The organism is Pseudoalteromonas sp. GABNS16E (assembly GCF_028598715.1).
Classification (GTDB): domain Bacteria; phylum Pseudomonadota; class Gammaproteobacteria; order Enterobacterales; family Alteromonadaceae; genus Pseudoalteromonas; species Pseudoalteromonas atlantica.
In genome coordinates, this window is record NZ_JAQREZ010000010.1 from 57,672 (window position 1) to 108,006 (window position 50,335).

The 50,335-nt window shown below is 40.2% G+C and carries 44 protein-coding genes, 1 tRNA gene and 3 pseudogenes (1 of these 48 running past the window's edge); 14 read left to right on the forward strand and 34 right to left on the reverse strand.

Features of this window, described 5'->3' with window-relative positions; genetic code table 11:
• Both PSI06_RS06360 and trhO read right to left on the reverse strand, forming a co-directional pair.
• Positions 1-363, reverse strand: the start of a protein-coding gene (locus tag PSI06_RS06360; RefSeq protein WP_273603247.1) for an efflux RND transporter periplasmic adaptor subunit. The gene continues 654 nt to the left of window position 1, outside the view; only the first 363 of its 1,017 coding nucleotides appear in the window; it begins with the start codon at positions 361-363; the stop codon falls past the left edge of the window.
• 253 nt (positions 364-616) lie between these two features.
• Entirely contained in the window at positions 617-1,624 is a 1,008-nt protein-coding gene (gene trhO, locus PSI06_RS06365; protein WP_273603248.1) for an oxygen-dependent tRNA uridine(34) hydroxylase TrhO, read from the reverse strand.
• 198 nt (positions 1,625-1,822) lie between these two features.
• Here trhO and PSI06_RS06370 point away from each other — a divergent pair, with 198 nt between their 5' ends.
• Together PSI06_RS06370 and PSI06_RS06375 are read left to right on the forward strand one after the other, a co-directional pair.
• The gene (locus PSI06_RS06370) at positions 1,823-3,148 is read left to right on the forward strand and encodes a DEAD/DEAH box helicase (protein WP_029774003.1); all 1,326 of its coding nucleotides are present in this window, start codon (positions 1,823-1,825) and stop codon (positions 3,146-3,148) included.
• Between the two features lie 2 nt (positions 3,149-3,150).
• Positions 3,151-3,981: a CvfB family protein gene (locus tag PSI06_RS06375; RefSeq protein WP_054982457.1), complete on the forward strand. Its 831-nt coding sequence runs from the start codon at positions 3,151-3,153 to the stop codon at positions 3,979-3,981.
• A gap of 250 nt (positions 3,982-4,231) precedes the next feature.
• On the opposite strand, the gene PSI06_RS06380 is transcribed toward PSI06_RS06375, so the two are convergent.
• The 10 genes from PSI06_RS06380 to gyrA form a co-directional block, all read right to left on the reverse strand.
• Positions 4,232-4,606 carry a hypothetical protein gene (locus PSI06_RS06380; RefSeq protein WP_004587876.1) on the reverse strand — a complete coding sequence of 125 codons (375 nt, stop codon included), beginning with the start codon at positions 4,604-4,606 and terminating at the stop codon, positions 4,232-4,234.
• Between the two features lie 91 nt (positions 4,607-4,697).
• Positions 4,698-5,402, reverse strand: coding sequence for an orotidine-5'-phosphate decarboxylase (gene pyrF / locus PSI06_RS06385; RefSeq protein WP_273603249.1), 705 nt, complete (start codon positions 5,400-5,402; stop codon positions 4,698-4,700).
• Positions 5,403-5,448: 46 nt separating this feature from the next.
• Positions 5,449-6,585 (reverse strand): lipopolysaccharide assembly protein LapB, encoded by a 1,137-nt coding sequence (lapB, locus tag PSI06_RS06390; RefSeq protein ID WP_054982456.1) that lies wholly within the window; start codon positions 6,583-6,585, stop codon positions 5,449-5,451.
• A 2-nt stretch (positions 6,586-6,587) separates the two neighbouring features.
• A complete protein-coding gene (locus PSI06_RS06395) occupies positions 6,588-6,869 on the reverse strand; it encodes a lipopolysaccharide assembly protein LapA domain-containing protein (RefSeq protein ID WP_004587873.1) in 282 nt (93 codons plus the stop codon).
• Positions 6,870-6,890: 21 nt separating this feature from the next.
• The gene (gene ihfB / locus PSI06_RS06400; RefSeq protein ID WP_004587872.1) at positions 6,891-7,178 is read right to left on the reverse strand and encodes an integration host factor subunit beta; all 288 of its coding nucleotides are present in this window, start codon (positions 7,176-7,178) and stop codon (positions 6,891-6,893) included.
• A gap of 65 nt (positions 7,179-7,243) precedes the next feature.
• A complete protein-coding gene (gene rpsA / locus PSI06_RS06405) occupies positions 7,244-8,911 on the reverse strand; it encodes a 30S ribosomal protein S1 (protein ID WP_004587871.1) in 1,668 nt (555 codons plus the stop codon).
• Between the two features lie 95 nt (positions 8,912-9,006).
• Entirely contained in the window at positions 9,007-9,717 is a 711-nt protein-coding gene (gene cmk, locus PSI06_RS06410) for a (d)CMP kinase (RefSeq protein WP_273603250.1), read from the reverse strand.
• A 107-nt stretch (positions 9,718-9,824) separates the two neighbouring features.
• The gene (gene aroA, locus PSI06_RS06415) at positions 9,825-11,102 is read right to left on the reverse strand and encodes a 3-phosphoshikimate 1-carboxyvinyltransferase (protein ID WP_004587869.1); all 1,278 of its coding nucleotides are present in this window, start codon (positions 11,100-11,102) and stop codon (positions 9,825-9,827) included.
• On the reverse strand, positions 11,102-12,184 hold the full coding sequence (gene serC, locus PSI06_RS06420; protein WP_273603251.1) for a 3-phosphoserine/phosphohydroxythreonine transaminase: 1,083 nt from the start codon (positions 12,182-12,184) through the stop codon (positions 11,102-11,104). The genes aroA and serC overlap by 1 nt, the downstream gene beginning before the upstream one ends.
• Positions 12,185-12,294: 110 nt before the next feature.
• On the reverse strand, positions 12,295-14,994 hold the full coding sequence (gyrA, locus tag PSI06_RS06425; protein ID WP_024034094.1) for a DNA topoisomerase (ATP-hydrolyzing) subunit A: 2,700 nt from the start codon (positions 14,992-14,994) through the stop codon (positions 12,295-12,297).
• A 178-nt stretch (positions 14,995-15,172) separates the two neighbouring features.
• On the opposite strand from gyrA, the gene ubiG reads away from it, so the two are divergent.
• The 5 genes from ubiG to yfaE all read left to right on the forward strand — a co-directional run bounded on the left by ubiG (position 15,173) and on the right by yfaE (position 20,734).
• Entirely contained in the window at positions 15,173-15,883 is a 711-nt protein-coding gene (gene ubiG / locus PSI06_RS06430; protein ID WP_004587866.1) for a bifunctional 2-polyprenyl-6-hydroxyphenol methylase/3-demethylubiquinol 3-O-methyltransferase UbiG, read from the forward strand.
• Entirely contained in the window at positions 15,883-16,563 is a 681-nt protein-coding gene (locus PSI06_RS06435; RefSeq protein WP_248530917.1) for an HAD family hydrolase, read from the forward strand. The genes ubiG and PSI06_RS06435 overlap by 1 nt, the downstream gene beginning before the upstream one ends.
• A 412-nt stretch (positions 16,564-16,975) precedes the next feature.
• Complete coding sequence (gene nrdA / locus PSI06_RS06440; protein WP_024034091.1) at positions 16,976-19,258, forward strand: class 1a ribonucleoside-diphosphate reductase subunit alpha; 2,283 nt, start codon at positions 16,976-16,978, stop codon at positions 19,256-19,258.
• 73 nt (positions 19,259-19,331) lie between these two features.
• Positions 19,332-20,462: a class Ia ribonucleoside-diphosphate reductase subunit beta gene (nrdB, locus tag PSI06_RS06445; protein WP_273603252.1), complete on the forward strand. Its 1,131-nt coding sequence runs from the start codon at positions 19,332-19,334 to the stop codon at positions 20,460-20,462.
• Complete coding sequence (yfaE, locus tag PSI06_RS06450) at positions 20,462-20,734, forward strand: class I ribonucleotide reductase maintenance protein YfaE (RefSeq protein ID WP_004587862.1); 273 nt, start codon at positions 20,462-20,464, stop codon at positions 20,732-20,734. Before nrdB ends, yfaE begins: the two co-directional genes overlap by 1 nt.
• A gap of 2 nt (positions 20,735-20,736) precedes the next feature.
• Here the strand turns inward: yfaE and PSI06_RS06455 are convergent.
• From PSI06_RS06455 to PSI06_RS06465, 3 genes and pseudogenes are all read right to left on the reverse strand, one after another.
• Positions 20,737-21,339, reverse strand: a pseudogene (locus PSI06_RS06455) (DUF1287 domain-containing protein).
• A gap of 22 nt (positions 21,340-21,361) precedes the next feature.
• The gene (locus tag PSI06_RS06460; RefSeq protein ID WP_273603253.1) at positions 21,362-21,841 is read right to left on the reverse strand and encodes a hypothetical protein; all 480 of its coding nucleotides are present in this window, start codon (positions 21,839-21,841) and stop codon (positions 21,362-21,364) included.
• 39 nt (positions 21,842-21,880) lie between these two features.
• Entirely contained in the window at positions 21,881-22,309 is a 429-nt protein-coding gene (locus PSI06_RS06465) for a tetratricopeptide repeat protein (RefSeq protein ID WP_273603254.1), read from the reverse strand.
• A 212-nt stretch (positions 22,310-22,521) separates the two neighbouring features.
• On the opposite strand from PSI06_RS06465, the gene PSI06_RS06470 reads away from it, so the two are divergent.
• Both PSI06_RS06470 and PSI06_RS06475 read left to right on the forward strand, forming a co-directional pair.
• Positions 22,522-22,911, forward strand: coding sequence for a YkgJ family cysteine cluster protein (locus PSI06_RS06470; RefSeq protein WP_273603255.1), 390 nt, complete (start codon positions 22,522-22,524; stop codon positions 22,909-22,911).
• A gap of 124 nt (positions 22,912-23,035) precedes the next feature.
• Entirely contained in the window at positions 23,036-25,417 is a 2,382-nt protein-coding gene (locus PSI06_RS06475; RefSeq protein WP_273603256.1) for a TonB-dependent receptor, read from the forward strand.
• 268 nt (positions 25,418-25,685) lie between these two features.
• Here PSI06_RS06475 and PSI06_RS06480 read toward each other — a convergent pair whose 3' ends face one another.
• The 7 genes from PSI06_RS06480 to PSI06_RS06510 form a co-directional block, all read right to left on the reverse strand.
• Entirely contained in the window at positions 25,686-26,306 is a 621-nt protein-coding gene (locus tag PSI06_RS06480; protein ID WP_004587856.1) for an FKBP-type peptidyl-prolyl cis-trans isomerase, read from the reverse strand.
• A 69-nt stretch (positions 26,307-26,375) separates the two neighbouring features.
• Positions 26,376-26,762, reverse strand: a complete 387-nt coding sequence (locus PSI06_RS06485) for a hypothetical protein (RefSeq protein ID WP_029772511.1) — start codon at positions 26,760-26,762, stop codon at positions 26,376-26,378.
• Positions 26,763-26,816: 54 nt separating this feature from the next.
• Positions 26,817-26,907: transfer RNA gene (locus PSI06_RS06490), tRNA-Ser, on the reverse strand.
• 128 nt (positions 26,908-27,035) lie between these two features.
• Entirely contained in the window at positions 27,036-27,413 is a 378-nt protein-coding gene (locus PSI06_RS06495) for a hypothetical protein (RefSeq protein WP_024034084.1), read from the reverse strand.
• Positions 27,414-27,617: 204 nt separating this feature from the next.
• Complete coding sequence (locus tag PSI06_RS06500; RefSeq protein ID WP_273603257.1) at positions 27,618-28,166, reverse strand: NAD(P)H nitroreductase; 549 nt, start codon at positions 28,164-28,166, stop codon at positions 27,618-27,620.
• 242 nt (positions 28,167-28,408) lie between these two features.
• Positions 28,409-29,092 carry an HvfX family Cu-binding RiPP maturation protein gene (locus tag PSI06_RS06505; RefSeq protein WP_273603259.1) on the reverse strand — a complete coding sequence of 228 codons (684 nt, stop codon included), beginning with the start codon at positions 29,090-29,092 and terminating at the stop codon, positions 28,409-28,411.
• A gap of 90 nt (positions 29,093-29,182) precedes the next feature.
• Positions 29,183-31,144: an oxidoreductase gene (locus PSI06_RS06510; RefSeq protein ID WP_273603260.1), complete on the reverse strand. Its 1,962-nt coding sequence runs from the start codon at positions 31,142-31,144 to the stop codon at positions 29,183-29,185.
• Between the two features lie 219 nt (positions 31,145-31,363).
• Between PSI06_RS06510 and sppA the strand changes: the two genes are divergently transcribed.
• Together sppA and ansA are read left to right on the forward strand one after the other, a co-directional pair.
• Positions 31,364-33,229, forward strand: a complete 1,866-nt coding sequence (gene sppA, locus PSI06_RS06515; protein WP_273603261.1) for a signal peptide peptidase SppA — start codon at positions 31,364-31,366, stop codon at positions 33,227-33,229.
• Between the two features lie 81 nt (positions 33,230-33,310).
• Complete coding sequence (ansA, locus tag PSI06_RS06520; RefSeq protein ID WP_024034079.1) at positions 33,311-34,321, forward strand: asparaginase; 1,011 nt, start codon at positions 33,311-33,313, stop codon at positions 34,319-34,321.
• A 65-nt stretch (positions 34,322-34,386) separates the two neighbouring features.
• On the opposite strand, the gene gndA is transcribed toward ansA, so the two are convergent.
• On the reverse strand, positions 34,387-35,760 hold the full coding sequence (gndA, locus tag PSI06_RS06525; RefSeq protein ID WP_273603262.1) for an NADP-dependent phosphogluconate dehydrogenase: 1,374 nt from the start codon (positions 35,758-35,760) through the stop codon (positions 34,387-34,389).
• 384 nt (positions 35,761-36,144) lie between these two features.
• Here gndA and pyk point away from each other — a divergent pair, with 384 nt between their 5' ends.
• A complete protein-coding gene (pyk, locus tag PSI06_RS06530) occupies positions 36,145-37,581 on the forward strand; it encodes a pyruvate kinase (protein WP_273603263.1) in 1,437 nt (478 codons plus the stop codon).
• A 62-nt stretch (positions 37,582-37,643) separates the two neighbouring features.
• Here the strand turns inward: pyk and PSI06_RS06535 are convergent, their stop codons facing one another.
• The 10 genes from PSI06_RS06535 to thrS all read right to left on the reverse strand — a co-directional run bounded on the left by PSI06_RS06535 (position 37,644) and on the right by thrS (position 48,204).
• Positions 37,644-38,468 carry a LytR/AlgR family response regulator transcription factor gene (locus PSI06_RS06535; protein WP_004587846.1) on the reverse strand — a complete coding sequence of 275 codons (825 nt, stop codon included), beginning with the start codon at positions 38,466-38,468 and terminating at the stop codon, positions 37,644-37,646.
• Positions 38,465-39,538, reverse strand: a complete 1,074-nt coding sequence (locus tag PSI06_RS06540) for a sensor histidine kinase (protein WP_024034075.1) — start codon at positions 39,536-39,538, stop codon at positions 38,465-38,467. The genes PSI06_RS06535 and PSI06_RS06540 overlap by 4 nt, the downstream gene beginning before the upstream one ends.
• Before the next feature lie 229 nt (positions 39,539-39,767).
• Complete coding sequence (locus PSI06_RS06545) at positions 39,768-41,324, reverse strand: SulP family inorganic anion transporter (RefSeq protein ID WP_273603264.1); 1,557 nt, start codon at positions 41,322-41,324, stop codon at positions 39,768-39,770.
• 129 nt (positions 41,325-41,453) lie between these two features.
• A complete protein-coding gene (locus tag PSI06_RS06550) occupies positions 41,454-41,912 on the reverse strand; it encodes an Lrp/AsnC family transcriptional regulator (protein ID WP_002960703.1) in 459 nt (152 codons plus the stop codon).
• Positions 41,913-42,002: 90 nt separating this feature from the next.
• Complete coding sequence (locus PSI06_RS06555) at positions 42,003-42,644, reverse strand: MBL fold metallo-hydrolase (RefSeq protein WP_273603265.1); 642 nt, start codon at positions 42,642-42,644, stop codon at positions 42,003-42,005.
• 1 nt (position 42,645) lies between these two features.
• Positions 42,646-44,463, reverse strand: coding sequence for a M14 family metallopeptidase (locus PSI06_RS06560; protein WP_273603266.1), 1,818 nt, complete (start codon positions 44,461-44,463; stop codon positions 42,646-42,648).
• A 420-nt stretch (positions 44,464-44,883) separates the two neighbouring features.
• Positions 44,884-45,246: a 50S ribosomal protein L20 gene (rplT, locus tag PSI06_RS06565; protein WP_004587841.1), complete on the reverse strand. Its 363-nt coding sequence runs from the start codon at positions 45,244-45,246 to the stop codon at positions 44,884-44,886.
• A gap of 15 nt (positions 45,247-45,261) precedes the next feature.
• Positions 45,262-45,462, reverse strand: a complete 201-nt coding sequence (gene rpmI, locus PSI06_RS06570) for a 50S ribosomal protein L35 (protein ID WP_004587840.1) — start codon at positions 45,460-45,462, stop codon at positions 45,262-45,264.
• Positions 45,463-45,673: 211 nt separating this feature from the next.
• Positions 45,674-46,234, reverse strand: a complete 561-nt coding sequence (infC, locus tag PSI06_RS06575) for a translation initiation factor IF-3 (protein WP_024034072.1) — start codon at positions 46,232-46,234, stop codon at positions 45,674-45,676.
• A gap of 59 nt (positions 46,235-46,293) precedes the next feature.
• Positions 46,294-48,204, reverse strand: a complete 1,911-nt coding sequence (gene thrS / locus PSI06_RS06580; RefSeq protein ID WP_273603267.1) for a threonine--tRNA ligase — start codon at positions 48,202-48,204, stop codon at positions 46,294-46,296.
• A 383-nt stretch (positions 48,205-48,587) separates the two neighbouring features.
• Here thrS and PSI06_RS06585 point away from each other — a divergent pair, with 383 nt between their 5' ends.
• Complete coding sequence (locus tag PSI06_RS06585) at positions 48,588-49,034, forward strand: DUF3010 family protein (protein ID WP_273603268.1); 447 nt, start codon at positions 48,588-48,590, stop codon at positions 49,032-49,034.
• A 169-nt stretch (positions 49,035-49,203) separates the two neighbouring features.
• Positions 49,204-50,211 (forward strand): annotated as a pseudogene (locus tag PSI06_RS06590) (AMP-binding protein); the annotation flags it as partial.
• 20 nt (positions 50,212-50,231) lie between these two features.
• Here PSI06_RS06590 and PSI06_RS21655 read toward each other — a convergent pair.
• Positions 50,232-50,335 (reverse strand): annotated as a pseudogene (locus PSI06_RS21655) (IS982 family transposase); the annotation flags it as partial.

Consider the following 50,335-nt stretch of genomic DNA (forward strand, 5'->3'; position numbering starts at 1 on the left):
ATCGCTTTTAGGCACTGCGCCTTTGGCCTGACTTTGTTCTAATCGTTTTAGTATTCGCTGGGTGTCGGCAAGTTTAATTTTAGCTTCATCAAGCGCTGCTTTTTGCCTACGAGAATCAAGTTCGAGTAAAGTATCGCCTTTTTTTACTTTATCACCTGGCTTAAAAAAAACGCCTGTTACTCTATCGCCTACTGCAGGGTACATTACAACCGAATGTATTGCCTCTGTATTTCCTACCGCTTGCACTTGTTGTTTTGCACTTTCTAGGGCAATTTTTTGTACAACAACGTTCGCGCTCATTACAGGAAGGCTGAAAAACAGCAGAGAACTAAGCACACCGATTAAAAAGTTTTGCGATTTCAAAGTAACACCTTAATTAATTATTATTTCCATTACCTTACGAAGTCTAACAGCTGATTGATCAATAGGTAGGATAGAACGATAAATTAGCAAAACTACAAGATGAAATTAAATTGGTAATACCAATTAATCTTTGAAAAAGGCGCCTAAAGACTAAGCATTTATACAAATACAGGCAGGATTAAACTAAAAAGTGGCTATATAAATAAAAAAGCCCAGTATAAACTGGGCTATGTAGATAATAGGTAGTTAAAGATTATTTACCGCGCTGGGCTTCTTTTTGTGCTTTTTTAGCTTCTTTACGTTGTTGTAAAACCGCTTGCGCTTCATTACCAATGTGCCCTTCACCACGTGCTTGTGCTAATTCTATTTGCTTTTGACGCTCAGCAAAACGAGCACGTTGCTCATCGGTTACATTGTCGATACAGTGATGACACGAAACACCTTCCATGTATTCTGGCTTTTGCTTTTCTTCTTCTGTAATCGGCATACGACACGCATGACATTGATCGTAAGAGCCTTTTTGTAAATCATGATTTACTGCTACACGATTATCAAAAACAAAACACTCGCCTTCCCACATTGTGTCTTCTTTTGGCACTTCTTCTAGGTATTTTAAAATACCGCCTTCAAGGTGGTAAACTTCATCAAACCCTTGCTCTTTCATGTAAGCCGTTGATTTTTCGCAGCGAATACCACCGGTACAAAACATGGCAACTTTTTTGTGTTTTTCTGGGTCTAAATTCTCTTTAGCCCACTGAGGGAACTCTCGGAAAGTTTTGGTATTAGGATCGACTGCATTTTGAAAAGTGCCAATTTCAATTTCGTAATCGTTACGTGTATCAATCAAAATCACTTCAGGGTCTGATATTAATGCATTCCACTCTTTAGGCTTAACATAGCTTCCCACTACTTTTAGTGGGTCAACCCCTTCAACGCCCATAGTAACGATTTCGTTTTTTAGCTTTACTTTAGTGCGGTAAAACGGGCATTCATCATCGAATGATTCTTTAGTCACTATGTCTTTTAGGTTTTCTTGTGTGTCTAACCACGCAAGTAAGTTATCTATTCCTTCGCGCTTAGCTGATACAGTACCGTTAATACCTTCAGCCGCAAGCAATAAAGTACCGCGTACTTCGTTTGCTTCCATCACTTCTAAAAGGGGTTTACGTAGCGCTTCAAAATTTGGCAAACCTACAAATTTGTACATTGCACACACTACAAAGTGCTCGTTTGTTACATCATCTTTATGAACAGCAGTCATTTTACTTCCTATTTTGCTTTGATAGCCTTAAGTGGCGTTTACCGAATCGTAAATCCGGCGCATATGGGGCGCGTATTTTACGCTTTTTATAATTAATTGCAAAAAATAGCGCGTTAGAATGGTTTTTACTGTCGGCATAACCCTTGTGTAAGCTATAATGCGGCCATTAATTTAAGTTGCACATTGGAGAACACGACTTTGCACTTTACTGATCTTGGGATTGATACTCGCCTTGAAACACAATTAGCACATCAAGGGATCACCCAGCCCACAGATATTCAAGCACATGCAGTGCCTACCGCACTTGCAGGGCATGACATTTTTGCTCAGTCTAAAACTGGGTCGGGCAAAACATTAGCGTTTTTATTACCTGCTGTTCAGCGAGTTATGAAACAAAAAGCGCTCAGTAAACGCGATCCACGTGTCCTCATCGTTGCACCAACCCGTGAGCTTGCAACGCAAGTATTTACGCAATTGCGTTTATTAATTGCGGGCACAAACATTAAAGCTGTAAAAATACTCGGTGGCGAGAACTTTAACGATCAAATTAAAGCCCTTCGTAACGACCCGCACTTTGTTGTGGCAACCCCAGGGCGTTTGGCCGATCACATCACAAAACGCTCATTACAATTAAGTGGGTTAGAGCTATTAATTTTTGATGAAGCCGACCGTATTTTAGACTTAGGTTTTACTGAACAGCTGAAAATGATTAACGAGCAAGCTAATCACCGCTTGCGCCAAACATTGTTGTTTTCAGCGACACTAGATCACGCTCAAGTAGATGCCCTATCGCGTAATTTATTAAAAAAGCCAAAACAAATTACACTGAGCGCCGCTAACGAGCAACACAGTGATATTAAACAAACACTCTATTTAGCCGATCACCTTGATCATAAAGAAGCGTTACTTGAGCATTTTTTAAAACAAGATGATGTTGGCCAATGTATTATATTTACAGCAACTCGTGCCGATACCAGCCGTTTAAGTGAAGCATTAAATGCAAAAGGTTTTAAATCGGTGGCTTTAGCTGGCGATTTAACACAGAGCAAACGCCTAGAGATCATGGACTCGTTTAGCCGCGAAAACTTTAAAATTTTGATCACCACTGATGTCGCTTCGCGAGGATTGGACTTATTAAGTGTAACGCACGTAATCAATTTTGATTTACCAAAACACGCTGAAGAGTATGTACACCGTATAGGTCGTACAGGTCGCGCCGGATTTAAAGGTAATGCATTATCGCTAGTAGGCCCTAAAGACTGGGCAAGCTACTTAGCAATTAAGTCGTTTTTGAACGACGAGCTGGTTTTTGCAAGCGTTGATGGCCTTAAAGCTAAATTTAAAGGTATAAAAGAGAAAAAGCCTGCAACAGCCGCTGTAAAAACTAAAAAAGTTGCACAGGTGAAAAAGCCGCAAGTTAAACGCAAGGCAAAACCTAAAAAACCAGCTGCACCTATAAAAGCCCCGATGAACATTGATGGCAATTCACCAATGCGCCGTAAAAAAAAGCCTGAGCAGGAATAATTATGAGTTACCTAGGAACAACACAAACCTTATTTGTAAAAGAAGTGAGCAATGAAGGTGCTTACCTTGATGGCCACGATTTAGGGGAAGTGTTTTTACCAAAACACGAAATTAAAGATGAACTTGAAGCTGGCGATAGCATAAGCGTTTTTATCTTTTTAGACAACGCCAATTTACCTACAGCAACAGTAAAAAAACCCCATGCCCAAGTAGGTGAATACGCACTGCTTCGTGTTAAAGAAATAAATAGCATTGGCGCTTTTTTAGATTGGGGACTAGAGAAAGATGTTTTAGCTCCATTTAACGAGCAAAAACCACGTATGCAAGAAGGTCATTCTTATTTAGTTCGCTTATATTTAGATAATGCGAGCCAACGTATTTGTGCATCAAGCAACTTTAATCGCTTTTTATCAAAAGATGAGCCTGAGTACACACATCTTCAAGAAGTTGATTTAATTGTTGCTGGTAAAACAGATATTGGCTACAAAGTGCTTATTGAAGAGTCTCACTTTGGGGTTGTGTTTTACAACATGGTATTTAAAAACTTATTTGTAGGGCAAAAGCTTAAAGGGTTTGTTCAAAAAGTACGAGAAGACGGAAAAATCGACGTTATACTTGAAAAGCCAGGCATGGGTAAAGTAAGTGAACTTGGCGATAAAATAATGGAAAAGCTTAAAAACGAAGGCGGCATACTAGCCATTGGTGATAAATCTGATCCTGAGCTTATCAAAAAAGTATTTTCAACCAGTAAAGCTAACTACAAAAAAGCCATTGGTGGTTTATTTAAGCAAGGCTTGATAGACATAGAAGCCAAATCTATCCGCTTAAAATAGTTGTACACTTTTTATAAGCGCTAACATTATGTTGGCGCTTATAGTTAAAACGTTTCTAAATAGTTTAATTAAATGATTGTTCAAAGATGATAAAACGTTTTGATGAATAAAAAAACGTTATTTAGCTATTATCGCTAATGGTACTTATATTGCCCTATTCTCTGCCCTCACCTTCGCGTAAATGAAATTTTTAAACAAAGCTAACACTAGGTTTACCCTTCAAAAATAATTAGGGAATTACTAATAGGCATTAGCCCATAATACGCTTATACGGCAACGTACATTCTGTATATTGCTTTGAATAATCAAGTATCTCAGCTTTGGTTTCTAAGCTTAGTGGCGCCAACCTAAATACTTTATTTTCACATTCACTTTGTTTGTCGTCGTGATTTGAAATACAATCTGACGTAGTTACGTTTTGGCGCGTTAAGCGCTCTTCATTTTTATAGCATAAGTGGTGTGCGTAGCCATGCATGGTTTGCTTAAATTCAAATAAATCGACAGGGTAATTTGCGACTAAGTCAGTAATCGTCGCTACTCCATCATAAGCTTTACTAGAAAAAACATATTTATTTACTGAAAAACCTGCAACAACAATTAAAATAGATCCAAAAATTAACTTCAAAATAAACCCCTTACTGCATTCTTAGTACTAATGTAGCATAAAAATGTATTCATAAAAGGGGTTTAGCACTAAATAATTGCTTTTTGTTAACTTAAACTAGTGATTTATTAACATCAGTTAAAGTTTGTACCGGTTCTGACGATTGTGTGATCGGTCTACCAATCACTAAGTAATCGCTACCCGCTTCAATAGCTTGCTTAGGTGTCATAATGCGTTTTTGGTCACCCACATCACTACCAGCAGGGCGAATGCCTGGAGTAACTAGCTTAAACTCGCTACCTAATTGTGCTTTTAGCGCTTTCGCTTCTTGGGCAGAACATACTACGCCATCAAGCCCTGCTTCTTTTGTTAATTTAGCTAAATGAATAACTTGTTCTTGCGCTGATTTTTCAACACCCAAACGCTTTAGTTCAGCTTCGTCCATGCTGGTTAGCACTGTCACTGCTATTAATAAAGGTGCTTTATCACCAAACTTTTCAAGTGCCTGCCTTGCCTTATTCATCATTTCAAAACCACCTGATGCATGAACGTTTACCATCCAAACGCCCATATTAGCCGCTGCGGTGACCGCTTTTGCCACTGTGTTAGGGATATCATGAAATTTTAAATCTAAAAATACGTCAAAGCCTAAATCGATTAACTGTTTAACGAATGCAGGGCCAAAATAAGTAAACATTTCTTTGCCTACTTTTAAGCGACACGTATCTGGTGAGAGTTTTTTTACAAAATTAAGAGCCGCGTCTTGTGAATCGTAATCCAGGGCAATAAGAACTTTTTTTGTATCTTCTAAAGACATAACTATCCTAATGAATGGCAGTAAAGTTATAAATAGTTGGGGGTTATTAAAATCCGTCTAGGCCTCTACTTGGCACAATGGTTTCCCAATGTTTACAAGATGGGCAGTTCCAATAAATAGTGTGGCTTGTAAAACCACAATGTTGGCATTGAAAGTCTGGTTTTGTAGCTATATACGACGTAACTAGCTTATCAATTTCATCAAGTACTTCTTTGGTATTTGGATTTTTATCACCCATTAGCTGTAGTAAAAAGCTAAAACCTCGAATTGTAGGCTGACGTTTTAAGCTGTCGGTTAAAAAATCAAATGCCTGTTTAGTATTTCCCTGCTCTAACAGTGCTTGGCAATGTTTTATTTTTATTAGCACCCCACCTTTATCGAGCAAGTCACATAATAAATCATGAAACTGATGTGTTAAATTTAACTGCTTATAACTATGTGCAAGCTGATCAATAAACAAAGGCGCAAATAACGTAAATTGGCAAACGAGTTCACGCCAATAGTAAATTGCTTTTACGTAGTCTTCACTTGTGTAAGCCGATAACCCTAATTCGTACAAAGGGCGAACCGCTTTGTAATTTAAGCTAATGGCTTTGTTCATTAATTGCGGTTTATTTTCGCTTAAGGCAGCTTCGCTGTAAAAATTAGCAATTGCTTTAAAATGCTGCTCTTTAACAAATAACTCACTATGGGCTTCGAACATATTAATGCCCTTTTCCCACTCTCGGGTTTGCGAGTATAAAGTAATAATTGGGTCAAGTGCTTGTTCATGCCCAGCTTTAACAAGCCACACTAAATGCTCTTCTGCACCGTCTAATAAGCCGGCCATAATATAATCTTCGGCTAATTCTAGACGGCTAGCTGCGGCTTGTTGTTCATTTAAACTTGGGTGTTTTAAAAGGAGTTCATGAATTTTTATTGCGCGGTCAAGCTCACCTCTTCGGCGGAACATGGTAGCAAGGGTTGAATAGTGGTCAACAGAGTCAGCAGCCACTTCTAATAGGTTTATTAGATGCTCTAAGCCCTGATCTTCTTCTCTGTCTAGTAAAAACTTTAGGCCTTTACTGTATTCAGAAGTGATTTGGCGATTGAGTTGATGAGCTTGGTTTTTTGCACTATTTTTGCCCATAATCCAGCCATAACCGGCAGCAACAGGCAGTAGTAAAAACAAAAGCTCAATCATGATTAGGTGTCTTTATTAGCAATAAGCTTACTATTATTTTTTTCTGGCGCTAATTGTTTTTTTAAGCGGTAATTTTGCCACTTTAATTTAGAAAACAATTTAAAGCTAATAAAACACCCTATTATTACACCCAGTATAAAGCAGATACTTATTATTACAGCGAGTGGCAAGGTATTACTGGCAATAATATAATTGATTTGTACTAATTGTGGATTTTGAGAACCCAATAAAAATGCGCAAAATAGGCATAGTACAACCAGAATAATTTTTAATACCTTAAACAAGTAACTACTCCAACTGGTTAACTAGGCAATACTCTCGTTTACGCGGTCGCGTAATTCTTTGCCTGGTTTAAAATGAGGTACATGCTTACCATCAAGCTCTACTGTATCGCCAGTCTTAGGATTACGACCTGTGCGAGGAGCGCGGTAATGCAAAGAGAAACTACCAAAACCTCTGATCTCAATACGATCTGAAGTAGATAATGAGCCGGCCATTTGTTCAAGAATTTCTTTTACTGCATTTTCAACATCTTTCACTGGAACGTGTGCGTGCTGTTCGGCAAGTGTTTCTATCAGTTCTGACTTAGTCATAGCGTTTCCTTAAAGAGAATAGTGGAAGGGCAAAACTGCCCTTCCAATTAAAAACTAATTAGTAATTAGTCTTTTTGTGCATTTGCGAAAGCAGCTGCCATTGCGTTTTCAAACACTGGCTCTTCTTTCTTAAGCTTCTCTAGTACTTCTTTCTCTTCTGCTTCGAAAAGAGCTTTAACAGATAAGCTTAAAGTGCGGTTCTTACGATCAACGCCAACGTATTTAGCTTCGATTTCGTCGCCTACAGAAGCAACAGTCGTTGCATCTTCAACGCGCTCTTGAGCGATATCAGCTACACGGATGTAACCTTCAACGCCTTCGATAAGCTCTACAGTTGCGCCTTTCGCATCAACTTCAGTCACTTTACCTTTAACAATAGCACCTTTTTTGTTTGCATCAAGGTAGTTATTGAACGGGTCAGCTTCGATTTGCTTAACACCTAGAGAGATACGTTCACGCTCTGGGTCAACTTGCAATACGATAGCAGTGATTTCGTCGCCTTTCTTGAATTCACGTACAGCTTCTTCGCCAGGCGTGTTCCAAGAAATGTCTGAAAGGTGTACAAGACCATCAATACCACCGTCAAGACCGATAAAGATACCGAAGTCAGTGATTGATTTGATCTTACCAGTAACTTGGTCGCCTTTGTTTTGTAGACGAGCAAATTCCTGCCAAGGATTAGCAATACATTGCTTAAGACCAAGAGAAATACGACGACGTTCTTCGTCGATTTCAAGAACCATAACTTCAACAGTGTCACCTAGTGAAACAACTTTTGAAGGGTGGATGTTCTTGTTAGTCCAATCCATTTCAGAAACGTGAACTAGACCTTCAACGCCTTCTTCGATTTCTACGAAGCAACCGTAATCAGTAAGGTTAGTTACACGACCAGAAAGCTTAGAACCTTCTGGGTAACGACCAGCGATAGCTGCCCATGGATCTTCGCCAAGCTGTTTAAGGCCTAGAGATACACGAGTTTTATCTTTGTCGAATTTAAGAACTTTAACTGCGATTTCGTCGCCAACATTAACGATTTCTGAAGGGTGCTTAACACGCTTCCACGCCATATCAGTGATGTGTAGTAGACCATCAACACCACCAAGGTCAACGAATGCACCGTAGTCAGTAAGGTTCTTAACGATACCTTTAACTTCTTGACCTTCAACAAGGTTAGCAAGAAGCTCTTCACGTTCTTGTGAGTTTTCAGATTCGATAACTGCACGACGTGAAACAACAACGTTGTTACGTTTTTGGTCAAGCTTGATTACTTTAAATTCAAGCTCTTTGCCTTCAAGGTGAGTTGTGTCACGTACTGGACGAACATCAACAAGTGAACCAGGTAGGAAAGCACGGATTGAATCAACTTCAACTGTGAAACCGCCTTTAACTTTACCGTTGATAACACCAGTAACAGTCTCTTGCTCTTCACATGCTTTCTCAAGACGGATCCACGCTTCGTGACGCTTCGCTTTCTCACGAGAAAGGATAGTTTCACCGAAACCGTCTTCGATTGCATCTAGTGCAACATCTACTTCGTCGCCTACAGCAACTTCTAGTTCACCAGCAGCATTTTTGAACTGCTCTGCAGGGATAGCACTTTCTGATTTAAGACCAGCATCTACAAGTACAATGTTATTCTCGATAGAGATTACTGTACCTTTAACAATAGAGCCTTGCTCTGCTTCAAAACCCTTTAAGCTTTCTTCAAATAACTGCGCAAAATTTTCTGACATACGAATATACGTCTCATATATTAATACCAATAAGCAACCATGCTGCATGGGGTTGTTAAAATAGCACTGGCGTCCTGCTGGTGCATAAAATGTGTTTAGCTTCGTTTAGGAAGCTTGCCTTGTGAGATAGCAATATCTACTAAAGTTATAACTTTATCAAACACTTGCTGAGCGTTAAGCTCGCTTGTGTCTATTTCAATTGCATCATCAGCAGGAACAAGCGGCGCAACGGTGCGATTCATATCGCGCTCATCACGAGCTTGAATGTCCTGTAATAGACCACTTAGTGTAACATCAAGGCCGCGCTCATTCAACTCAACAAAACGTCTGCGCGCGCGTTCTTGTGCACTAGCGGTTAAATATATTTTCAATGGTGCGTCTTGAAAAACCACGGTGCCCATATCTCGGCCATCAGCAATTAAGCCCCGTTCGGTTTTAAACGCACGCTGGCGTCGAAGTAACGCTTCACGTACACGCGGTAATGCAGCCACTTTTGAAGCAGCTGCCCCAACCTCTTCATTACGAATTGTCGAGGTTACATCTTCGCCTTCTAAAATAACTTTTCCAGCATTAGTTTGGCTATCAACCAAAAACTGCACATCTAAGTTTGCAGCAAGCGGGACAAGCGCTTCTTCGTTGTCTAATGCTATTTGGTGATGAAGTGCGGCAAGGGATAATACACGGTAAATTGCGCCGCTATCCAATACATCCCACCCCAATTTGTCGGCTAACAAGCGACAAACTGTTCCTTTACCTGAACCACTTGGGCCATCAACGGTGATTACGGGCATTAATAACGCCTGCATTTAAAACCTCCTGCAATGCACACCTAAATAAAACCGCGATATTATACGTCACTTCTGCAAATAGATCCGCTTTAGTGTGTAACTTTTTATAATTATTTATAAAAAGCCTACTCACTCACTGATGCTAAAACCTTGAAAAAGGTTGGAAAAGTTTTATATGTACATTTAGGATCGTTGATTGTAATAGGCTTTCCGCCTACGGCAACCATTGCAAAACACATTGCTATACGGTGATCGTCATACGTATCTATAGCCACATCATTGAATGCACTCGGTGGTGTAATTTCGATAAAATCTTCACCCTCTACAACCTCGGCACCCACTTTACGAAGTTCAGTTGCCATAGCATATAAACGGTCGGTTTCTTTTACACGCCAGTTATAAATATTGCGAATAGCCGTAGGCCCTTTAGCAAATAAAGCAACTGTAGCAAGTGTCATTGCCGCATCAGGGATAGCGTTAGCGTCAATATCTACACCTTTTAATTCACCTTTACGAACAACTAAACGCTCGTCATACCATTTTATTTCAGCGCCTACTTGTTCCATCACTTTAGCAAAACCAATATCACCTTGAACTGATTTAGCGCCCACGCCTTTAATTTCAATTTCGCCACCGGCAATAGCCGCTGCCGCAACAAAGTAAGACGCTGATGATGCATCCCCCTCCACCATAATACGCTCTAGTGATTGATATTGTTGGCCGCCTTTAACTTTAAATGTTGTATAGTCGCTGTGCTCAACAGTTACCCCAAAACGGGCCATTACATCTAACGTTATATCAATGTAAGGCTTAGAGACCAAAGTACCCTTAATGGTAATTTGCGTATCACCACTAAATAAAGGGGCAGCCATTAGCAGTGCTGTTAAAAATTGGCTAGAAATACTGCCATCAATTTCAACAGTACCGCCTTTAATTTGCCCACCAATTATTTTTAGTGGTGGGTAGTCTTTATGTTTTGTGTAGGTAATATCGCCGCCAAGTGCTTGTAGCGCATCGACCAAGTGCCCTATTGGGCGCTCTTCCATGCGCGGCTCACCTATAAGCTCATACTCCCCAGCTACAGCTGCGAGTACCGCGGTTAAAGGACGATAAGCAGTACCTGCATTGCCTAAAAATAAAGGTTCACTTGGGGTTTTAAATACACCGCCAACCCCTTCTACGGTTGCCACAGTGCGATCATCATTAAGCGTTACGTTAACACCTAGTAGTTTTAATGCACCCAACATATGGCGAATATCATCGCTATCTAGCAGGTTTTCAACAACGGTAGTCCCTTGAGCCAGCGCTGCTAATAATAAAATACGGTTTGATAGGCTTTTAGACCCTGGTAAGGTAACACTGCCATTTACACGAGAAATAGGCTCTAAACGAAGTTGTTCCATTAGCTGTGCTCCTGTGCAAATGCCGCCATAAAGTCAACCAAGGCTTGCACACCTGCAAGTGGCATTGCGTTATAAATACTTGCGCGCATACCGCCTACAATTCGGTGTCCTTCTAGGGCAAGTAAGCCGGCTTCTTTAGATTGCGTTACAAACTTTTCGTTTAAGCTTTCATCGTTTAGCCAAAACGGTACATTCATACGCGAACGACAATGCGTCGCTACTTTATTAGTATAAAAAGGCGATTCATCAATAAAGTCATAAAGCAGCTTAGCTTTAGCAATATTTTGTGCTTCCATTGCCTTAACGCCACCGTTTTTCTCAAGCCATTCAAATACTTCGGCCGCTAAATACCATGCAAAAGTAGGCGGTGTATTAAACATGCTGCCTTGTTTTGCTTCAAGTGCGTAATCTAAAATGCCAGGTTTAGCTAAACCTTCACGCTCAAGTAATGTTTTGCGAACAATAACAATAGCTATACCTGATGGACCTATATTTTTTTGTGCACCAGCATAAATTAAATCAAATTTATTTACGTCAATTTCGCGCGACAAAATAGTCGACGACATATCAGCAATAATAGGCGCTGTTGGGTGACTAGGCACATCAAAAATCTCTAATCCGTCTACCGTTTCATTTGGACAGTAGTGAATGTAAGATGCATCTGCAGGTAAGTCCCACTGCGCCACTTCTTTTATAGAAAACAGCCCGTTTGCGTCATTTCTAACGTTGATTGAATGGGTTTGAGTAAATTTATTAGCTTCGTCAGTAGCACTTTTAGACCAAACGCCGTTCTCGCAGTAAACCGCTGTTTTACCATTTTGATGTAAATTTAAAGGCACAGCACTAAATTGACCGCGGCCACCACCGTGCATAAATAACACTTCAAATTCATCGCTAATGTTCATTAAACGACGAAGGCTGGCTTCGCATTTTGCGGTAAGCGTTAAAAAATCTTTACTACGATGGCTTATTTCCATCACAGATACGCCTAAGTCTTGCCAGTCTAAAAATTCTTTTTGTGCTTTTTGCATAACAGCTTGTGGAAGCATAGCTGGCCCCGCACAAAAATTATATTTACTCATTACCTTTGCCTCATTCCAGTAATTTAAACTCTTTTGATAAACAAAAAAGGATTATTAATTTTTTTCAACATGATTAAAAAAAGCGGCCTTAGCCGCTTTTTCAATTTCAGTTATTCAGAAGGTGGATTATCATCCGTTGCTTCTTCATTTACTGTATCAACCGTTTCAACGTCTTCAATATCAACTAAGTCACTGTCTGTAACTTCAATCTCTTCGATACGTTGTAAACCAACTACTTGCTCTTCGTCAATAGTTCTGATCAAAATAACACCTTGGGTGTTACGTCCAACCGTCGATACTTCATTAACGCGGGTACGTACTAGCGTACCACGGTTTGAAATAATCATTATTTCGTCGTTGTCGTCAACTTGTACAGCGCCAACTACTGCGCCATTACGCTCACTCACCTTAATAGATACAACACCTTGTGTTGCACGGCTCTTAGATGGGTAATCTTCAAGTTGAGTACGTTTACCGTAACCATTTTCAGTCACAGTTAAAATAGCACCGTCAGACTTAGGCACAATTAACGACACTACGCGTTGATCGTCGGCCATCTTAATACCACGAACACCGGTAGCAGTACGACCCATAGGGCGAACACCTTTGAAACGAATTTCAGGGTTGCCTTCTTCGTCAAGTACCGGGTTGCCGTTTTCATCAACAACCGCAGACTCTTCCGCTTCTTTAAAGCGTACCACTTTACCTGCATCAGTAAACAACATAATTTCGTTACTACCGTCGGTAATATCAACCCCAATTAGGCTATCGCCTTCGTTAAGGTTTACCGCAATAATACCGCTTGCACGTTGACGGCTGTATGCCGTTAGTGGTGTTTTCTTCACAGTACCAAATGCAGTTGCCATGAAAATGTATTTATCTTCTTCGTACTCGCGTACAGGTAAGATAGCAGTAATGCGCTCATCATCTTCAAGTGGCAGTAAGTTAACAATTGGCTTACCGCGAGCGGCGCGACTAGCCAGTGGTAACTGGTATACTTTAAGCCAGTACAAACGACCCGCAGTAGAGAAACATAAAATGGTATCGTGGGTATTAGCCACTAAAAGACGCTCAATGAAATCTTCATCTTTCATCTTCGTTGCTGACTTACCTTTACCACCACGGCGCTGCGCTTCGTAATCAGACAATGCCTGATACTTAACGTAACCTTCGTGCGACAGGGTCACAACAACATCTTCTTCGTTAATTAAATCTTCAAGGCTAATATCGTGCGCTGCCGCGTTAATTTCTGTACGACGCTCATCACCATATTGCTCTTTAATTTCTACTAACTCATCACGAATAACTTCCATTAAACGCTCAGGGCTACCTAAAATGTGTAGTAGCTCAGCAATTAAATCTAACAGCGATTGGTACTCTGCTAAGATTTTTTCATGCTCAAGACCGGTTAGTTTGTGTAAACGTAAATCAAGAATTGCTTGTGCTTGCTGCTCAGAAATATAGTACTGACCATCGCGAATACCCAGCTCACTTGCCAGCCAATCTGGGCGTGCTACGTTGTCTTCGCCTGCTTTTTCAAGCATAGCTTGTACGTTACCTAAATCCCAAGGGCGAGCTGTTAAGGCTACTTTAGCCTCAGCTGGGGTTGGCGATTTACGAATAAGCTCAATAATTGGGTCGATGTTGGCAAGCGCAATTGCTAAACCTTCAAGGGTATGAGCACGGTCGCGCGCTTTACGTAAATCAAATACGGTACGGCGTGTAACCACTTCACGGCGGTGAATAACAAACTCTTCAAGCATTTCTTTTAAGTTGAAACACTTAGGTTGGTTATTAATTAATGCAACCATATTCATACCAAACACAGTTTGTAACTGAGTTTGTGAATATAAGTTGTTGAGGATAACTTCACCTACATCACCACGTTTGATCTCAATAACGATACGCATACCGTCTTTATCTGATTCATCACGTAGTGCGCTAATGCCTTCAATTTTTTTATCTTTAACAAGCTCAGCAATTTTTTCAATTAAGCGTGCTTTGTTAACCTGATAAGGAATTTCGTGCACGATAATGGTTTCGCGGCCTGTTTTTTCATCGGTTTCGATGTCGGCACGTGCACGCATGTACACTTTACCACGGCCGGTTAAATAAGCATCTTCAATGCCTTTTTTACCATTAATAATGGCAGCCGTTGGGAAATCAGGACCCGGAATGTAATCCATTAATTCATGAATCGTTAAATCAGGGTTTTGAATAAGCGCTAAACAACCATTAACCACTTCAGTTAAGTTATGTGGTGGAATGTTTGTTGCCATACCTACCGCAATACCCGATGAACCGTTAACAAGTAAGTTAGGCACTTTGGTTGGTAAAACGTCAGGAATTTGTTCGGTACCGTCGTAGTTAGGAACGAAATCAACCGTTTCTTTTTCAAGATCGGCTAATAACTCATGCGACATTTTTGCCATACGTACTTCTGTATAACGCATTGCCGCTGCTGAATCACCATCAACCGAACCGAAGTTACCTTGGCCATCTACAAGCATATAACGTAGTGAGAATGGCTGTGCCATACGCACGATGGTGTCATAAACTGCACTGTCGCCGTGTGGGTGGTATTTACCGATTACGTCACCGACCACACGGGCCGATTTTTTGTAAGGCTTATTCCAGTCATTACTAAGCTCGTTCATTGCAAACAAAACGCGGCGGTGAACAGGTTTTAAACCATCACGTACGTCTGGTAATGCACGTCCTACAATTACGCTCATTGCGTAATCAAGGTAGGAGTTTTTTAACTCGTCTTCAATATTGACTGGCAGAATTTCATTGGCGAGATCAGTCATTTGATATCACATTCCTTCAGTATCAGCTCTTAGCAACCCGGTATTAGGCGCCAAGAGTATTTGTTATTATTTCTAAGCGACCATGCTATCACAATTAATTTAAATTTACAGGCGCAAAACTTTGCGATTTATCAATTTAGCCCTATATAATGGCCTCAGATTGACGAGGAAGTATTTTATGACCGAACATCAAAATGTAGATAACGCAGAAATAGCAAAATTTGAAGCCATTGCAGAGCGATGGTGGGACCAAGACGGAGAGTTTAAACCTCTTCACGAAATTAACCCATTACGATTAGACTTTGTGGCTAACAAAACCCAAGGCTTATTTGATAAAGAAACACTCGATGTAGGCTGTGGTGGCGGCATTCTTAGCGAAAGCATGGCACGCATGGGCGCACACGTAACCGGTATAGACATGGGCCAAGAGCCACTCACCGTGGCAAAGCTTCATAGCCTAGAAACCGGTGTAAATGTTGACTATATAAAAGTACCTGCAGAAGAATTTGCAACCCAGCACCCTGCTCGCTTTGATGTAATAACCTGTATGGAAATGCTAGAGCACGTACCTGACCCTGCTTCTATTATTCATGCAGTCGCAGAGCTTGCCAAGCCGGGGGCTGATGTTTTTTTCTCAACCCTAAATAAAACGCCTAAAGCTTACTTGTTTGCTATTGTAGGTGCTGAAAAGCTGTTAAAAATGGTGCCTGAGGGCACACACGATCACAACAAATTTATCAAACCTGCACAACTTATTGCATGGGCTGAACAAGCCGGTTTAAAAGTACGTGCCAGTGCTGGCCTGGGCTACAACCCGCTTTCTAAGCAGTATTCATTAAATACAGATGTGAGTGTTAATTATATTCTTCATTTTGAGAAGTTAGCATAATGGCTAGCTCTCATACCCCCTTAACTCCTTTTGAGTACGACGCTTTCTTATTTGATTTAGATGGCACCTTGCTTGATACGGCAGACGATTTAGGTGCTGCTTTAAATGCTGTACTTAAAAGTGAAGGTGTTGCGCAAGTTACGCCTGAAGCGTATAGAAAAGTAGCGTCTAATGGCGCCGGCGCATTGCTTGAACTTGGCTTTAAAGCGCAATGGGCATCGCAACCTCAAACTGAACGTATAAAACAGTTAGTCAGCCACTACAGCCAAAACCTAGCGACACACACCCGCTGCTTTGAAGGCATAGAATCATTACTCATAGCCCTTGAGAACCAAGGTATAAAATGGGGAATAATGACTAATAAGCCCGGGTTTTTAACCGATCCATTAGTAGCTGCTATACCCGCTTTAAAAAATGCACACGTTGTGATCAGTGGCGATACCCTCACCGAGGCTAAACCATCACCTTTACCCTTACTACACTGTACAAAACTGATGAACGTAGATCCTAAACGTTGTTTATACATAGGTGATGCTCAACGTGATATAGAAGCAGGTAAAGCCGCAGGTATGCACACAGCAACAGCGCTTTGGGGCTATATACCAAGTATTGATGAGGCCAAGGGCTGGGAAGCCGATTTTAACTGGCACAGCCCCATTGATGCTTTTAACCATATATAGTGCCATGTAAATTTTTAAACACTATATATTGTGATTGTGTTAGTTTTTATGCAAAGCTTGATGATAAAAAAAGCAGTCGAAATTTATTTTCAAAATGCGTAAATTTAGCAGATCATTAGTTGATTTTTAGCTATTTCAACTTAAATGATTGTTCGAAGGTGAGTGACTACTAACACAAATACGTTATCCCAAAGTTATCCACAAATAGGGGCAATTATGTCCCTTGCAAATCAGCTCAGACCACACTATCTTGTGATCTCTAAATTGAACAACACCAGATATTGTGGCCAAATGTTATTCAATTAAATTCGCCAATACGGTGAAACTTATAATAAATGAATACGTACCTTGCTTTGGCGAGGTATAAAGCATTGGTCAAAATACACAATTCCCAAGGAATACAGGCAAAGCTATGAACCAACAGTTATCTGTAAGCAAGCGTGACGGGCGTAAAGAGCCTTTAGATCTTGATAAGATCCATCGCGTTATTGAATGGGCCGCCGAAGGTTTAAACAACGTATCGGTTTCACAGGTTGAATTAAAGTCACACATTCAATTTTACGACGGTATTCGTACAAAAGATATTCACGAAACCATCATTAAAGCAGCAGCCGATCAAATTTCAAAAGAGTCGCCTGACTACCAGTACTTAGCTGCCCGCTTAGCTGTATTCCACTTACGTAAAAAAGCGTATGGCCAGTTTGAGCCTCCACGTTTATTTGACCATGTTACAAAAATGGTTGAAGACAAACGCTACGACGCTCACTTACTCGTTGATTACACAGAGCAAGAGCTTGATGAGCTAGATGCTTATCTTGATCATTCGCGCGATCTTAACTTTAGCTACGCAGCAGTAAAGCAGCTTGAAGGTAAATACCTGGTACAAAACCGCGTAACGGGTGAGATTTACGAAAGCGCCCAGTTTTTATATATCTTAGTGGCTGCGAGTTTATTCTCTGACTACCCGCGCGAAACGCGTATTGACTACATCAAACGTTTTTACGATGCAGTATCAACGTTTAAAATCTCTTTACCTACGCCAATTATGTCGGGTGTGCGTACCCCTACGCGTCAGTTTAGCTCGTGTGTACTTATTGAATGTGGTGACAGCCTTGATTCAATTAACGCCACATCATCTGCCATTGTTAAGTACGTTTCCCAACGTGCAGGTATTGGTATTAACGCCGGCCGTATTCGTGCATTAGGTAGCCATATCCGTAACGGCGAGGCGTACCACACAGGTTGTATTCCTTTTTATAAGCACTTTCAAACAGCGGTTAAAAGCTGCTCGCAAGGTGGTGTACGTGGCGGTGCTGCAACGTTATTCTACCCGCTTTGGCATTTAGAAGTAGAAAACCTACTGGTACTTAAAAATAACCGTGGTGTTGATGATAACCGTGTTCGTCATTTAGATTACGGCGTACAGTTTAATAAACTAATGTACTCTCGTTTAATTAAAGACGACTACATTACGTTATTTAGCCCATCAGATGTGCCTGGCCTTTACGATGCATTCTTTGAAGACCAAGACGAGTTTGATGCGTTATACGTAAAATACGAGCAAGACGAGTCAATTCGTAAAAAGCGTATTAAAGCGATTGAGCTTTTCTCAATGTTCGCACAAGAGCGTGCCAGCACAGGTCGTATTTATTTACAAAATGTGGATCACTGTAATACGCACAGCCCGTTTATCTCTAAAGTTGCGCCAATTCGCCAATCGAACTTATGTTTAGAAATTGCATTGCCAACTAAGCCGTTAAATAACGTAAACGATGAAGAAGGCGAAATTGCACTTTGTACGCTATCTGCATTTAACCTAGGCGCTATTGAGTCACTTGATGAACTTGAAGAGCTTGCAGAACTTGCAGTACGTGCACTTGATAACCTACTTGATTTCCAAGACTACCCAGTACCGGCTGCACGTAATGCCACTATGGGCCGTCGTACGTTAGGAATAGGCGTAATTAACTACGCGTACTACCTTGCTAAAAATGGTAAGCGTTACTCTGATGGCAGTGCTAATGCACTGACTCACAAAACGTTTGAAGCAATTCAATACTACTTAATGAAGGCATCAAACGAGCTGGCTAAAGAGCGTGGCGCGTGTCCTAAGTTTAACGAAACAACGTACTCTCAAGGTATTATGCCAACTGATACGTACAAACGTGACTTAGATAAAATTTGTGATGAGCCACTGCACTTAGATTGGGATTCGTTACGTGCCAGCATTAAAGAGCACGGCATGCGTAACTCAACACTTAGCGCATTAATGCCTTCAGAAACATCGTCGCAAATCTCTAACGCAACTAACGGTATTGAGCCACCACGTGGTCACATTAGCGTTAAAGCAAGTAAAGACGGTATTTTAAAACAAGTAGTTCCTGAGTACGAACGCTTAAAAGATAACTACGAGCTACTGTGGGATATTCCATCAAACGATGGTTACTTACAGTTAGTGGGCATAATGCAAAAGTTTATTGACCAAACTATTTCGGCCAATACCAATTATGATCCAAACAAATACGAAGGCGGTAAAGTACCTATGAAAGTCTTATTAAAAGACTTACTAGGTGCATACAAGCTTGGTGTTAAAACACTTTACTACCATAACACCCGCGATGGCGCATCAGATGCACAAGACGACACTCCAGAAGTGGAAGATGATGATTGTGCAGGCGGCGCGTGTAAAATTTAATAGTTAAACTTAAAGCGGGCTCTTTGCCCGCTTTGTCCTGATAGTTTTAGTGATAGTTTTTTGAGTGATAGACATGTCTTATACTACTTTTAGTCGTAACCACAATGATCAAATGCAAGAGCCGATGTTTTTTGGCCAAACCGTTAACGTTTCGCGTTACGATCAACAAAAATACCCTATTTTTGAAAAATTGATTGAAAAGCAACTTTCGTTTTTTTGGCGTCCAGAAGAAGTAGACGTAAGTAAAGACCGTTTAGACTTTCAAGCATTACCAGAGCACGAAAAGCACATATTTTTAAGTAACTTAAAATATCAAACGCTGCTTGATAGTGTACAAGGCCGCTCGCCAAACGTTGCTCTACTCCCTATTGTGTCTATTCCTGAGCTAGAAACATGGATAGAAACGTGGGCATTTAGTGAAACTATTCACAGTCGCTCTTACACCCACATTATTCGTAACGTTACACAGTCACCAGAACTTATTTTTGATGACATAGTTAGTAACGAAAAAATTAGCGAACGTGCTGATGCGGTAACCACCTACTACGATGATTTAATCAATGGCGTGTCGCTTTATAACCTGTATGGCGAAGGCAAGCACGAAATTAACGGTCAAAACGTTGTGATTAGCTTATTTGATCTTAAAAAGAAACTTTACCTTGCCATGATGTCGGTAAATATTCTTGAAGCCATTCGTTTTTATGTCAGCTTTGCGTGTTCGTTTGCCTTTGCTGAGCGTGAATTAATGGAAGGTAACGCTAAAATCATCAAGCTAATAGCACGTGATGAAGCACTTCACCTGTCGGGTACTCAGCATATTTTAAACATTATGCAAGATGGTAAAGACGACCCTGAAATGGCGATTGTTGCTGCCCAGTGCCGTGAAGAAGCCATTAAAATGTTTGTTGAAGCCGCAGAGCAAGAAAAAGAATGGGCAGAGTACTTATTCAAAGATGGCTCTATGATTGGTTTAAACAAACACATTTTATGTCAGTATGTTGAATACATTACCAACGCACGTATGACCGCCATTGGCCTGCCTGCGCAATTTGAAAACAACAGTAACCCGATTCCATGGATCAACTCATGGCTTGTGTCTGACAACGTGCAAGTTGCACCGCAAGAAGCTGAAATTAGCTCATACCTTGTAGGTCAAATTGACTCACAAGTAGATGCCTCAGAATTTGGTGACTTTGATTTATAATGAGTGACAAACCCACTGCAAGTATAACGCTTGCAGATAACAGCCAGTGTATAGAATTTAGCACTGGCTGCCCTTCTGTTTTACATTGCTTAGAAAACCAAAAAATAGACGTAGCGTATCAATGCCGCGAAGGCTATTGTGGCGCGTGCAGAGCCACGTTAGTCTCTGGCCAAGTGCACTATAACGAAGAGCCTTTAGCGTTTGTACGCGAGGGAGAAATACTGCTGTGCTGCTGTAAGCCAAACGGTAATATAAGTATTAATTTAAAATAAATTTACTGCGTTTTATTCAAATACTGTGGTTCAAACCGGTTGTGCCCCGTGATTTTATAATCAAAAAGCATATCGGTTTTTTCTGCCCCACGCCCAATGTTATGTACAATTAATGGATTGCCAGTTTGTACTGAACGCTCATTAACTACCATCCCTATATGTGGCAGGTTACCCGGTAACATCCAAGTCACTGTATCACCTGTTTTATACTCTTCAGGGCTATCAGATAATACTAACGCACGACCCTGTCTTTTAAAGTAGGTTTGTAAGTTAGGCACTCTGCGGTGGTCTATATTTTTATCGGGTTTGGTCAGTCCCCAAATACGCTTTGAGGGGTATAGAGTAAAATTGTCACGCATGTCTTCGTGTACTAACTATTGTAAATCTATACCTAACTGGCGATAAGCACGAATAATCACATCGGTACACACCCCAATATTACTTGGCACGTCACCACCTGGGTAACTTATTGAACGATAACTCCCATCATACGTAACTTGGTGTGTTGTTCGCTGTATTAATGCAGCAGTTATGTCTTCTTCAAATGAATTTGCTAACGCACTAAAAGGCGCTAATACACTAAAATATAACCATACATTAGCCATATTCTGTTTCTTGTAAAAAAATTTATAATGCATCCAGTACATACTCAGGCACATTTATTTTCTCGCCTGAACTTATAAAGTGAGTATCGAGCGAATAAGCCATAATTTCAAGCGGTGCATTGTGATAACCAAAGTGCTTAATTTCATTCATATAGCGCTCTATAAAGGCTAAAGCACCAAGATTTTGCCACTGCAATACATGCACTAATTCATGAAAATGTACGCGCAAGTTATCAACACTTGTCGGCAACAAGTAGTAAGTATTTTTATAAGTTATGCCACTTACTTTCATATCAATAAAATCACCCAGCCCCATGGCACGTAAAGCAGCAAAATCGGGCTTGGGTATTTCATCGATTACAACATAAAAGGCATTTTCCAAAAATTCAGTTGGGTAAAAACCTGCAAACTGTGCTGCAAATTGAGTACAGCACACCCGTTTGTATTTATATTTATGATTTACCTCATCAATCCATTGCTCGATTGCGGTTAATATATCCATATTCCAAACCTCATTAAAATCGCGACTAACTAGGCTTAATTAACCTTCTTCTTCAGTGATTGACTCAAGTAAATCATGAATTTCAGCTTTAAGCGCTTTATCTTCAATTTTATTAGCGCTTACCTTGGCATTTTTTAGGCTTTTAATCGCTTCATTTTTTTGTCCAAGCTCTATTTGTAGAGTGGCCATTGAATAAGCAACCGATGACATATGATCTTTGTTATTAATCGCAACCGACTTCTGTAGCGCTTTTTCATACGTGGTAATTGCCTCTTCAAGTTCTTCGGTAAAGTCAGCTAAGGTTTCCCACTGTACAGGGTGATCTTTTGAAGTATTCTCGTTTTCTTCACAAATAGCTTTGAGCCGAGAAAATAATAATTCAAACCTTTTACGGTCGTTTCTATTTGCAGCTTCCATCAGTTGCTCTGCTAAATCATGTACTGCTTTATATACTTTGGTGTTCATCATCAGGAACTATCCTTAACTGGTCACTAAACTAACTATTTAGAGGCGTCCTAATCTTATTAGAACGGCTAATTATTTAGGTGTAATAATACATTAATAATAGATAGCGGGTTGGAATTAAAAGTGTGGTTTTAAAATTATATATAAAAAAGTAATCCACGTTAGTTACAGTGATACACTGAAAAACAAATGGACACCTAATATACTGGCTAAAAATGAAAGAGTGCAACCAATGCGGTAAATGCTGTATTAAATACGGTGGGGGCGATTTAAGTGCAACCGTAAAAGAAATTGAAATGTGGGCACTGTTTAACCCAGAGATTTATCAATATGTTAAAGATGATGAAATTTGGTTTGATCCAAAAACGCAATTGCGACTCTCCACTTGCCCCTTTTTAGAAATAGCGCCCAAAAAAGAGCCCTCTCATAAAACAATGTATACCTGTAGCATTTACCTAGATAGGCCAGAAGATTGCCGCCATTATCCAAGCCTGGTCTCAGAAATGATACGTGATGAATGCGAAATGATAGAACCTATCGATGTAAAAAACCAAACTAGAGCACAACATAAGCTTAATATAATTATGCTTGATAGCCGCTCTTAAACAGCTTATCTTATTTGCGTGTTTATTCATCGAAAAACATTAAGCTATAGTATAACATTGTTGATAAGTCAAAAACGCAGTGTTATATTATATCACAACATAGTAACCGCGAACCTTTAAGATAATGACAAAGTTAACATTAATTTCCTCTGCAGTTTTTTCTGTTTTATGTTCTCATTCAGCACTTGCTGCTACCGTTACCGGTAAAATAACAGACGATAAAAACCAACCTATTGAAAACGCAGCTGTACACGTACATGGTAAAGACCAAGGTGTAAAAACCAACGCACAGGGCGAATTTTCTATTGATGTAGACTCTCAAAGTCAATTGCATGTAAGTAAAGACAACTTTATAGACTCGCGTATTGCGGTAAATGAAAACTCAAACAATGTGACGGTATCGCTTACCCCTACCTCGGTAGAAACCGTTGTTGTATATGCCTCTGCACTGCATAAAAATAGCTTAGAAATGATTTCGCCGGTGAGCGTTTTATCAGGTGATGAGCTTAAAAACAAATCAAAAGCGACCCTTGGCGAAACACTAAAGGGCTTACCAGGTGTTAACGCCAGTTACTTTGGTCCGGTGTCATCAAGCCCTATTATCCGTGGTTTAGATGGCCCTCGCGTTAAAATTACCCAAAACGGTTTAGATGCCAGCGATGCATCGCGCATTGGCCCCGACCATGCAACCTCAAGCGACAGCTTAGCAGCGGAACAAATTGAAGTATTGCGCGGACCAAGCACCCTACTTTATGGCTCAGGAGCAATAGGTGGTGTGGTAAATGTGGTTGATAACCGTATTCCAACGAGCAATTTAGATGATTTAACCGGTGCTGCTGAATACAGCCATGACACGGTTTCTAACTCAAATACCGTGGCTGCAAAACTAGAAACAGGAAATGACGGATTTAACTTTCATTTTGATGGGACTAAACGCAGCGGCGATGACTATGAAACGCCTACATTTAACATTACAGATGAAGATGGTGATGTTGAAACTCATAACTCTGTAGAAAACACTTTTATTGATAGCGACACATTTAATGTGGGTACGAGTTATGTGGGCGATCATTTAACGGTTGGCTTTTCTTACGGTAGCATTGAAACCGATTACGGTATTCCTGGGCATGAGCATCATGATCATGACCATGAAGGTGAAACCGAAGAAGAACACGATGAGCACGCAGATGAAGAGGAAGAAGAGTCTGTTTATGCACATCTAGAGCAAGATCGTTGGCAAGGCCTTATAAGCTATGCGCTCGATAACAACTGGATTGAAAATATTAATCTTCGTGTTGGCTACACTGATTACAAACACAGTGAAATTGAAGACGGTGAAATTGGCACCACCTTTAAAAATGAAACAACCGAAGCACGCTTAAATGTAGAGCACAAGTTAGCGCAGTGGCACGGTATGATGGGCTATCATTATAGTGAATCGGATTACGACGCAATTGGCGAAGAAGCATTTACCCCTGCAAGTGTAACCACTACACATGCGTTATATCTACTTGAAGAACGTGAATTTGGTGATGTTACGCTAGAGCTTGGTGCGCGTATTGAAGATTACGAAATAACAAGCACAATTACCGACAGCGAGCACGCACATGATCACGATGAAGAAGAAGATCATGACGAAGGCGAAGAAGAAAGCATTGCATACAGCGAAAGCTTTACTAATGTAAGCGCCTCTGCCGGTGCTATTTGGCAATACACACCAGGGCAAAGCGTAGCACTTAGCTTATCTCACTCTGAGCGTGCGCCCCTTTCTGCTGAGCTTTTATCAAACGGATTACACATTGCTACAGGTACTTACGAGCTAGGCCTTGGCTATCATATTGAAGATAACGAGGTTCACTTTGAGCCAGAAGACATTAAACAAGAAAAATCGACCAATTTAGATTTTAGCTTTAGACGTTTTAGCGGTGACTTTGGTTACACAGTTAACTTTTTCTATAACGATATTAAAAACTTTTATTATCAACAAAACACTGGATTAGTTTACGACGAAGAAGATGGTTTAGAGTCTGCAATTGGCGCTCACGATGATGCGGTTGCCGTATATCAATTTGCCAGCAAAGATGCTGAACTCTACGGTGTAGAATTTGATGTACACTATCAAATTGACCCTAATGCCATGGTTAAAGTATTTGGTGATTCAACACGCGCTAAGCTAAAAGACGACGAAGGTAACTTGCCGCGCATACCAGCAAATAAATTAGGATCTGAATTACAATACAATGTAGGCGATTTACAACTAACACTCACAGGTACGCACTACTTTGAGCAAGATAATATTAGCGCCTATGAAACTAAAACCGATGGCTACACAATTGTTGATGCTCAAGCTAATTATCAGTTAAGTTTAGGCGCTATAGATACGCAGCTATACTTAAATGTAGATAACATTACAGACGAACTTGGCTTTGTTCACAGCTCGTTTATAAAAGATAAAGCCCCACTACCAGGTAGAAACTTCCGCTTTGGTATTAGAGGTTATTTTTAATAACGCTTTGGCATTTATTCAGTTACTTTTAAAACCGCATTTTATATGCGGTTTTTTTATGCCTACTCATTTAATTAACTGGGTTATTTACTTGTTGTAATAGCGTTTGTAGCGCAGGTAGCAAGTTTATCTTTCCCCCAAAATAACTCACTTAATTATGCGGATTGGCCTAAATTATTAACGTTTTTAAAGCTTGGTATAAAACCACAAGACACAAAAAAGCCGCGGTCAAGACCACGGCTTTTTAAATACTGACTTAATAACTGAATTAAGAAAGGATTTCGTGTAGCTCAACGTCAAATACAAGCGTTGAGAAAGGTGCAATTGCAGCACCTGCGCCACGTTCACCATAAGCAAGCTCATGAGGAACGTAAATACGCCATTTAGTGCCTACTGGCATCATTTGTAAAGCTTCAGTCCAACCTTTGATCACGCCACCTACTGGGAATTCAGCTGGTTGACCGCGCTCGTAAGAGCTATCAAATACTGTACCGTTAATTAATGTACCGTGGTAATCAACACGTACTGTAGACTCAGCAGTTGGCTTTTCGCCTTCGCCTGTTGCTAGTACTTCGTATTGTAAACCAGACTCGGTAACAGTGATTTCAGGACGCTTAGCGTTTTCTTCTAAGAATGCAATACCTTCAGCAGAAAGTACTTTTGCTTCTTCTTCACGACGCGCTTGGATCTCTTCGTTAATTTTTTCAAATGCAGCTTGGATCTCAGGGATCTCAACTTGAAAAGCGCTACCAGCGTACGCATCTTTCATGCCTTCAAATACTGAATTTAGGTTTAAGCCTTCAAAAGGGTTAGACTTAAGTTGCTCACCCATTTGTAAGCCAATACCGTAACTTGCTTTTTCAGCATCTGTAGTAAAATTATCTGACATAATGTGTTTTTCACGTTTTGTTAGTTAAAAGACGCGTACATGCTAACATAAAATAAAACCGGTTTGGGGCTAGTTTTTACTGTGTTTTACCTTAATTTTGCCAACTATGTAGCTACAAAGGGGTAAACTGAATAAAAATCCAACAAGCAATGGCCACGCTAGTAAACCGCCACTGCCAAACAGCACCAATGGCACTAATACTAAACCAACTAAAGCAATAAAAGCTGCGCCAATAACAGGCCAATGCGTATCGTATTTAGTAATAAGATGCGCAGTTAATACGTTAAAGCCAATACCATACACAAAGGCGGTGATAAGCGTTGCGTCTGGTTGTGCATCTGCTGCCATTTTTATTAATAAATTAATCGCGCTTTGATAGCAGTAGCCAAATACAATCCACAGTAGTACATGCTTTACTAAGCGTTGCGATGTTGTAAGGTTTGCTTCTTTTGACATTTATTAAACTCCACAAAGCAAAAAACCGCCCATAAGGCGGTTTTTTTTAAATAATGGTGGAGAGATAGGGATTTGAACCCTAGATAGGCTACAAACCTATGCCGGTTTTCAAGACCGGTGCATTCGACCACTCTGCCATCTCTCCGTACGGCGCGAATAATAGGGGGTATTGGGCAACTTGTAAAGACCTAAATGTAAATAATTAGCTAAAAACAGCATTTGGTTCAAAAAATCACCACAAATAGCTAAAAACCTAGGTTGCGCGTTACCCTATTAATAATATTGCTTTGGTCTGCGTGCAATCCACGAACAAATTAAGCACAGTAATAAACTAAGTGCTAAAAATGTAACGCTTTGAAATATTAAATCAAAACGGTTTAAATCATCACTTGGTACAACCACAAATAAAAATGCAGGTAATACACTAAGCAATAACACATAAAAACAAATTTTAAAGGCCCGACCAAAATCAAACCTTTTAGACTGCTGCATCCACCAGGTTAATAAAACAAGCATTCCCATAGCAGAGCCAGCTATAAAATGTGCAGTATTCGTGCTCATTGCCACATAAAGTGTAATAAAAGCACCCACTATTCCCCAAATTGACCATGCCAGCCAATTCTCTTTTTCTTGTAAAAATAAATTTCCCATCGTTTTCGTCTTCTTTATCGTTATTTTTATTAAGACTTTCCATACTTTAACAAAAAACAACCGATTAAAAAACAAACTGAAGAAGAAAAAGTTAACCTATATTGCTTCCGTGCACTTCTCACAGCTAAATCAAAAAAGGGCGAGCCTAACAGCAGCAACCTTAATGCTATATGACTGCGCAGAAGTGCAATAGTTCATTATTTATTATAAATAAGTGAAGTAATCATCTGGTTTATGCTTAGCTGCCTTTTTGCACTCAATCTCTGGGGTGCCTAAATATAAATACCCAACAATTTCATCTTGCTCGTCTAAATTAAGGGCATTTTTGACTGCTGTGCTTTGTGCAAAATACCCTGTACGCCATACACCACCTAAACCTTGTGCAAATGCGGCTTGTTGCATGGCAAGTACACTGCAACCGGCGCTTTGTACTTGCTCAATACGCGGCACTTTTGGATGGGCTTGATACTTAGCAATAGCAATAATGATCATCGGTGCGCGCAGCACAAGCTCTTTTGCGCGTTTAATCACTTTTTCTTCTTGCTGCTCAGCAACGGCGCTTTGATGGTATATCTCACCTAATTTATGGCGGGCATCACCTTGAACGACAATAAACTGCCAAGGCGCAATACATCCGTGATCAGGCACCCGTAACGCAGCTTGCTTTATTATATCGAGCTGCTCTGAATTTGGCCCTGGGGCGGTTAATTTAGGGTCAGATTGGCGGGTTAGTAAAAGCTCAATAGCATCCATAGCGTACTCTCATAATTCAAAACGTTAGAGTACCATTTATGCCTTTAAAAAATAAACCCTGCTTAATTATCAATTTTATTAAAACCCTACTTATTCTCTCGTCTTAAAGCGCCATTACTGCGTAAACAATATTCATATACCACTGTATAAATCCGAGATAGGCGCGATGCGTTTAACACACGTTACAAACAAAAAGGGCGTATAAAAAATATTTATACGCCCTTTTTAAACCAATTTTTTTGCTACTCTTTTACTACTGCACGCCTGAGCCAATAATCAACACTAACATAGCGACCGCCACCTACAAAAAACAAGCTAAGTAACATGGCAAAATAAATAGCAGAAAATTCAATACCGTTATTTATTATGGAAGGTTTACCTTTTTCATATAAGTAATCAGTAAATCCGTGCTCTTCAACTATACCCCTAATTTTACCTATACGTTCTTGTACTTCTAGTGAGTTTTCAAGGCTTTCTTTAGCCCCTGGAATTGATAACCAATCAAGTACTTGAGCTGAACTGGTTGTAGGGTTTGATGGCGCTATAGCAAACCAACCATTATGCCAATGTACTGTTGTTGCTGCCACAACCATTGTAAACATCAGCGGAATGCTTACTAAGCGGGTAAATAGCCCAAAGAGTAAAAACCACCCACCTAAAAATTCACTCCAGCATGCTAAAAAGGCAAGTAAGTCTGGAAATGGTAAACCTAAACCCCATTCACTATTGCCAAACCATTGCACAACGCTTGCATCAGCAAGAAAATAGCTAAAAAAGCCGTCGGTTTCTCCACTTAGGGCTAATTTATTAAAGCCCGCAATAATCATTACGGGGGCTAAAATTAAGCGAAAAAGTAACGCGGGTAATCCGTCGGCATACGATAGATTACCCATGATTTTATTATACAAACGAAATAATTTACTCATGTGTGGCCTGCTTTGTCAGTGTTTTAAGTTATGGACTCTATACACACAAGACCTGAGGGCACTGTAAATTATTTCATTTTATTAACACTGTTAAATGGCTCTGGCCACTTGAAGCGCTTCAAAAATTGCACGCTTTGCATCAATTGCTGCTGCTAATTTAGCGCCACCAATAACATGTACCTTTGCATTTTCCCGGTGTTGCTCAAGCACTTCATTATTAGAAACCTGCCCTATACACGCAATAACCGTATCAACCGGCAGTACTTGTTTTTCTCCGGCAACAGTAACTGTAAGGCCATTTTTATCAAAACTGTGGTACTGGCAATCAGCAATTTGTTTAACACCATGTTGCTTAGCAACTTGACGATGTATCCAGCCTGTGGTTTTTCCAAGCCCGCTACCAAAGCGCCCTGCACTGCGTTTTAGCATGTATAATTGTCGCTCATCTTTGTGCGGCTCTGCCTCGCACTCAATACCCCACTGCTTTTTAAACTCAGGAATAGATTGCGATTTATGCTCACTTAAAAAAGCAACCATATCAAAGCCAATACCGCCGGCACCTAAAATGGCTATTGATTTGCCCAGCTCGACCTCACCGTGTATAACTTCATCATAAGCAAATACACGCTTAGAGTCTGCGCATTCAATTGCAGCTTCACGCGGGCGTACACCTGTGGCAAATACGATGTCATCGTATTTTTGTAACATTGCATCATCGTAGGCTTTACCAAGCTCTACATTTACGTTGAGCCTTTCAAGTTCATTAGTAAAGTAGCTAAGCGTATGGTTAAAGTCTTCTTTACCTGGAATTTGCATAGCTAGATTAAATTGGCCGCCCATTTGTGTTTTTTGATCGATAAGCGTTACTGTGTGCCCTTTTTCAGCCAAATAACAACTTGCCGAGAGCCCAGCAGGGCCCGCGCCAACAACTAATACATTTTTAGCGTTAGAAGCTTTATCTAACGGGTAATCAAGTTCAAAGGCGGCTTGTGGATTAACTAAACAGGTTGCACGTTTATTTTTAAATACGTGGTCTAAACAGCCTTGGTTACAGCCAATACAAATATTTATTTGTTTAGTTTGCTGATTTTGATATTTGTTAAAAAACTCAGGATCGGCCAATAAAGGGCGCGCCATTGAAATTAAATCGGCTTCATTATCGTTAAGGATTTGGTTGGCTATATCCGGCGTGTTAATACGGTTTACAGCTATAACAGGTACATTCACCACTGACTTTAATCGTTTTGAAGCCTCTTTAAATGCTCCAGGAGGCACCATACTGGCGATTGTTGGCACGCGTGCTTCATGCCACCCAATGCCAGTATTAAAAATATCAACACCGGCCTGCTCAAGTGCTTTTGCCTGAATAGTGACTTCATCAGGGGTTGAGCCATTCGGGATTAGGTCCATGACAGATAATCTAAAAATAATTAAAAACGTATCTGATACTTTAGCCCTAACGGCTTTAACTATTTCAAGCGCTAATCGCATTCTATTTTCTAGGCTGCCACCAAATTCGTCATCGCGTTTATTGGTGTGTGGCGCCATAAATTCATTAATTAAGTAACCTTCAGAGCCCATTACTTCAACACCATCGTAACCTGCTTTTTCTGCCATATAGGCAGAGTGCGCAAAGTCTTTAATGGTTTTTTTAATCGAGCCTAACGACATTTGTTTAGGTTTGTATGGATTTATAGGCGCTTGAATAGCGCTCGGGGCTTGGTTAAACGGATGATAAGCGTATCGACCAGCATGTAAAAGCTGCAAACATATTTTTCCGCCATGTTTATGAACGGCGCCTGTGTATGCACGGTGTTTAAATACATCATAATAGCTGTTAAATGATGAAGAAATAGGCGTTAATTTACCGCGCAAGTTAGGGCTGTAGCCCCCGGTAATGATCATGGCCGTGCCGCCTTTAGCACGCGCCTCGTAAAAAGCACTTAACCTTTTGCGGTTGTGCCAGCCCTCTTCAAGGCCTGTATGCATTGAGCCCATTACCAAGCGGTTTCGTAATTGTGTGTGTTTTAATTGTAATTGTTGTTCTAACATCCTGTGCCCCGTTAACTGGTCTAACCTGTATACATTAGCTAATTCTGCTTTAATGGCAAGTAATAAGCAATATGTGCCTGCATTTAATTAAAAATACGATTAAAAACGTATATTTATGTTACCTCATAAACACTTCGTTACGATTTAGCAGTTAAAATTATTTTTATTCTAGGCTAAGATGGAACTAATGTATTAGCTGTACCAAATTAAGGAGCTATTTTGATAGCAAAGGTATTTAGAGGTATTTGGGCTGGAATAAACTTTTCTCGTCGTTTAATACTCAACATTTTGTTTTTATTACTGGTTGTTGTATTTTTTATGTCGCTATCAAGCGATGACGATACAATAATAATAGAAGATGGCTCTGTACTTAGGCTTAATCTTAATGGGCCTATTGTTGAAGAGAAAACATATATAGACCCTGTCGAAGCAGCTATTAACGATGCTACGTCTAATTCAGAAGCACCTAGTGAAATTTTACTTGATGATGTAGTCAAAGTGATTGATGAAGCCACTAATGACGAGCGCATCAGCGTTATCTTACTAGATTTGCAAGAAATGCCGAAAGCCCACCTAAATAAGCTAAAGCGTATTACTAAATCGTTAGATGCCTTTAAGCAAGCGGGTAAAAAAGTGATTGCATCGGGCTACTATTACACTCAATCGCAATATTATATTGCATCGCATGCCGATGAAATTGCAATGCATCCTTATGGTTCGGTAGCCATTGAAGGCTATGGAATGTATCCACTTTACTTTAAAGAAGCACTAGAAAAACTTAAAATAACGCAGCATATTTTCCGTGTTGGTACGTTTAAGTCGGCGGTAGAGCCGTTTATTCGTAACGATATGTCTGATGCTGCTAAAGAAGCAAACCGCGTTTGGCTTGGTGCATTATGGAGCGAATATAAGCAAGATGTTGCTGCGGTACGCCCTTTTGATGAATCTAACTTTGACGAAACCATGGATGCTTACCTTGCTAAAATGAAGGCGGCAAATGGCGATGCAGGTAAATATGCACTTGACCATCAATGGGTCGACTCGCTTAAAACAACTCAGCAAATTCGCCAACAACTCATTGATTTAGTTGGCGCACAAGAAGACGGTAAAACATTTAAGCAAATGTCTTTTCGTGAATATTTAAGCTTAGTTAAGCCCCCTATCGAATTTGATAACCCAATTACAGAAAAAGTTGCTGTAGTTGTTGCTAAAGGTACGATTGTTGATGGTGAGCGCAAAGCAGGTGAAATTGGCGGCGATTCTACCGCAGCATTACTTCGCAAAGCACGCCTTGATGATAAAGTAAAAGCGGTTGTTTTACGTATTGATTCAGGTGGCGGCAGTATGTTTGCTTCTGAGGTTATTCGTGCTGAAGTATTAGCACTTAAAGCCGCAGGCAAACCTGTAATCGCATCAATGAGCTCAGTTGCTGCATCTGGCGGTTATTGGATTGCCTCAGCAGCTAACGAAATTTGGGCAGCACCAAGTACTATCACCGGCTCTATTGGTGTGTTTGGTACATTTATGACTTTTGAAGATACTTTATCTGAAATTGGTGTGTACTCAGATGGTGTTGCAACGTCAGAAATGGCTGGATTTTCTATTACTCGCCCGCTTAATGAAAAAATGGCGCAAGTTATTCAAATGAGTGTTGAAGAAGCTTATAGCCGCTTTATAGATGTGGTTGCTGATGCGCGCAATATGACACCAGAGCAAGTTGATAAAATTGCGCAAGGGCGTGTGTGGATTGCTTCACAAGCACAAGAGCTTGGCCTAGTTGATAAGCTTGGTGATAAACAAGATGCGATTGATGCCGCAGCGGCACTTGCAAAACTTAATCACTACGAAGTGAAAACAATTAAGCAAGACCTAAGCCCGCAAGAAAAAATGCTGCAAGATATTTTTGGCAGTGCATCCGTTAAATCTATGCTTGGCTTAAATACAAATACAGCCTCTGTTTTAGCCACTCAAGCTAATATTAACACGGTGATAAAGCGCCTAAGTAGTGAAGTAGCTGATCTAAAAGATTATAACGATCCGCAAGGTGTATACGCACGTTGTTTAGAGTGTAGCGTTGCACAATAAAAGTGCACGTATTTACTCAAGCAGCTGTATTTAAAACAACTTAACGTTATACTAAGCCCAGTTTTTTTACTGGGCTTTTTTATGAAACGTAAACGCATTTATATCGCATACACTGGCGGTACCATAGGTATGAAAAAATCGAGCCGTGGCTACATTCCGGCTGAAGGTTTTTTAACAGAAACAGTGGTCAATAACGCAGAATTTAACCGTGAAGAAATGCCCCTTTTTGATATTCACGAGTACTGCCCATTAATCGATTCATCAGATATGTCGCCAGCGCATTGGCAACTAATAGCTGATGACATTAAAAGCAAATACCACGATTACGATGGTTTTGTGGTACTTCATGGCACTGATACAATGGCTTACACAGCCTCTGCCCTGTCGTTCATGTTCGAAAACTTAACTAAACCCGTTATTGTTACTGGCTCACAAATTCCTTTATCGCAATTACGCTCTGACGGCCAAGTTAACTTATTAAACGCCATGTTTTTAGCGGCTAATTACCCTATTGCTGAAGTGAGCTTATTTTTTAATAACCAATTATTTAGAGGTAACCGAGCCACGAAAGCACATGCCGATGGTTTTAATGCTTTTGCATCTCCAAACCTAGAGCCTTTAGCGTTATCTGGAATTAATATTCAGCTAATTAAAGGTCAGCTAAGCCCTTATGTAGAAAACGAACTACAGGTAACCACCATTACACCTCAGCCAATTGGTGTACTTTATTTATACCCAGGCATTAGTAAAGACGTGGTTAAAAGTTTGGTGAATGACAATATAAAAGCACTGGTATTGCTTAGCTTTGGCGTAGGTAATGCCCCACAAGACCCCGACTTTTTAGACGTGCTAAGTGAGGCAAGTAAACGCGGCATGGTTATTGTTAATTTAACGCAGTGTTTAAAAGGCCATGTAAATATGGGCGGCTATGCTACGGGTAACGCGTTATTAAATATTGGTGTAATAAGTGGCTACGATATGACACTAGAGGCGTGTTTAACAAAGCTGCATTATTTGTTTAGCCAAAACCTAGAAATTGAAACGATTCGCCATTTAATGCAAGACAATTTACGCGGTGAATTAAGCCGCTAATTTAGTTACCAAAACGCAAAAGGCACGCTAAATAGCGTGCCTTTATTAATTTATAAACGCGTTAATTATCTTACTTTCGCGTCTATACCCACTAAGTCAGTTAAGTGGCACACTTCACCTGAGTGAGTTTTAATACCATGCTCACCAAAGTAATCACGCTGAGCTTGTACTAAATGCCCATTACTTGGTGTGGTTAATGTTGCTAAATACGTTTGTGTTGATGCAAGTACAGGGAACGCTAAGCCAGTCATCACAGCTTGCCCAGTTACTTTGCGAAGCGCATTAGATTCATTTTCAAGCGTATCAATGTATTCAACGCCTTGCGCTACGCTATCTAGGTAGTCAGCACGAATAATACAACCGGCACGCCATGTTTGCAGTGTTTTAGACAAGTCTACTTTCCACTGATGGGTACGAGATGCCCCTTTAATTAACGCTAAACCTTGGCGATACGCTAATAAGCTCGCCAATGTAAAGGCATCTTTTAGCTCTTCAAGGTCAATATCAACCTTGCTTGTAGCTTTAGCGGCATATGTCATTTCTTGTGCAGCGGTAGTGTCACATACATTGGTTAAGTGGCGAGCTTGCACCGCAGCAACCAGTGAAGGAACAGCAATACCTAGCTCAAGTGCATTTTGCGCAGTCCACAGGCCTGTGCCTTTTGCGCCTACTTTATTATCAATTAAATCAACTAGCGGCTCTTGCTTGGTGTTTTCAAGAGATAAAATATGGCTAGAAATAGCAAGTAAGTAGCTATTTAAGTGACCGGTAGACCAGTCATCAAAAATTTCAGCCACTTCTTTTGGTGAGCGACCTGTACCAATACGAAGTAGTTGATACACTTCAGCAATAAGCTGCATAATTGCGTATTCAATGCCGTTGTGAACCATTTTTACAAAATGGCCACTGGCCGATTGACCAACGCGTGCAAAACACGACTCGCCATTGTAGCTAGCGGCTACTTTTTCAAACCACGGTTCGATTCGCTCCCAACCGCCTTCTGAGCCACTTGCCATCATTGCAGGACCATGACGAGCGCCTTCGGCACCGCCAGAAATACCCATGGTGGCAAATTCAAATTTGTTTTGATACTTAAGTTTACGATTAATGCCGTCTTTGTAGTTACTGTTACCACAATCTACAATCATATCGTTACACTGTACGCCAGCTTCAACAAGCTCATTACACACAGCATCAACCAGTTCGCCTGCAGGCACTAATAATAAAATAGAGCGAGGTGCTTCTAAACGCCTTACCATGTCTCCTAAATCAGAAACAATATGAAGTCTATCGGCCATGCCTTGCGATTTAGCACAACTTAATAACTCTTCACCCGCATGTGGGTTTTTATCATATGCGACTAACGTTATGCCTTTTTCAATCATGTTTAAGGCAATATTTTTGCCCATAACGCCTAACCCGACTAATGCAACTTGCATTTAGTGTCCTCCTCGGTAACAACTATTTGGTTAGTAAACTAAGTAATTCATTAAATAATACCGCGTGCATTATACTCATACCGTCATAAAATGCGAACGTTGAGCTAATACAGCATGCTTTTTTATTACGCTATTAAAAAGCACTGCAATTGTATCAAATATGAGGGCTGTGCGGTTACAAATACTCTGCGTATTTTGAATTTAAGATCATTGACGGATTTTGACACCGGTGTCATAATGATGACATATTCGTTTTGTATAAAATAGTGGCAATACTAACTAGTTTGCCTATAACTAAAAATGTTTATACATAAGTTATAAGTATTTTGAAGTCACAAAATAACCGTCAACCTGCTTACACATCTAAGCACACAGGAGAATTTGATGCTAAGACGCACAAAAATAGTCGCTACACTTGGGCCTGCAACAGATCGAGATAACAATCTAGAAAAAATTATTCGCGCTGGCGCTAATGTAGTACGTTTAAACTTCTCACATGGTGTTGCACAAGATCATAAAGACCGTGCACAAGCTGTACGCGAGATAGCCACAAAATTAGGTAAACATGTTGCTATCCTTGCAGACCTTCAAGGCCCTAAAATTCGTGTTTCAACGTTTAAAGAAGGTAAAGTAAACCTTGAAGTAGGCGCTAAATTCACCCTAGATGCAAAAATGGAAAAAGGTGAAGGCGACGTAAACGCGGTAGGTATTGATTACAAAGAATTACCACAAGATGTGAGCCCTGGCGATTTATTACTATTAAACGATGGCCTTATTCAACTAACCGTTGAGCAAGTAGAAGGCCACTTAGTGCACTGCTCGGTTACGGTAGGTGGTGTATTATCAAATAATAAAGGCATTAACCGTTTAGGCGGTGGTTTAACAGCCCCTGCGTTTACAGAAAAAGACAAAGAAGATTTAATCACTGCCTCTGAAATAGATGTTGATTACATTGCAGTATCATTCCCACGCAGTGGCGATGATATGCGTTATGTACGCTCTTTAGCAGAAGCTGCAGGCTCTAAAGCACAACTACTTGCAAAAATTGAACGTGCAGAAGCAGTAGAAACACAAGAAGCCGTAGATGACATAGTTTTAGCATCAGACGCTGTAATGGTTGCTCGTGGCGATTTAGGTGTTGAAATTGGTGATGCTGCGCTAATGGGTAAACAAAAACTCATTATTCGTCGCGCTCGTTCATTAAACCGTACTGTTGTAACTGCAACACAAATGATGGAATCGATGATCGATAACCCAATGCCAACACGCGCAGAAGTTATGGATGTGGCAAATGCGGTACTTGATGGTACTGATGCTGTTATGCTTTCAGCAGAAACCGCTGCCGGTGATTACCCTGAAGAAACAGTCGCTACAATGGCACGTGTTTGTTTAGGTGCAGAATCGCAAAAAGAAACCCACGTATCTAAGCACCGTTTAGACAGCCGTTTTTCTAACAATGCAGAATCTATCGCGCTTTCAGCTATGTACGCTGCTAATCACTTAGATTCGGTTAAAGCCATTGTTACCTTAACTGAGTCAGGTAGCACCGCTAAACTTATGTCGCGTATCAGCTCTGGTTTACCTATTTACTCGCTTTCACGTCATGCAAGTACGCTAGGCCAAACAGCGCTTTATCGTGGTGTTTACCCTGTGTTTTTTGATTCTACAAAAACTGAAAAAGACGGAATGGTTAAAGCCGCACTTGATACCCTTGTAGCACAAGGTTCATTACACTCTGGCGATACAGTAATTATTACTCACGGTGACTCAATGGAAACTGTGGGCGCAACGAACACAATGAAAATTGTAACTGTAGCGTAATTTCTGCCTTATATAAAAAATGCGAGCTAAGCTCGCATTTTTTATGCCTGTAAAATATCAAACTAGCTGGCTAGCGCTGCTTTTACTTTATCGCGGTAGCTTCGGCTTACTTTAAGCTCTTGTCCGTTTTCAAGCACTAATAAATACTCACCGCTTACTTGTGTAACCAGCTTGCTTATTTGTTTTGTATTTACAATTGCACTGCGGTGAACGCGCACAAACAAATGAGGGTCGAGCTCTTGCTCAAGCTCTTTCATTGTTTTGCGCAAAATATGTGTTTGCCCATCTTGGCAATGTAAACACATATAATCGCCGGCGGCATCAACCCACTGAATTGTCGCAACCGGGACACGAATAATTTCACCCTGCTCTTTTACCGCCAGTGATTCTGGGTAACGTTTGTCGGTTAGGGTATCGCCTGTGGCTAATTTTTTAAGTATTTCTTCACAGTTATTACCTGTAATACCGGCAACAAAACTCGCTAGTTTTTTCTTATGGGCGTTGTCTTGCTGTGTTTTTAAGTAACTATGCACTTTTTCTACCGCCTGTTTTAGTCTGTTATCGTCAACGGGTTTTAAAATGTAATCCAAAGCATGAATTTCAAATGCCTTTACTGCAAATTGATCAAATGCAGTAACAAACACAATCGCGGGTAACGCTTTAGTGCTTTCGCTTAAGGCACGGGCAACTTCAAAGCCATTCATTCCTGGCATTTGTATATCTAAAAAAACTAAGTCTATTGGGTGCTCTTTACATGCTTCTATTGCATCAGAGCCTGAACTACACAGTTTAACTACTTCTATATCAGTATATTCTTCAAGTCTTACTGCTAAGCCCTTTCTTGCTAATGGTTCATCATCAACAATGATGGTTTTAATTTTAGTCATTTCTTCACAGCCTTCTCAAACGGTACTCGCAGATTAACTTTCAATCCACTTGGCGTATTATGTGATAATACAAACGAATAATTATTTTCATAGAGCGTTTTTAATCTGTCTTTGGTATTTGCCACCCCTACCCCTTGTGCATTTACAAGTTGTCCGTCTATTAGTTCGGTACCGGGGCCATTATCACCTACTTCAAGTAGTAGCTCGTTGGCAAAAACCTGTGCTTTTATGTCTATCACACCGCCTTGTGACATATGCGCAATGGCGTATTTAATTGCGTTCTCAATTATCGGTTGCAAAATTAAGCTTGGCACAAGTGCCTCTTTTGCTTGCTCGCTTACATCTACATTTACTTTTAAGCGCTCATCAAATCTAACCCGCTCTATTTCTAAATACAGCATTAATGCGTGTAGCTCTTGCTCTAAAGGCACTTTTTTAATGGGATCGGTATTTAGTGTATAACGCAAAAAGTCGCTTAACCTTGCCACCATTAAGTTAGCATCTTTGTTTTCTTTTACCAAAACTAATGTAGAAATAGCATTGAGCGTATTAAATAAAAAATGCGGGTTAAGTTGATATCTGAGCATTTTTAATTGCGCTTCATGGGCCATTGTAGTTGCTTTAAGCGCTTTTTGTCGCTCACTTTGTAATAGCTGATAATACTTTATGCCAAAGTATAAGCCACTCCAACATAAAATTATATAAACAGAGTCTAAGCCATGCTGTAAATAATAAAACCAATCTTCTGGGCGATAACCATGGCGGTATATTTCCCATAAATTAAATTTTTGTACAATTGCCCACAATGTACCTGTAATGTACGAGGCACCAAATACAACCACCATTAATATCCACGGCGATGCATTCCAGGTTTTTCTATAAATATAACGAAGTGGGACTGTCATTAAACAGCCCGCATAGGCATTTAATAATATAACGAACACGTAAATATCACGCATTTCAAATACTTTAGAGCCGATATAATTTACAAGCGCATAACCAATCCAGCCTGCAATTTGCAATAGCCAAAAAAAGCGTTGCCTGTTATCAACTAAAGATTGCCAATTCAAAATAAAATACAACTCCGTATAAGTTAGCCAATAAGTTAAAATTACGTTAGCTAATTTAACCACTGGTTTGGATATTATATCGATTATTACAAAGTGTTAGCAGTACCAACTGTCTTAATTTTTAAGAGCCTTACCGCAAAGTTAAGCCAATAAAAAAGCGAAAGGCTTTAACCTTTCGCTTTTAAAATGCCGATTCAATCAGCTAGTATGGGCAAAGCCACCTTATATACTAGGCAAGTTTATCAGAGGCTACTTTATAAGTTGGGTCTTCAATTACGTTCACCTCAACTAAGTCACGCGCTTTGTGTAACAGCTGCTTACAGTCTTTACTTAAATGACGTAAGTGAAGCTGTTTACCTGCTTTAGTGTACTTATCAGCTAAGCTGTCGATGGCTTCTATGGCACTGTGATCCGCAACACGGCTGTGTTCAAATTCAATAATTACATCTTTAGGGTCGTTTTTAACATCGAATAACTCAGAAAAGTTTTTAACTGAGCCAAAAAATAACGGACCGTGAAGCTCGTAAACTTTAGCACCTTGCGCATCAATGTAATTAGTTGTGTAGATATGTTTTGCATGATTCCAAGCAAATACCAAGGCAGAAACAATAACACCAACACACACGGCAATCGCTAAATCGGTTACTACGGTTACGCCAGATACCAATACAATTACAAAGGCATCAGACAGTGGTACACGCTTCATCATTTTAAAGCTTGCCCATTCAAACGTACCAAGTACAACCATAAACATAACACCTACAAGCGCAGCCAGTGGGATCATTTCAATTAAACTTGAAGCAAATATAATAAATGCAAGCAGCATTAGTGCAGCACTTATACCCGACAAGCGCGAGCGCCCGCCCGAATTAATGTTGATCATTGATTGCCCAATCATGGCACAGCCACCCATTGCGCCAAAAAAGCCACAGGTTACATTAGCAGCACCTTGGCCAATACACTCTTTATTTGAGTGGCCACGGGTTTCGGTAATTTCATCAATCAAGCTAAGCGTTAATAACGACTCAATTAAACCAATAGCCGCTAAAATTAATGCATACGGAAAAATTATATAAAAAGTTTCCAGGGTAAATGGAACCATAGGAATGTGAAATTCAGGTAAGCCGCCAGCAATGGTAGCCGCTTCATTACCTGTCATCCCTTTTAGGAAATCAAGTACAGTGCGCGAGTCTAAATCAAGGCCTATTACTAACGCCGTTACCGTTACAATAGCCACTAAAGAAGAAGGCACTGCAGTGGTGAGCTTAGGTAAAAAGTGAATGATAGCCATAGTTAATGCAACTAAACCTAACATGATGTAAAGCGGGTTGCCCGTCATCCATTGCTGGCCGCCTGCGCCATCTGGCACTTTAAACTGCCCAAGTTGCGCTAAAAATATTACTATCGCTAATCCATTTACAAAGCCGAGCATAACAGGATGAGGGACCATGCGAATAAACTTACCGAGCTTAAATATTCCCGCGAGTATTTGCAGTATTCCCATCAGCAACACCGTGGCAAATAAATACTCAACACCGTGATCAAGTACCAAACTTACCATTACAACAGCTAATGCACCGGTTGCGCCCGAAATCATACCAGGGCGGCCACCAAAAATAGCCGTAATTAAACCAACGATAAACGCGGCATAGAGACCAACTAAAGGTTCGACATTTGCTACAAAAGCAAACGCAACAGCTTCTGGAACTAAAGCAAGTGCTACAGTTAAGCCAGATAAAATATCGTTTTTAGCAGAGCTAGGCGCTTTGCTGAGTAAGTTAAACATTGAGTTCCTCAGGGGGTTATTAGGTTAGGATCGAAAAAGCGCTAAATGTTACCAAATTAGCGCTCATTTAACAATTCGCACACACCGTTATTAGCTTTCTTAGTATAGCTTAACTTTGTGTCGTTTATTTTATAGAGGAAGAGATGTACTGCGTTTTACACATGTCATGGTTACGTTAGAGTGTACCTCTTGAACGTATTCTAAGCTGAGTAAATTGTCACGTACAAAGTGCTCATAGCCTTCTATACCTTGTGAGATTATACGCAGCATAAAGTCCATGGTGCCGGCCATTGTGTAACATTCTGTCACTTCGTCATAGCTCATAATTAGCTTTTCAAATTCAGCTAAGTTTTTCTTGCCATGATTTGATAAGCGCACATGTGCGTATACAAGCATGTCAAAACCAAGCTTTTTCTCATCTAAAAGCGCAACTTTACTTTTGATATAGCCATCTTGTTCAAGCTTTGCAATGCGTCGCCAACAAGGTGATTGAGATAAGCCTACTTTGTCTGCAATTTCAGCAGTTGAAAGACTTGCGTCCTGTTGTAAAAGTGCCAAAATTTGGCGATCTACGTGATTTAGAGACATTTTATTTCTTATTTATCTAATAAACTGGTTAAATTATACAGCCAATTTAAAATTCCGTCTGCAATAATTTTGCATTTTCATGGATTTTAATTAACCAAATTGGCCACTTACAAATGGATTAGTGCGTTTTTCGTGGCCTACAGTGGTATCTTCACCATGGCCAGCTAAAATACGCGTGTTGTCATCAAGTGTTAAAATATGGCTTTTAATAGACTCAATGAGCTGCTCTGTATTGCCTTTAGGGAAATCTGTACGCCCTACAGCACCTTTAAAAATAACATCGCCAACAATAACGCATTGCTGATCAGGCTCATAAAACACAATATGACCCGGTGTGTGCCCAGGGCAATGCTTAACACTAAAGCTAAGTTTGCCAAGCGTTAATACATCATTATGATTAAGCCAAATGTCAGGGTAAAAAGCATCAATAGCTGAAAAACCAAACATTTGTGCTTGCATAGGCAGGTTATCAAACCAAAATGACTCATCTTTTTGCGGGCCAATAATTTGCACATTGTAGTGTGAGCGTAATTCATCGGCCGCACCTACGTGGTCTAAATGCCCGTGTGTAAGCCAAATAGCGCTCAGTACTAATTTGTGCTCACTAAGCGTGGCTATAATTTTTTGTGCATCACCACCTGGGTCTATCACCACAGCTTGCTTTGTTTCTATACAGCTAATTATTCTGCAATTTTGAGAAAAAGCAGTCACGGGTATCGTAATAACGTGCATATTAAATTTCTTTATCTTTTTGATCGGGAATAACGGCTACTTGCTCATACGACATTAAAATTGGGTATTTCAAATACGCTTCGTCATAAAATGGCGTGTGTGAATATAACCAGTGCAAACGTGCATTGGCATCTTGCGCAAATGCTTTATCTTGAAGTTTTTTATCAAACTCGAGAGCAAGTTTTGGGTTGTCTTTAAGCATTTTCCTTGCGTAAGGAATTAACGCGTAGTTTTCCATGTACTCTGTTCGTTGAAAAATTGTATTAAACTCACCCCACGCAAAAAATGAATCAGGAGCCTCTGGGTGTAATAAATGAACCGCTAACTCCCCTGCTTTTTGCTGCGTATTTACTTGATACCATCCGTCTAAATCTACATTTATTGCTGGTACATAATCAAAACTTGCAGAGACTCTAAAGCGCCCTTCAAATGGGGCTTTATCAAACGAGTAATCAAGTACTTTGGCAAGCTTTAAAGGTTGCGTATTCGCGCCTTTAAGTTTGTTTACTGACACCCCATGTAACTTAAGCTTTTCTATTATATCGCTATATACAGGCGGAACAAAAAACGCTTCAGGCACATCAACAACTCGTTCAACCTGTTTTTGCCAATAAATCGGTAAGTCAGTGTAGGTATAGGCTTTACCTAAATATTTCACCTCAGTTTGCCCCGAAAGCGCACTTACACTTGATGTGTATTCTACCCCTTTAAACTCACTGATTGTGTCTGCTTTTTTAGCATAACCTCGTTTAACAATTAGTTTCTCAGGTACAAATTCTTGCTCTTTTTTAACGGCGTTCGCAAGCTCATGACTGTACTGAGAAAGCGCGTTTATTGCCCCATCTAAAAATACATAGGTGCCTAATACGCGTTGTTGATAAGGTTTTAAAGAATGGTTTTCGACTAAAATTGTTGGTAATGATTTTAAATCGCCCCACCCATTTGAAAAACGCGGTGTAGCCACCCAACCTGCAAGGCCTTTTTTAAAGTCGCGTTTATCCATAACAAACACCAATGGCCCAGGTATATGCCCTTGCTTTTGTAATGTTTCGTCAATAACCGGCTTTATATACTGATCTAATGCATCAGATATAGCAGGCGATTCGCTTGCAAATACAGGGTTATAACCATAGGTCACATCGTACTGATAATCGGCGCCATCGGTAACATGCACATCAATGTATAAGTTTGGGTTGTAATCATTAATAACCTTTAAAACACTTCTCACCTCTGGTGTATCTAACTTAGTAAAATCGCGGTTAAGGTTTAGATTATTTGCATTGGTTCTAAAGCCCATTTTTTCAGGGCCGCGCTGATTTATGCGATTAAATGCGCTGCTGCGTTCATGCCCATCTACGTTTAAAATAGGAATAAAAAGTATGTTTACCTTTTTTAAAATATCACGGCGCTTACCGGTTGCAATATCGCGCAGTAACATAAACATGGCGTCTTTACCATCTATCTCACCTGCATGAATACCGGCTTGGATAAAAACGGTGGGCTTAGTGCTGTTGGCCATTTGCCCTGCTTCAAAAAAACCTTGTTCACTAGCAACCACCATTTTAATAGCGCGATTACTATTACTGTAGCCTATTATTTGAGACTGAAACTGCGTGGGATTTGCCGCTACAAGCCTATCTACAAACGCCATGGTATCGGCATAGTTTGGCGAGGCTTTACCCTGAGATAACTCAAAATCAGTGGTTAACGGGCCTTGCTGCTGTAATAATGAAACGCTATCACCTTGCCAAGGAATAAGAGGCGGTAAATGACTGTTATCTGCCACAATTGCAGATAAAAATAACAGGCTTGCAAACATAGTTTTCTCTAAAAAACGCTTTAATAAAATAAATTATACCAAGTAAACATAGCAATATTATAAAAGTGCGGTGATTCAACAAAAAAGAAAGCCCGTTTATACCCATGCACTTAATAAAGTGTTTATTAAAGTAGTTAATTTTAAGGCTGGGGAAAAGTGTCAATAGCTTGCTAAAAATTCGTTGTTTATACCAATCCGCTTAATTAAGAGATCTATTTTGAGAATGGATTAATGTGTTAATAGCTAGGGAAAATTCGCTATTTAGTTGTTCTAAACGAGAGTTTTTTAACGCAGATAGCGACACATTTAGCCATCAAAATAATAAAGTATCATTGCGGGGGGATATTATTCAGTGAGTCTTAAATTACAGGCACAAAAAAAGGAGCCTAGGGCTCCTCTTTATTACTTATTTAAAAAAGCTTAAGCTGCCGCTAGGCCTTCTTTTGCTTTTTCAACAAGCGCTGCAAATGCAACTTGGTCGTAAACAGCGATATCTGCAAGGATCTTACGATCGATTTCTACAGAAGTCTTTTTAAGACCATTGATAAAACGGCTGTAAGACAGACCATTTTGACGTGAAGCTGCATTGATACGTGCAATCCATAATTGACGGAAAGTACGTTTCTTAGCACGACGGTCACGGTAAGCGTATTGACCCGCTTTAGTAACTGCCTGGAAAGCTACGCGGTAAACACGTGAACGTGCTCCGTAGTAACCTTTAGCTTGCTTTAAAACTTTTTTGTGACGTGCACGTGCGACAACGCCGCGTTTAACTCTTGCCATTTCTAAAAACCCCTATTAAGCGAATGGTAACATACGTGAAACTAGACCATGGTCATTTTTATGAACCATCATCTTAGGACGTAGGTGTAACTTACGCTTAGAAGTTTTCTTAGTCAGAATGTGACGAAGATGCGCTTGTTTACGCTTGAAACCGCCAGAAGCAGTTTTCTTGAAACGCTTAGCAGCGCCTCTGTGACTTTTTAGCTTATAAGCCATTGCAATAACTCCAAATGTATTGCTTAAAAATTAGTAAGCAGGCGTGAGATATATTTCTATAGCTCCACTTTTAGGCCTAACTTACTGCCATATTCCGGTGAAAACCCAGCAAAAATGCCGCAATTTTACTTTAAAACCGGTTAGAACAGGTGAATATTTGCATATTACTTGGGTACCTGAGCTAAATTCGGTGCGTATTATCGCTTAAAAATTATTTTTTAGCAACAGGCGCCATCATCATAACCATTTGGCGGCCTTCAACACGATTTGGGAAAGACTCAACTACTGCAAGTTCTTCTAAATCAGCCTTAACACGGTTTAATAATTCGATACCAATTTCTTGGTGAGCCATTTCGCGGCCACGGAAGCGGATAGTAATCTTAGCTTTATCGCCAGCTTCTAAGAACTTACGTAAGTTGCGCAGCTTAACCTGATAGTCACCTTCATCCGTGCCAGGACGGAATTTGATTTCTTTAATCTGGATTTGCTTTTGCTTCTTCTTCTGCTCTTTTAGTTCTTTGCTTTTTTCAAAGATGAACTTACCGTAGTCCATAACCTTACAAACAGGCGGCTCAGCGTTTGGGCTAATCTCTACAAGATCAACACCCGCTGCATCAGCCATAGCTTGTGCGTCTTTTAATGACTGAATTCCAGCTTGTTCGCCTTCGATGTCGATTAAACGAACTTCTTGAGCTGTAATTTCTTCGTTAATACGATTTTTTTGAGCTGTTTGTTGCCCTTTCTTGCCGCCTCTAATGGTACGTTCCTCCAAGAATATCAATAATATAAGCGTGTAGTTGGCTGTTTGTGATTGCCCTACACGCTCGATTTTTACTGTCGATTTTTAATTTCTTCGCTAATTTTAGCTACAAAATCATCAACATTAAATTTGCCTAGGTCTTCACCTGTGCGGGTACGTACTGCTACTTCCTGTTGTTCAACTTCTTTATCGCCAACAACGAGTAAGTAAGGAATACGCTTAAGTGTATGTTCTCGGATTTTAAAGCCAATCTTCTCATTTCTCAAGTCAGCAGCGGCTCTAATTCCAAGTTTATTTAATTTTTGTACAATTTCGTGCACGTAATCTGCTTGTTTATCGGTAATGTTCATAATTACCACTTGCTTTGGAGCAAGCCACGTTGGGAATAAACCAGCGTATTCTTCAGTTAAAATACCGATAAAGCGCTCAATTGAGCCTAAAATAGCACGGTGTATCATAACTGGAGTGCGTCGTTCGTTGTTTTCTGCTACATAAGTAGCGCCTAAACGACCCGGTAATGCAAAGTCGAGTTGCACTGTACCACATTGCCACGCTCTGTCTAAACAATCGTACAAAGTAAATTCAATTTTAGGTCCGTAAAAGGCACCTTCACCTGGTAGGTAATCAAATTCAATGTCGTTTGCTTTAAGTGCATCGGCTAATGCAACCTCTGCTTTGTCCCAAATTTCATCGTCGCCGATGCGTTTTTCAGGACGCGTAGAAAGCTTAACTACAATTTTGTCAAAACCGAATGTCTCATATGTATCATAAACCATCTTAATACACGCTGAAACTTCGTCCATTACTTGCTCTTCTGTACAGAACACGTGAGCATCATCTTGTGTAAAGCCACGTACACGCATTAAGCCGTGTAAAGCGCCTGATGGTTCGTTACGGTGACAACAACCAAACTCGGCCATACGCAGTGGTAAATCACGGTACGATTTTAAACCTTGGTTAAAAATTTGCACGTGACCTGGGCAGTTCATTGGTTTTATAGCGTATTCGCGTTTTTCAGACTCTGTGGTAAACATGGCGTCTGAGTATTTTTCCCAGTGACCTGATTTTTCCCACAAAGAGCGGTCCATCATCATTGGACCTTTAACTTCTTCGTAGCTGTACTCACGCAGTTTTTCACGAACAAATTCTTCAAGCTCGCGGTAAATGCTCCAACCATCGTTGTGCCAAAATACCATGCCTGGCGCTTCTTCTTGCCAGTGCCATAAATCAAGCGCTTTACCAATACGGCGGTGATCGCGTTTTTCAGCCTCTTCTAAGCGTTTAAGGTACGCTTTAAGTTGCTTTTTATCGCCCCACGCTGTGCCGTAAATACGCTGTAGCATTTTGTTTTCAGAGTCGCCACGCCAGTAAGCACCAGCTACTTTCATTATTTTGAAGTTTTGGCAGAATTTCATGTTTGGTACGTGCGGGCCACGACACATGTCTACGTATTCTTCGTGGTGGTATAATCCTGGGCGATCATCTTTTGCGATGTTTTCGTCCAAAATTTCCATTTTGTATGTTTCGCCACGCGCTTCAAACGTATCGCGTGCTTCTTGCCAGCTTACATTTTTTTTCACTACGTCGTAGTTTGTTTTTGCAAGTTGCAACATACGCTTTTCAATAGCGTCTAAGTCTTCTTGAGACAAAGAGTGTTCCATATCAATATCGTAGTAAAAACCGTTATCAATAGTTGGACCAATAGCCATTTTAGCGTCTGGGAAAAGCTGCTTAACTGCGTGACCGATTAAGTGAGCACACGAGTGACGAATAATCTCTAGGCCGTCGTCATCTTTTGCGGTGATGATCTCAAGACGCGAATCTTCTTTGATCATATCGCACGCATCAACACGCTCGCCATTAACGCGACCAGCAATGGTTGCTTTAGCTAGGCCTGGGCCAATGTCGTTAGCTACATCAAGAGTACTTACAGGGTTTTCAAAACTACGCTGACTGCCGTCAGGAAGAGTAATAACTGGCATTATAAATCCTTACATACAGTGGTGACACCTACAATGTATCACGTGTATTTTTAAATAAATTAAATGAGAATGACTCGACAACGCTTTTACGAATAAGCATTGACTATTTTTCGCCATAAATGATTAATGTAGATGCTGAGTCTGCTCAACTACAAAAAAGATATTGTCGCGTGATAGAGTATCAATTACAAGTTTAAAGCGCGCTCATTACTTGAAATTTTACCTAAAATTGTCATTTTTTTGTTTTTCGCTCGCTAATTTAAATTAAGCATGTGACAACTTGAGTTTATTGATTATTAAAATGCACCTGCGCCGCCTTGCTCTCGCAATTTATTAGATGTTGGGTATAATACCAAGCAATTAAGTTATATTAGAGAACAGCAATGAGAACATGTGGTGTAGAAATTACCGGTAGTGATGTACTACTTTGTATTTTAAGTAAAGATAACGACGTATTTGATATTCGCGATGTGCGCCAAACACGCTTTACCTTAGGTAACGGTAACGACACTGAAATAATGCGTAAATTTCAATTTGATTTTGCAAAACTGATGCAAGATTACCAAATTGATTCTGTTGCCATTCGTGAGCGCCAACCTAAAGGTAAATTTGCAGGCAGTGCAAAGGGCTTTAAAATGGAAACAGCGATTCAATTAATTGAAGAGTTAGACGTTCGCGTGTTCTCAACGACCGAAATTAAAGAGCAGCTTAAACGCAACCCTATACCTATTGCGTTTGAAGACACAGGCCTTAAAAAGTACCAAGAAAACGCTTTTGTTAATGCCTATGTATACATTATGAAAAAAACCTACCGCAGCGACGAAATGTAAATTAATTCCCCTTTTTGTAGAAACGCGTAATAGCTCAATATTACGCGTTTTTTTATGCTTAAACTTTCCAAATACAAGTGTAAGACATTAGTCTACCCCCTCCCCTTTGTCGACAATTCGTGTTTATTTAATCAACAGGCCTTGGATAGATAAAAACATGGAGAATGTCATGAAAGCGACACAAACAGTGCTCAAAGAAGTAGAACAAACAAACACTATACCGCTATCAAATAGTTATTTTAAGGGGAGTCAAAGCACACCACTGGTAGAGCAAGCTATTGGAGAATACCTTGACTCAATTGTCGACAATAACCCTGAAGCACTCGCAGTTGTTGTTGCTCATCAAAATATTCGCTTAAGCTATAAAGAATTTCAGCAACAGATTGATCAGCTGGCTATGGGCCTGTTGGCATTAGGGGTAAAGCCCGGTGACAGGGTCGGTATTTGGTCACCCAATAATATACAATGGTGCTTAACTCAATTTGCCACGGCCAAAATCGGCGCAATCATGGTGTGTATTAACCCCGCTTACCGCCCAAATGAACTGCAATATGCCCTTAATAGTGTTGAATGCTCTACACTTATTACTGCCACAGCGTTTAAGGGCAGTCACTATATTAATATGCTACAAAGTTTAGCCCCAGAGCTAAACAGTTGCCAAAAAGGGGAATTAAAAGCCGCTCAGCTTCCTTCATTAAAAAATGTAATTTGCATAGGTGATGAGCCAGTAAATGGCATGTTTTCATTTAATGAAATTCTCGCTTTACCCTCAGAAGCCCACCAGTTAGAACTTCAAGCGGTGGCTAAAACCCTCAATTGCAATCAAGACATTAATATTCAGTTTACCTCTGGCACCACAGGAAACCCTAAAGGGGCTACGCTAACGCATAAAAATATTCTTAATAATGCACTGCTTGTTGCCCAAGCAATGCATTTTACTGAACGCGATAAGCTCTGTATCCCTGTACCGCTTTATAACTGTTTTGGCATGGTTTTGGGTAGCTTATTGTGTGTAAGTAAAGGCGCTGCGGCTATTTATCCTAGTGATTCTTTCGATCCAAAAACCACATTAGAGGTGGTACAACAAGAAAAGTGCACCGGACTTCATGGCGTGCCTACCATGTTTATAAGCGAATTAGAGCTTAATAACTTTAGTGATTATGATTTAAGTACATTAACCTCAGATCTGCATAAGAATTAAAGTCGAGTCACTTTTATACTCGGCTTTTTAGTCTGAAAAGTGTAGGCAATTAATCCAGCCATTAAATTAACCATAAATGAGATGCAGCTGCGGTGCCTTG

What these genes read in the sequence shown, in the direction of transcription:
- pyrF (WP_273603249.1), bottom strand. Translation starts at nt 5,402, where the DNA reads ATGTCTTTAGAAGATACAAAAAAAGTTCTTATTGCCCTGGATTACGAT.
- PSI06_RS06555 (WP_273603265.1), bottom strand. Translation starts at nt 42,644, where the DNA reads ATGCACGTTATTACGATACCCGTGACTGCTTTTTCTCAAAATTGCAGA.
- gyrA (WP_024034094.1), bottom strand. Translation starts at nt 14,994, where the DNA reads ATGACTGATCTCGCCAATGAAATTCTGCCAGTCAATATTGAAGACGAG.
- serC (WP_273603251.1), bottom strand. Translation starts at nt 12,184, where the DNA reads ATGAGTAAATATAATTTTTGTGCGGGGCCAGCTATGCTTCCACAAGCT.
- lapB (WP_054982456.1), bottom strand. Translation starts at nt 6,585, where the DNA reads ATGATTGAGCTTTTGTTTTTACTACTGCCTGTTGCTGCCGGTTATGGC.
- thrS (WP_273603267.1), bottom strand. Translation starts at nt 48,204, where the DNA reads ATGCCAGTTATTACTCTTCCTGACGGCAGTCAGCGTAGTTTTGAAAAC.
- trhO (WP_273603248.1), bottom strand. Translation starts at nt 1,624, where the DNA reads ATGACTGCTGTTCATAAAGATGATGTAACAAACGAGCACTTTGTAGTG.
- PSI06_RS06535 (WP_004587846.1), bottom strand. Translation starts at nt 38,468, where the DNA reads ATGACTAAAATTAAAACCATCATTGTTGATGATGAACCATTAGCAAGA.
- PSI06_RS06465 (WP_273603254.1), bottom strand. Translation starts at nt 22,309, where the DNA reads ATGATGAACACCAAAGTATATAAAGCAGTACATGATTTAGCAGAGCAA.
- PSI06_RS06460 (WP_273603253.1), bottom strand. Translation starts at nt 21,841, where the DNA reads ATGGATATATTAACCGCAATCGAGCAATGGATTGATGAGGTAAATCAT.
- rpsA (WP_004587871.1), bottom strand. Translation starts at nt 8,911, where the DNA reads ATGTCAGAAAATTTTGCGCAGTTATTTGAAGAAAGCTTAAAGGGTTTT.
- yfaE (WP_004587862.1), top strand. Translation starts at nt 20,462, where the DNA reads ATGAGTGACAAACCCACTGCAAGTATAACGCTTGCAGATAACAGCCAG.
- cmk (WP_273603250.1), bottom strand. Translation starts at nt 9,717, where the DNA reads ATGCAGGCGTTATTAATGCCCGTAATCACCGTTGATGGCCCAAGTGGT.
- nrdB (WP_273603252.1), top strand. Translation starts at nt 19,332, where the DNA reads ATGTCTTATACTACTTTTAGTCGTAACCACAATGATCAAATGCAAGAG.
- PSI06_RS06550 (WP_002960703.1), bottom strand. Translation starts at nt 41,912, where the DNA reads ATGTCTCTAAATCACGTAGATCGCCAAATTTTGGCACTTTTACAACAG.
- PSI06_RS06510 (WP_273603260.1), bottom strand. Translation starts at nt 31,144, where the DNA reads ATGTTAGAACAACAATTACAATTAAAACACACACAATTACGAAACCGC.
- gndA (WP_273603262.1), bottom strand. Translation starts at nt 35,760, where the DNA reads ATGCAAGTTGCATTAGTCGGGTTAGGCGTTATGGGCAAAAATATTGCC.
- PSI06_RS06505 (WP_273603259.1), bottom strand. Translation starts at nt 29,092, where the DNA reads ATGAGTAAATTATTTCGTTTGTATAATAAAATCATGGGTAATCTATCG.
- PSI06_RS06435 (WP_248530917.1), top strand. Translation starts at nt 15,883, where the DNA reads ATGGCTAGCTCTCATACCCCCTTAACTCCTTTTGAGTACGACGCTTTC.
- ubiG (WP_004587866.1), top strand. Translation starts at nt 15,173, where the DNA reads ATGACCGAACATCAAAATGTAGATAACGCAGAAATAGCAAAATTTGAA.
- PSI06_RS06480 (WP_004587856.1), bottom strand. Translation starts at nt 26,306, where the DNA reads ATGTCAGATAATTTTACTACAGATGCTGAAAAAGCAAGTTACGGTATT.
- nrdA (WP_024034091.1), top strand. Translation starts at nt 16,976, where the DNA reads ATGAACCAACAGTTATCTGTAAGCAAGCGTGACGGGCGTAAAGAGCCT.
- aroA (WP_004587869.1), bottom strand. Translation starts at nt 11,102, where the DNA reads ATGGAACAACTTCGTTTAGAGCCTATTTCTCGTGTAAATGGCAGTGTT.
- ihfB (WP_004587872.1), bottom strand. Translation starts at nt 7,178, where the DNA reads ATGACTAAGTCAGAACTGATAGAAACACTTGCCGAACAGCACGCACAC.
- PSI06_RS06500 (WP_273603257.1), bottom strand. Translation starts at nt 28,166, where the DNA reads ATGGATGCTATTGAGCTTTTACTAACCCGCCAATCTGACCCTAAATTA.
- PSI06_RS06375 (WP_054982457.1), top strand. Translation starts at nt 3,151, where the DNA reads ATGAGTTACCTAGGAACAACACAAACCTTATTTGTAAAAGAAGTGAGC.
- PSI06_RS06475 (WP_273603256.1), top strand. Translation starts at nt 23,036, where the DNA reads ATGACAAAGTTAACATTAATTTCCTCTGCAGTTTTTTCTGTTTTATGT.
- ansA (WP_024034079.1), top strand. Translation starts at nt 33,311, where the DNA reads ATGAAACGTAAACGCATTTATATCGCATACACTGGCGGTACCATAGGT.
- PSI06_RS06585 (WP_273603268.1), top strand. Translation starts at nt 48,588, where the DNA reads ATGAGAACATGTGGTGTAGAAATTACCGGTAGTGATGTACTACTTTGT.
- PSI06_RS06560 (WP_273603266.1), bottom strand. Translation starts at nt 44,463, where the DNA reads ATGTTTGCAAGCCTGTTATTTTTATCTGCAATTGTGGCAGATAACAGT.
- PSI06_RS06485 (WP_029772511.1), bottom strand. Translation starts at nt 26,762, where the DNA reads ATGTCAAAAGAAGCAAACCTTACAACATCGCAACGCTTAGTAAAGCAT.
- pyk (WP_273603263.1), top strand. Translation starts at nt 36,145, where the DNA reads ATGCTAAGACGCACAAAAATAGTCGCTACACTTGGGCCTGCAACAGAT.
- PSI06_RS06545 (WP_273603264.1), bottom strand. Translation starts at nt 41,324, where the DNA reads ATGTTTAACTTACTCAGCAAAGCGCCTAGCTCTGCTAAAAACGATATT.
- PSI06_RS06470 (WP_273603255.1), top strand. Translation starts at nt 22,522, where the DNA reads ATGAAAGAGTGCAACCAATGCGGTAAATGCTGTATTAAATACGGTGGG.
- rplT (WP_004587841.1), bottom strand. Translation starts at nt 45,246, where the DNA reads ATGGCAAGAGTTAAACGCGGCGTTGTCGCACGTGCACGTCACAAAAAA.
- PSI06_RS06495 (WP_024034084.1), bottom strand. Translation starts at nt 27,413, where the DNA reads ATGGGAAATTTATTTTTACAAGAAAAAGAGAATTGGCTGGCATGGTCA.
- rpmI (WP_004587840.1), bottom strand. Translation starts at nt 45,462, where the DNA reads ATGGCTTATAAGCTAAAAAGTCACAGAGGCGCTGCTAAGCGTTTCAAG.